A 57,500-nucleotide genomic window follows, 5' to 3' on the forward strand; every position below is an offset into this window, starting at 1 on the left:
TGGCCATATTTGTTTTTCTCTATCGTAAGATTTAATTGTTGCGCGATCCGGACAACAGCCTTTGGGCTAACACCTAATTTCTTTGCGATAAATGGTGTTTTATATTCCAAAATAATCCCTCCTATATATATCCTGTTGAATGATTTCGAGCTATGAAGTAAGTTCCCTTCTAGTGCGACAAAAGAAGTGTGGAATCGGCAAAGAAAGTGTTTTTTCACGAAATTGAGTTGAGGAGAATAGTTCTTTTAAATAAAAATGTCTTATCGTAACATTTAGAATAATTTGACGAGTGTAAATGAATTAGATTATCATAATGATAAATATCTTTTTTATGTATGCATATAATATATAAAAAGGTGGTTGCTAATGTAGAATTTTGTTAGAGTATTAGAATGCTTACTTCACTTGAATAAAATTAAGTAGGAGGTGGCTTCCTTGCTTACAAAGTAAGTAAGGAAAAGTATTTGGACATATATAGTATAAGTATAGTGATTGTTTTAATTGCCTTAACGGCATTTTTCGTTGCAGCAGAATTTGCAATTGTTAAAGTGAGAAGTTCACGAATTGACTATTTAATTGCAGAAGGAAATAATCGTGCAACATCGGTCAAAACAGTCATTACAAACTTAGACGAATATTTATCTGCTTGTCAGCTAGGAATTACTGTTACAGCTTTAGGAATTGGGTGGTTTGGTAAACCTGCGTTAAAGCAAATGTTTGATACGCTTTTTGCAAATTGGAATATCTCTACTCAACTAGCAGACATTTTTGCTGTAATTTTAGTATTTTTGTTAATTACTTTTTTACATGTTGTAATAGGGGAATTGGCCCCAAAAACATTTGCAATTCAAAAGTCTGAACAAGTGAGTTTGCTTGTTTCTAAACCGTTAATTTTCTTTTATCGTATTGCATTCCCATTCATTTGGCTATTAAATGGTTCAGCTCGAATCATTACGAAGCTGCTAGGGCTGAAACCGCCGAAGGGGCATGATGAGGTTCATTCAGAAGAAGAATTACGGTTGTTAGTTTCAGAAAGTTATAGAAATGGTGAGATTAATCAATCTGAATATAAATATGTGAATAAAATTTTTGAATTTGATGATCGGATTGCAAAAGAAATAATGGTACCTCGAACTGAAATGAATATTATAAGTAAAGAGATGCCTGCTGAAGAAGCTTTGCAAAAAATGTCTCGTGAAAAATATACAAGGTATCCAGTTGTTGATGGCGACAAAGACCACGTAATAGGTTTTGTGAATTTTAAAGATATTTTTACTGAATTTGTACAACATAAAGCTGTTAATAAGAAGACAGTAGAGCAATATATGAGACCAATTATTTTAGTTATCGATTCTATTCCAATTCATGATTTGTTTTTGAAAATGCAAAAAGAAAGAACACATATTGCTATATTGATAGATGAATATGGTGGAACATCTGGACTTGTTACTGTTGAAGATATTCTGGAAGAAATTGTTGGAGATATTCAGGATGAGTTTGATACGGATGAGCAGCCAGAAATTCAACAAGTTAGTGAAACGAAGACGATACTAGAGGGAAAAGTACTTGTTAGTGAAGTGAATACGTTATTTGGTTTAGGGATTGATGATGATGGTGTTGATACAATCGGTGGTTGGATTTTAACGAAGAATATAGAGATTGCTGAAGAGGATTCCATTGAAATTGAAAATTATAAGTTTTGTGTGAAAGAATTAGATGGACATTATATAAAAAGATTAGAAGTTACAAAGATAGTAGAATCGATTGTTATTTTAGAAGATGAAAAACAAATTTCGTTACAAGAGCAAATTAGCTCGTAAACTCTGCTATATAGCAGAGTTTTTTTGAGCATAATGTTTTTTGAGGGATAAGGGCTATGATACAATGACATAAGTCAAACCTTTCACTAGGTGAAGTATTGTTGTATACATATATTTGGAAGGAGCAGAAGTATGAAAAAGCATTTATATATAAATGGAGATTGGAAATCTGTAAACACGTATAAACCATTATACGCACCATATTCTGAAGAAACATTAGCGGAAATTGCACAAGGCACGGAAGAAGATGTAAAAGAGGCTGTTACCGCTGCAAAAAATGCAATGACAAAAATGAATACATTATCTGCATATGATCGTGCGACTATTTTAGAGAAAGTTGCACAAAAAATGGATGAAAGAAGAGAAGAATTTGCAGAGATTATTGCAAAAGAAGCTGCAAAACCAATACGTGCTGCAAGGGGAGAAGTAGATCGTACTGTTCAAACATACAAATTTGCAGCTGAAGAAGCGAAGCGTATATATGGTGAGACATTGCCATTAGACGCCGCACCTGGTGCAGATGGGCGTATTGCATATACAATCCGAAAGCCGATTGGGGTTATAGGGGCTATTACACCATTTAATTTCCCATTAAATTTAGTAGCGCATAAAGTTGGACCAGCAATCGCTGCCGGAAATACAGTTGTATTAAAGCCAGCTGATCAAACGCCATTATCATCTTATGCATTAGTTGAGTTATTTGAAGAGGCAGGATTGCCAAATGGAGCTTTAAATATCATTTCTGGCCCTGGCTCCACGGTTGGTGAGGCAATCGTCAAAAATGATTACGTTGCTTCTATTACTTTTACCGGAAGTCCAAAAGTTGGAATCGGAATAAAACAAAAGGCTGGGCTAAAACGAGTTACGTTAGAACTAGGCTCAAATGCTGCTGTTATCATTGATGAAGATGTAGAGTTAACAGATGAAATAATTGAGCGTGTAAAATGGGGAGCATTTGTTAATAATGGGCAAGTTTGTATTTCAGTACAACGTGTTTTTGTACATGAAACGAAAATGCATGAATTTCTTTCGAAGCTAAAGAAAGCGATGGAATCAGTTGTTGTTGGTGATCCACTGCTTGAGGAAACGGATGTATCAGCTTTAATTTCAAAAAGAGATGTAGAGCGAATTGATATGTGGGTTCAAGAAGCAATTAAGGAAGGAGCAACTGTTTTATGCGGTGGTAAGAAGCGGGATGCAAGAATTTTTGAACCGACTGTATTAACAAATGTTCCAGATCATGTATCTGTGCAGTGCCAAGAAGTATTCGGTCCACTCATGACAGTAAATACATTTAAAGAATTTGATGAAGCGATTGGGCAAGTAAATAATTCGCGTTACGGCTTACAGGCAGGAGTATTTACAAATAATTTATTTAAAGCAATGCGTGCAATTGATGAGCTAGAGGTTGGTGGTGTCATGATTAATGATATTCCAACGTTCAGAGTAGATCATATGCCTTATGGTGGTGTGAAAGAAAGTGGCACGGGACGCGAAGGAATTAAATATGCAATAGAAGAAATGACAGAAATGAAATTAGTATGTATTAAAAAATAAAGTGGAAAAACTTAAAACTTGCACTAAAAAACGAGTAGGAAATGTTTACGATTCCATACTCGTTTTTTACGCTTCTAGTAACTATTTAATTAAGTGTAACTTTTACTTCATTTCTTGTTTGAAAATAGTATCTTCTACATAAATTTGTTCTTTATCTATAGCAGTAGCATGAGTTAATACTAAACCGATTGGTGTTTTTGTATCTTTATTTTGAACAATTGTAAAAGGAACATTTTTTTCGTTTGCTAATTTAATGTATTTTGATAAATGTGGGTAAGCAATGCCACCATTTAGGAGGAGTTGTAATGATTGAGAAGAGCGCATGCTACCCGCTACTTCAGAGTATACATTACTTTGCATTACTTGACCGATTGTTAAAGCGATTTCCACACGCTCACGTAATGTAGTTAAATACATATTACGTTCTTCTGGTTTGTTTTGCTTTTGGCCGTAAATGCCTTCTTGGAGATAATCTTCCACATTTTTATTTACCATATTTTTCACACCTTTCATTTTCTATTGTACGCAAGAATTAAAAATGATGCAAAAAAAAGTCGTTTTGATTACGGAAATAATGAAAATATGTGAAGGAAAAAGGGGATTTGTATACAATTAGTTAAATAAGAAAGAAAAAATAATTTTATCAACAGAAATTAACAAAATGTGACAAAAATCTATTAACGAATCGTATTTTTTGTGTTAATATTCAAAATATAAAGGGTATTCGTCGTATGGAAATGGAGGGAATGGAGGTTTTTCCAATCGATAAGGATATTAAAGAAATATTTTGTTCACACTTGAAAAACAATAGGCACCAATTCGTAGAGAACTGGAAAAACAAAATGATAATTTCCGAAAAAGATCCATTTAAACTAGAAGTAGTTCAAAATGGAGAGGATTTACTAGAGTTAATTATCGAACTTACTATGGAAGATAAAGATATAAATTATCTTCAACCGTTATGTGAGAAAATTGCTATTGAACGTGCTGGAGCAGATGCGAATATTGGAGATTTTGTTTATAACGCAAACGTGGGAAGAAATGAACTTTTCGAAGCGATGTGTGAATTAGATGTTAGCGCTCGTGAATTGAAACCAATTATGGCAAAAATACATACTTGTTTTGACAAATTAATTTATTATACCGTTTTAAAATACTCGGAAATTATATCGAAGAATTTAGAGGAAAAACAGCAATATATTAACGAAACACATAAAGAAAGGCTGACGATTTTAGGGCAAATGTCAGCTAGTTTTGTACATGAATTTCGTAATCCGCTTACTTCCATTATGGGGTTTGTTAAATTATTAAAGGCGGATCATCCGAGTTTATCGTATTTAGATATTATTTCGCATGAATTAGATCAATTAAATTTTCGTATTTCGCAATTTTTACTCGTATCGAAAAAAGAAATGTGGAATGAATCGGAACGGTTTTGGCTTAATGACTTGTTTCAAGACATTATACAATTCTTATATCCGAGTTTGGTCAATGCGAATGTTTTGATTGAAAAGAATTTACCGTATCCAATTCCGCTTGTTGGTTATCGGAGTGAAGTGAGGCAAGTATTTTTAAACATATTAATGAATTCAATTGATGCTCTTGAATCAATGAAAGAAGAACGAAAAATTATCATTGATGTATTTGAAGAAGATCAAGCTATTCGAATTGTGATAAAAAATAATGGACCAATGATTCCAGCTGAAAATGTAGAAACGATTTTTGAACCATTTGTAACTACTAAAAAGTTAGGAACTGGTATTGGATTATTTGTATGTAAACAAATTGTGGAAAAACATAATGGATCCATTATGTGTCGATCAGATAACGATTGGACAGAATTTCAAATTGCATTTCAAAAATAAACAGTCTACACCAAATGAATGGTGTAGACTGTTTTAATTTGTGAGTATAAGGGCTTCTAATTTAGGATCTTTAGTTGAATAACCTACTATTGAAATTGTATAAATAACATTTGGTTCAACATTGAATTTCGGTATAGTCAATAAAACGTTTTTATTATCTGCGAGTGAAATTTCAATATCTGCTGTACCAGGGCTAACTTGCAAAAAATCTGTTATTTGTTTAAAGAGTACATTTTCAAATAAATGATCCCCATCTTTTAAATCTACGTTTACAACAGGGGTATCTGGAGAGAAATGTGCAAACCGTATTTTGGCTTGACCAGCTGGTAAATGTGTATTATCAAGTATAGGCTGTAATTGTAGGTGATTATCACTATTTATTGCAGCGAGAGTATAAGTATGATTTCCCATTATTGGTACCAACGCTGAAAAGATTGGAGTTTCATTTCCGACAGGAACAATATCTATACGGTATTTACCTTGCACTAATGATAAATAAGGGCTGAATTGCTTAAATGAAATATTTTTAATAACCGTTTGTCCGTTTACTAAAATGTCAACCGCTGGTATATTTGGATCGGCATGAAAAATTCTTATATGTGACGGTAAAGCAGCTTCTTGTGAGTCTCTTGTTTCATACGCCTGTACAAGTTTTGATAGTGCATCGTAATATTTCATATATAATTCTATATATTTTTTAGGATTACGAAACTGATAGTAACGTGCGAGTTGTTCGTATTGTGTAACTTCTTGTCCATATTTTTCGATTTCAGATTGAGACATGAACATTCCTCCTTTGTCATCATTAAAACTATATGCGAAGCAAGAAAGCGGTTATGCAAAAAAAATGATTTTATAAAGGGAAAATTAAAAATTGACAACAAATATGTTTTCATAAAGAGGTGCTGGCGCTTACGAGAATTTCGCAGAGTAAGGCAGTACATATGACTGTACGAAAGTAAAATAAATGCCAAATTGAAAGTGCATTTCAATTAACATATTGAATACATGTCCAAAAATCGCTAGAAAACTAGGGATTTTTTAAATTATAGGCAAATACACATACAAAGTGATAATTGTCCTACATAAATTATAAAGGAAAGATACTTTGAATCTGAGGAAAGGAGTGCCACTTCGGGATAGGGATATCCCGATAGTAATTGTGAATGAAGTTATGAAAAGGTTTTGTGTTATAGGCTGTAGGATGAATTTGTAAACTTCATTTTTCTATTTATTTTAGCAATTGACAGTATTAACCCATAAGAGAGCGTCATGACGAACTGATTAGTGTGGTTAATCGGTTCTTTTTTTATAGTTTAAAACTGAAAAGTTTACATAATGAATAGGAATCTGAATTGATTAGTAAGGTGGGTGTCGAAATTTGTTTTAAAATATGCAATTTAAAGTAGGATAATAGGAAGGAGTTTAACGGGAGTTCCGTCGAAGTGTACAGAATGTCGGCATTTAAGGACAGCTGGCATTATGCTATAAAAACATTTGGTGATGTAGTCATTTCATATAAAAGGGAGGGGTATTTGGGCGTATAGAAAAGGGTTGGTCTTCGTTTTTAGTTCTGAATTTTCTGTTTTATAAAGATTTTTAAGCACTCATTTGTATATTTTATAATAGTTTTTTGATAAATTCACTGCTTTTGCAGAGGATTCTTTTTTATGAAAGAAACGTCAATTTTCTTCATATATATATACAAATTGGAGAAATGGGGGAGCGCTATGCGCGATTACTTAATTAAGCCACTTGTTGGTCAGCCGTATCCAATGATTTCACATGGAAAAGGTGTTTATTTGTATGATCAAAATGGCAATAAATATTTTGATGGTTCGTCAGGAGCAATTACGGCAGGTATTGGGCATGGCGTAAAGGAGATTGCAGACGTTATTAAAAAGCAAGCTGAGGAGATTGCTTTCGTTTATAGATCACAGTTTACGAGTGAACCAGCTGAAAAATTAGCGAAGAAGTTAAGTGATTTAAGTGTAGGAGATTTGAACTGGAGTTTTTTTGTAAATAGTGGTACGGAAGCGAATGAAACAGCTATGAAAATTGCAATTCAGCATTTTCAAGAGCGAGGTATTCAAGGGAAACATAAAATTTTATCAAGATGGATGAGTTATCACGGTATTACGATGGGTGCTTTATCGATGTCTGGGCATCCACTACGTAGACAACGTTTCGTATCTATTTTGGAAGATTATCCGACTATACCAGCTCCATATTGTTTCAGATGTCCTGTTCAAAAGGTATATCCAACTTGTCAGCTGGCATGTGCGACTGAACTAGAAAGATCAATTGAAAGAATTGGTGCAGAGCATATCGCTGCTTTTATTGCTGAGCCGATTATCGGAGCAGCTGGAGGCGCGGTTGTTCCGCCGAAAGACTATTATAAAGTCATTAAAGAGATTTGCGACCATTACGATATTTTATTTATTGCGGATGAAGTAATGACTGGGCTTGGTCGTACTGGAGCATGGTTTGCGATGGAGCATTGGGGCGTAGAGCCGGATATTATGACACTTGGTAAAGGGTTAGGAGCGGGATATACACCGATGGCAGCGACAGTTGTAAGTGATCGTGTTATGGAACCAATATTACGTGGATCACGTTCAGTAATGAGCGGTCATACGTTAAGTGCAAATCCATTGTCTGCAGCAACGGCTTTAGCTGTTATTGAATATATGGAGAAATATAATCTTCCTGAAAAAACAGCAGAAAAGGGAGAGTATTTAATAAAAGGCTTACAGAAAGTTCAGCAACAATCGACAATCATTGCTGATGTGCGCGGAAAAGGGTTGCTAATCGGAGTAGAATTGCAACCGTTTACAAAAGCGTCAGAGCTTATTTCAGTTGCAGCTAAAAATGGTCTGCTTTTATACCAAGCAGTTTCAGGGCAAGCAGGAAAAGAAGATAGTGCACTGCTTGTAGCACCGCCAATGACAACTACATATTCCGAGTTAGATGAATTACTTTCAATTTTCTCTAAAAGTGTGGAAGAGATGATGCAAAAAGGAGGGCATAGTATCGCATGACAACTATTACAAATACATTCGGTAAATTAAAAGAAATTGAGGAAGTAATTTCTTTGTTCCATGATGATATGACATTGATGTTTGGGGGATTTGGAGGGATTGGATCCCCTCCATCTTTAATACAGGCAATTTTAGAAAAAGGCGTTACAAATTTAAATTTAATTGGAAATGACACTGGATTTCCTGATGTAGGTATCGGTCGTCTTGTTACAAATGAAAGAGTTAAATCAATAATTACTTCTCACATTGGCTCCAATCCAAATGCAGGAAGGCAACTAAACGAGGGAAGATTACAAATTGAGTTTTCTCCGCAGGGAACATTAGCAGAGCGTATTCGCGCTGGTGGCGTTGGTCTTGGTGGTGTTTTAGTTGATGTTGGTGTTGATACGATTGTGGAAGAGGGAAAACGAACAGTTGAAATGAATGGTAAGACCTACTTAGTTGAAACAGCATTAACTGCTGAAGTTTCAATTGTATATGCGAAAAAGGCAGATCCGTTTGGTAATCTTGTATTTGACAAAAGTGCACGAAATATGAATCCCCATGTAGCTATGGCTGGGGATATAACAATTGTAGAAGCAGAAGAAATAGTCCCGCTTGGAAGTTTAGATCCAGAGGAAATTGTCGTTCCAGGTGTTTTCGTAAATTATATTGTACCGTCGGAAGGAGTGAACTGGAAATGGGTATGGGCGTAGAAGTGAGGGATAAGATTGCTAGGCGTGCGGCGAAAGAAATACAAAATGGTATGATTGTAAATTTAGGTATTGGCATACCATCGCTTGTACCAAATCATTTGCCTGACGACATAAATGTTATGTTTCATGCGGAAAATGGAATCGTCGGCATGGGACCAACGCCAAGTAAAGGGAATGAAGATGAAAATTTGTGTAATGCAGCAGGTTTACCAACTTCTCTTATAACAGGAGCGAGTTATTTCGATAGCTGCACAGCGTTTGGGATGATTCGAAAAGGTTTGCTAGACATAACGATTCTTGGTTCATTACAAGTAAGTGAAAATGGTGATTTAGCAAACTGGATTGTACCTGGAAAACGTGTTCCAGGTATTGGTGGAGCAATGGATTTAGCACAAAAAGCGAAGCGGGTCGTTGTTGTAATGAATCATGTTGATAAGTACGGAAATGCAAAAATTGTTTCAGAGTGTACATTGCCATTAACTTCAAAGAAATGTGTAGATTTAATTATTACTGATATGGCAGTCATGGAGGTAACTCCGAGTGGACTTATATTACAAGAATTAATGAGCCCATACACAGTAGAAGATATAAAACGACATACAGAAGCTGATTTTCAAATTAGTTCTAACTTACTAGTAATTGAATGAAGGGAGATGTAATATATGGAGCAATTAAAAAAGCAAGTTTGTGATTATATTGAGAGCCATGAAGAGGAAAGTGTGAAATTTTTAAAACGATTAATTCAAGAAAAGAGCGTATCTGGTGATGAAAGCGGTGCGCAGGCAATTGTGATTGAAAAATTACGTGAATTAGGTTTAGAGCTCGATATATGGGAGCCTTCTTTTTCTAAAATGAAAGATCATCCTTATTTTGTATCACCCCGTACAAGTTTTTCAGATAGCCCAAATATTGTAGCAACTTTAAAAGGAAGTGGCGACGGGAAATCTATGATATTGAATGGGCATATTGATGTAGTTCCAGAAGGGGATGTGAATCAGTGGGAACATCATCCTTATAGCGGTGAGAAAATCGGAAATCGTATATATGGCCGTGGAACGACGGATATGAAGGGCGGAAATGTCGCACTTATGCTTGCGATGGAAGCGATTATTGAATCTAACATTGAATTAAAAGGAGACATCTATTTTCAAAGTGTAATAGAAGAGGAAAGTGGCGGAGCAGGGACATTGGCAACTATATTACGAGGATATAAGGCAGATGGTGTCATTATTCCGGAGCCTACTAATATGAAGTTTTTCCCGAAACAACAAGGTTCCATGTGGTTTCGTCTACGTGTAAAAGGGAAAGCTGCACACGGTGGAACGCGCTATGAAGGGGTTAGTGCAATTGAAAAAAGTATGTTTGTTATAGAACATGTAAGAAAGCTAGAGGAGAAAAGAAATAGTCGAATTACAGATCCGTTATTTAAAGAAATTCCGATTCCAATTCCAATTAACATTGGGAAAATTGAAGGAGGGAGTTGGCCAAGTTCTGTTCCCGATGAATTAATTTTAGAAGGAAGATGCGGTGTTGCGCCGAATGAGACTATAGAGGCGGCAAAAGAAGAGTTTGAGAATTGGATTGCTGAATTAAATGATGTGGACAATTGGTTTGTTGAAAATCCAGTAGAAGTAGAATGGTTTGGAGCGAGATGGGTTCCTGGTGAACTAGAAGAGAATCATGAACTCATTACGACACTTCATCACAACTTTGTTGAAATCGAAGGGAACGAACCAATTATTGAAGCATCTCCGTGGGGGACTGATGGAGGTTTATTTACACAAATTGCAAACGTACCAACAATAGTATTTGGTCCAGGAGAGACGAAAGTAGCACACTATCCAAACGAATATATAGAAGTTGATAAAATGATAGCTGCCGCAAAAATTATTGCATGTACATTACTAGATTGGTGTGAGGTGAAAAAATGAAATACTATGAATCTTTTAGAGAACAGACGAATTGTTATACAGTAGAAGGTGTTTTAGATTATTTTAATAAGCGTATTCGGGTAGATCACTATACAGGAAATGTTGAAAGTATTATACAGACAATTGACGAACTAGCAGAGAAACATTCTTTCACTAAATGTATTATTAAAGGAAAGGGAGAGCATGTTTCAACATGGCTCTCTTTCGGTTTTTTGTTGGAAGCAACGATACCTCATTATTTTCAAGGAAACGATGCATACTTTTTTGTGAAATATAATAATGATGAAAGACGAAATAGTATGCATTGGATTGAGGAAGATACTATATTAAGCGGTGTAAAAGGAAAAGAAATAAAAGAAAAAGTAGTTCCAGAGAAATTTTTGCTGAGAAAAGCGACTGAAGAAGATGCAGAAGAATTAGCAACTGTATTCGGAAAAGTATTTGAAGTGTATCCGACACCTTTAAATGAAGCGAGTTATGTATTACAGACGATGAAAGAAGACGATACAATTTACTACGTGTATGAATTTGAGGGGAAAATTATTAGTACAGCATCTGCAGAAATGAACATAAAGGAAGGGAATGCAGAATTAACGAATTGTGCTACTTTACCTGAATACCGTAAACATGGATTTATGAAAAGTTTACTAATTAAATTAGAGGAAGAACTTCAAGAAAGATCTATTTTCTGCTCCTATACAATTGCTCGATCGCTTTCTTTCGGAATGAATGCTGCCTTTCATCAATTAGGCTATACGTATACAGGAAGACTGGCGAATAATTGCTACATTTTCGATAAGTTGGAAGATATGAATATATGGGTGAAAGATCTATCTAGCTATTCGAAAGCAGTAAAACTTCCGCCTCAAAATTTGGCTGTAAAGCAAAACAGTTAGGTGGAGCTGGGTGTTTGAAAAAGCCGTACTAATTAGAGTTTCGAGTTATCTAATGAAAATATAAAATTGATTAAAATTATAGAACGGAATCGTCATGCTTACAATCGCACATAGGTGTGCCGAAAATTCGGCATGTAATTGCTGGATTTTCGGCAAGAGGGGGGATGACATTGCTAGCAGTTTCGACACAAGAAGTCATTGAAGCGATTTTGGGCAGTATTGATGAGGCTATACACGCTGTAGATGAAAATGGAATTACAATATTTTATAATTCTGTAGCTGCAAAACACGATGGATCGAAGATTGAAAAAGTGTTAGGGAAACATCTGTTAGAAGCGTTCCCGTCTTTATCAAGGGAAACGAGTACATTGATGAAAGTACTAGATACAAAAAAACCTATCGTACATCAGGTACAACATTATCAAAATTTAAATGGTGAAGATGTTTGTACAGTAAATACGACGTTACCTATTTTTATAGATGGGAATATTGCTGGGGCTGTTGAAATTGCAAAGGATTACTCTACAATTCAAAAGCTTACTGACACAATTGTTGACTTACAGTCGAAAATAAAGCGATCATCTAGAAAAAAAGTGATTAAAAAGCACGCTGCATTTGAGACGATAGTGACAAATGATACGCGGTTTAAACAGACGAAAGAGTTAGCACAAAAAGTAGCACCAACAGACGCGAATGTTTTAATATATGGTGAAACAGGAACGGGAAAAGAACTGTTCGTACAAGCAATTCATGAAGCTTCTAAAAGAAAAAACAAGCCATTTATTGCACAAAACTGTGCAGCTTTACCAGAGTCGCTATTAGAAAGTTTATTGTTTGGAACGACAAAAGGAAGCTATACGGGAGCGATTGAAAGAGCTGGGCTATTTGAACTTGTTGATGGTGGTACATTATTTTTAGATGAACTGAATTCAATGCCTCTTGATTTGCAGGCAAAAATGTTACGAGTGTTAGAAGATGGAGTCATTAGAAGAATTGGTGATAATAAGACGAGAAAAGTAGATGTTCGTGTTATTACCGCGATGAACCAGCCTCCAGAAATATGTTTACGAGAGAATAAAATTCGCACTGATTTATATTATCGCTTAAACGTATTTTCATTATATATCCCACCGCTTCGTGAAAGAACTGAGGATGTACTATTATTAGCATCTTATTTTTTGAAAGAATATAATAAAAGTTATAAAAAAGGTGTACTTCAAATTGATGAGGAAGCGAAAGATAGACTGCAAGCTTATCAGTGGCCTGGAAATGTACGGGAGTTAAAACATACGATTGAACATGCTGTTATTATTGCAGAAGGGAATACATTAACAGCCAATTGTTTACCACGTACATTTCGGAAAGAGAAGTTTTCGAAGAAGAAGGGTATAATGCCACTTAGAGAAGCACTTCATCAAACAGAAAAAGAATTAATAGATCAAGCGTTGATTGAAACGGAAGGGAATATATTACAAGCCGCAAAAATGTTGGGTATCCCTCGTCAAACGCTTCAATATAAACTGAGCAAGTACGACAAAACCGCCGAATAATCGGCGGTTTTTGTGTGTTTGCACCAATAAAAGAGCGTTTACATATATAAAAAGTAATGAATATGATGTTAAGTATTGATTTCATACAACGCTTAAAAATATTTTTTCGCTTATGTAATAGGGTTCTCCGCACATTTACTTATCAACAATGTAAAGTTGGCATAACTATTGCTTATATAAAGAATGAGCGTATAAAAAGGGGGAATAGCAATGTTACATGATGTATACAAACCAAATCGTCACTGGAAGGATATCGAATTATGGAAAGATGTTACTGAAGAGCAATGGAATGATTGGGTTTGGCAATTAACGAATACGATCAAAACGTTAGATGACTTAAGAAAAGTGATTAACTTAACACCTGAAGAAGAAGAGGGCGTTAAAATTTCAACGAAAACGATCCCGTTAAACATTACACCGTACTATGCTTGGCTAATGAATCCTGATGATCCACGCTGTCCGATTCGGATGCAATCAGTACCGATTTCGGAAGAGTTATATAAAACAAAATATGATTTAGAAGACCCACTTCACGAAGACGAAGATTCACCAGTTCCAGGGCTAACACATCGTTATCCGGACCGTGTACTATTCTTAGTAACAAATCAATGTTCTATGTATTGTCGTTACTGTACACGTCGTCGTTTTAGTGGACAAATTGGAATGGGTGTACCGAAGAAACAATTAGATGATGCAATTGCTTATATTCGTGAAACGCCACAAGTACGAGATGTATTAATCTCCGGTGGTGACGGACTTCTAATTAACGATAAAATTTTAGAATATGTATTAAAAAATTTACGAGAGATTCCGCATGTTGAGATTATTCGTATCGGAACGAGAGCACCAGTAGTATTCCCACAACGTATTACAGAAAACTTATGTAACATTATTAAAAAATACCATCCAGTATGGTTAAATACACATTTCAATACATCTATTGAAATTACTGAAGAATCGAAAAAGGCATGTGAAATGTTAGCGAATGCTGGTGTTCCAGTCGGAAACCAAGCAGTAATTTTAGCTGGTATTAACGACAGCGTTCCAATTATGAAAAAACTTATGCATGACTTAGTAAAAATCCGTGTACGTCCATACTACATTTATCAATGTGACTTATCTGAAGGTATCGGTCACTTCCGTGCACCAGTATCTAAAGGTCTTGAAATTATTGAAGGTTTACGTGGACACACATCTGGTTATGCTGTTCCGACATTCGTTGTTGATGCGCCAGGTGGAGGCGGTAAAATTGCACTTCAGCCAAACTATTTAATCTCACAAAGTGCAGATAAAGTTGTACTTCGTAACTTTGAAGGTGTTATTACGACGTATCCAGAGCCAGAGAGCTATATTCCAGGAAGAGCGGAAGGATACTTTAAAGAGATTTATCCGAACTACGAAGAAAAACGTTCAGATGTTGGTATCGCAGGTCTTATGAGCGATAAGAAATTTAACCTCGTTCCAGACGACTTACAGCGTATGAACCGTCGTAAAGACTACGAAGATAATGATACTCATGCATCTTTAAAAGATAAACGTGATAAGCGCGATCAATTAAAAGATAAAAAATATCAAGCACAAATGGCTAAGTTAGAAGAAAACGACAAAAAAACTGAGGGTGATGCAGTATGAATTGTATGTGGTGTGACAGTACAGAAGCGAAAGAAAGCTTGAATACTGTATATTGGGAATTACCAGATGGTACGAAAGCCATTGAAATCCAAGAGACACCATGTATTTCTTGTTCCTCGTGCGGGATGGACTATCAATCAGACCATACAGTAAAAGAAATTGAAGATCAATTATTCTTAATTTACACGAAAGATTTACCAAAACAACTAACATATGAAGAATTAATGGGAAGACCGCGTCTATTAAAAAGAAATTATTTCGACTTTTAACCAGCTTTTATGCTGGTTTTTTTCTTTTTTGCCTTGTATAATGTACCCAAGTTAGAAAGGTAGGGAATATTTTTGAAAAAGACATTTTACCATTATATGATGAAGCATCGTGCAGCTTTATTTAGAAATGAAATTTCAGATTTAGCAGAGGCGATGTATGATGATTTAAGTTTTCCGAAGCAATCTGAAGACTATGATGAAATTAGTTCATACTTAGAGTTGAGCGGAATGCTAGAAAGTATGTCTATATTTGATGAAGCCTGGGATTTATACATACAAGATAGATAAAAACTATTTGAAAACATACAGAATACATTACTTTATTTAAAGTGAAGTATTCTGTATGTTTTTTATTATGAAATTTGTTGATTTGAAGCTAGTCTAGTTACTAGCTTTTTTTGAGTGCAATGTAAATTTTATAAGATTATATTTTTTATTGAAAAAATTTATGAATATAAGCTTCTGTGATAAGCGTTTTTATGTAGGTTGCATATACTGATATCAAAATCACGACGTCAAAAAAAGGAGAGATAGAGATGGCAAGAAAAAAACAACCTAAATACAACGTAGGGGACATAGTCGTGATTACGCTATATGGAACCGTTGGGAAAATTACAAATATGAAGGTTTTAGATGGAGTTTATGTATACGAAGTCAATAATCACGATGGGTTTTACGTAGAGCAAACATTGCAGCACGTTACAGAGCAAGATATGAAAAAGGGCGATACGGAGTGGATTGAATTAAATTATAATTTCACGTTTGGTGATCTTGTGCAAGTAACTGGATATGATAAAGATGTTTTCCGTATTGTTGGTTTTCGTACAGAAGTATGGAGATATAAGAATGACGCATGGGAAGATACAATTTATGAATTGTCACGGATTACGGATGGTGAATGGTTAGAAGCGGATGAATCAGATTTAACGTTACTCGCCAATGCTCAAACGGCAAATGCAATTTTGAAGAAAATGAAACAAGATAAAGCAGGTATGAATAAATTAGATTTAGGAAAGTTAAAGTCAATTAACAACTCGAAAAAAGTGAGTGTTAAGACGAATCGTCAAGAAATCATTGATGGATTACTTGATATTTATAACGATTATCAATTATTGTTCGATACATTTAAAGATGAAGAATATAAAATTGTAATGGATGTTGTTCATAATTATTTAGTTAAATTGACAGAGAAAAAATAGTTAACTAGAAAGAGAGAATAAATTGAACAACAACATATGCAGTATAAGGTATGCCTACAACTATTAAAAAAATAAAAAGCCACTTTATAAGAGAGTCTGCCCATTGATCTTCATGCATGAACTCTTCTTTTGTTTGTCCTACTTCATATTGATTTTCCATTATTATTTCCCCCTTTGAATAGCTTGTACTACAATCGTATGCATCTCGTCCAAAGCTTATGACCTATAAAAAAATAAAATCTATTTTTCTAATCTCATATACATAATTTTGAGATTTTTTCATAAAACAGAAATAAAGGAGTGATGCTCATGAAGGAAATTGAAGTCGTGATTGATACGGAAGAGATTGCGGAGTTTTTTTATGAGCAACTAATTGAAAGAGGGTACGTCCCAAAACGAGAAGAAATTGAAGATCTCGCAGATATTACATTTGAGTATTTATTAGAGAAATGTATGATTGATGAAGTTTTTGATGAAGAGGATGAATGAAAGTAACGACGGGCATAACTCGTCGTTTTTTACTCTTTACAAACCTGTCACAAATATAGTCAATAATTATTGGTATAATGAAAAGGAAATTTTACTCAAGAGGTGAAGGAATGTTCAAAAAAATTATTGATTCTTTATTAGGAAAGAAAAAATATCGTTCGTATTCAAGTAGTGATTATCGTCGTAGAGGGCGCTCGTATTCAAGTAGCGACTATAAACGACGTTCATCTGGTTATGGACATCAACATTATAAAAGAAAACATAAAAGCCGTAGCTTCTTTTCAAGTAGCTGATGAAATGGTGTCGTGTACTAGCATTATTTGATAGACCACTGCGAAAAAATACAATTGTTGCAGAACGTTATAAAATTGAATCAGTAATTGGAATGGGCAGTTATGGGGTTACATACGTCGTTAATGATTTACAAACAAATAGATATAAAGTCTTAAAACAATTAAGACAAAGTAAACAAAGATATGAGTCTGGTAGAAAATCATTTGAACAAGAGAAAATGATTTTACAAACATTAAATCATTATGCAATTCCTAGTCTATATGATCATTTCATATGGGAGAAAAAGAGCTTCTTTGTGATGGAGTACATGCCTGGTGAAAATTTTGAAGATTATATTTTCATAGATGGGTATGTATATACAGAACGTGAAGTTTTTAAGATTTTATATGAAATATTAGAAATTGTATCGGTGTTTCATAGTGAAGGCATTATTCATCGAGATTTACGCATTCCAAACATACTAATGAAAGAAAATCAAATTAGTATTATTGATTTTGGATTGGCTAAATGGAAAGGTGAGGATGATGAGCGAGCTACAACTTACGAAGGTGAACAAGCTTTGATGCGAGAAGTTCACTTTCGTAGCGACTTTTATGCGCTCGGTCATTTCTCATTATTTTTATTATATGCAGGATATGAATCTAATGAAAAACAGGAAAAACCATGGTACGAAGAATTAACTTTGGAACATTATAATCGCGAAATTCTTATGCGAATGTTACAAATAAAAACGCCGTACTATGAGAATGTACAAGATTTAAAACAAGATGTAGCTTCTGCTTTAGAAAGGATGGAGACTCCATGTTTCAAAAGTTTTTAGCAAGCGTTGGTATTGGAAGTGCAAAGGTAGATACTGTTCTTGAAAAAGATGAGTATATTGTTGGGGAAGAAATAGTTGGAAAGGTTCATATAACTGGAGGTTCAGTTAGCCAACAAATTGAAAGCATTTACTTAACATTATCGACGTCGTATGTACGAGAAGTGGATGATAAAAAAGTAACAGCAACATATGATTTAGAGCGAGTACGCTTAACAGAACCTTTTTCTGTAGAACCGAATGAAAAAGTTGAAATTCCATTTTCTTTTCCAATGCCAATTGAAGCACCACTTACACTTGGTATGAAAACGGTTTGGATTCATACAGGTCTTGATATTAAACGTAGTATAGACCCAAGTGACCGCGACTACGTTCAAGTGTTACCCAATGCATTATTAAGTAGTGTTTTAGATAGTGTAAATGAATTAGGGTTTAAAGCACGTCATATAGAATGTGAAGAATTACCGCACCGATTACGTAAGCAAGTTCCATTCGCACAAGAATTTGAGTTTATTCCGGTTTCTGGAGAGCACTATGGGAAATTAGATGAATTAGAATTATTAATCTTGCCACGTGCATACGACCGACTAGAAATTATTATGGAAGTAGATAGAAAATCCCGTGGTTTAGCTGGATTATTCGCTGAGGCGCTTGATCTTGATGAGAAGGTGATTCGTTTTACCGTAACAAGAGAAGATATCCCTGAGATGAAGCGGAAAATTAATAATTATATTTTTTAATAAACTATGCATAAAAAAGAAATGGAGAGGAAAACTAAAACAACCGCTCCATTTTTTTGCATAGTGAGGTTATGTATGTGAAACGATATCGACATTTATACTTGCTAAGTTTTACGTTACTCATTTGTTTTGTCGTATTATCACTTTCGTATCATACCGCTTGTATTGAGAACTTTGACAATATAGTCGCACATTTTATTCAAAGCTTTCGAAACGATTATTTGACGACCTATTTTACTTGGGTGTCTTTTATCGGTTCCAAAAGAATATATTTTCCATTACTCATTATTCTTGTAATGTATTTTCTCGTTAGAAAAAAGTTGCTTAGTGCGTTACTTCTAACAATTAATTACTACGGATCTCGTTATTTAAACAGTATGCTTAAACTATGGTACGAACGAGCAAGACCTGATGTCACGCAGCTTGTTACTGCAACTGGATATAGTTTTCCGAGCGGTCATACGATGAATGCTACTGCTTTTTTAGGATTTATTGCATACGTCACAATTACTGAAGAACGTATTTCGTTGCATAAAAAATTGTTAATTATTCTTATAGCAAGCTTTGTTGTATTATCTATTTCAGTTAGCCGAATATATCTTGGCGTGCACTATCCATCTGACATATTAGCAGGATGGGCAGCTGGCGGTAGCTGGCTCGTTTTATGTGTTATATTCCATAAAACGTTCATAAAAAAAGAACCTATGTCATAATAGGTTCTTTTTTCATTGGCTCAACATGAATGTGTGCATGGTAAATTCCAAATTTTTTGCGCAGCATAGCTTCGATGTTGTCGGTAATACAGTGACTTTCTCCAACATCCATGCGAGCATCTACTTCAATTGTAATATCAACGTACGTTTGATTCCCATACATACGTGCTCGAATATCTACAATGTTTTCCACACCGCCAATATGCTCAATAGCATCAGCGTATTCTTCCATTTTATCAGGATCAATTCCATCTGTTAGCATATGAGAAGATTCTACGAAAATCTCCCATGCAGTTTTACAAATAATAAGACCGACAATTAAAGCGGCAATAGGGTCTAAAATAGGCATTTGGAACTGAGAACCGACAATACCTACTACGGTACCAATACTTACGAGTGCATCTGATAAATTATCCTTTGCAGCGGCTTCTAATGATTTACTTTTTGTTCGTGCTGCAATTTTTTTCGTATACAAATACACGCAGTACATAACGACAGCAGAAAATAAAGCAACCCATGCAGCGAGTACATTAGGCGCTGCTTGTTTCGGATTTAAGAAAGATTGAATGGCACTAATAACAACTTCTAATCCGACTGTTGCCATAATGAAGGACGCAACAAGTGATGCGATTTGTTCGGCACGCGAATGCCCATACGGATGATCTGGGTCACGAGGTTTACGAGATATTTTTAGACCAATTAATATCGCTAAAGAAGCACCGATATCCGTTAAGTTATTTAAACCGTCAGCGCGTAATGCGCTAGAGAGGGTAATATAACTGATGATGATTTTCATAGAGGATAAAAATATGTAGGCCATAATGCTGACAATAGCACCTTTATCAGCTTCTTTATGAGAAAGAGTATCCATTTTAATCACTCACCTTTCTTTAAAGGAATTTCTTTCTATAAATAGAGTATCAAACGAAAGTCGTGTGGGTCTATACAAACATTGTTGACGTTTTATAGCTTTTTAAGAAGGGGATAACAAAGTTTCGTAAAGGAAAAATATGTTGAAAAGTACAAAGTCAAGGTGTGAACCTAATTGGAGTTTATTTACTAAAGAGATAGGAGGGTAGATGGATGAGGAAACGAATACTTTTCTTACTACGTATTATTCTTATCATGACAAGGTGTAATTCATTAAACGATGAAAAACTTCAAAAGATAATTGTGAAAATAGATGAAAACCCTCTGAAAAATATTTTCCAGAGGGTTTTCATTTTAGTATGCTTCTAAAAACTCAGTAACTTGCTCTTCTGTTTTTGCATTAGCACTATGTAAGTGGCCTAGCTTCTCACCGTTTTGGTATACAAGTAAACTTGGAATACCCATTACTTGATACTCTTCAGCGATACTTGGAAACTCATCTTTATTGATAGAGTACCATTCAAATTTATTGAACTCTTCCATTACATCTCCGATAAAGTTGTCCATACGTACGCAATCTGGGCACCATGTAGTAAAGAACTTAACAACTACAGGCTCCTCGCTTGCGATGATGTCTTTGAATTCTTGTTCTGTTTTAATTTCTTTCATAAGTAAAACTCCTTTCAATATCACACGAATTTATATGCAAAATTCGTATTTGCAAACATGTTGCAAACTTATTATTTGTTTTTTAGTTTTGTAGTTCGTTCACACTTATAAAATTATATGTAACATGACTGCGCTACTAAGTGTGAAAATAATGGAACCTCACTTTTCTTTATAAGCTTTTTCCAGGATTGTGTCAAACTTTTGAATTTTATACAGAAATTAAAGAAGCCCACACTTTGATTGAGTATGGGCAGAGTGACTAAAATTAATCGCTTATTAATTTCGAATAGATATTTAAATCGATAAGCTTTCCAGCTGATTTTTCGCTCTTTCTCAGAATCCCTTCTAGATTAATTAACTTTTATTATACAAGAAAATTACTACATTGAACAAAGGCGTTAATTGGAACAAACTCATCAATTGAATATTGCGTTCAGTGTGATTAAGAAAGTGGTGTATAAAGATGGGAAGAGATGAGAGTTACTTCCAAACTAAAAAAAGAGTAGATAATTTAAAAACATTTTACATTCATTTAACCATCTACATACTAGTCAATCTGATGCTTTTTTACTTTTTAAGTAGTGAATTAGCTATTTTTTATTTTAATTACAAAAATTGAATAAGGTTAGAAATTATATGGTTGTAATGGGAATTGAGGGATATGAATAAAAAAATTTTATCCCGCTATTTGTCGGGCAGTAATACCCCCACCTCAAAATTCAGCGGAAGCAAAGAAGTTAGGTGGGGTCGGGCTGCCAGTAAAAGCCCGATTGGTGAGAGCTGATTAAAGTTTCACTTTATTAGGGATTTGCCTTAAACATTTATTACAGTCAAGAATATTTATAATAATATGAACTAAAAAAGGTCCAATTTTTGTAATGTTGGAGGGGATTATTGTGGACATAACTCAAAGTGTATCAAGAATAGTGGTTAATGGGAAAGACCTTTCTTTCACTTCAGTTCAAACCTCTGCATGGAATCATGGACCTGTAAATGATTTAATCGTTACGACGAATCAGAGAGTGAATGAGCTTTATCAATTCATGTGGTCGCAAGTACCGGTTACGATTTCGGTATATTTCCTTCAAGGAGCGGATTTACTGAGGTTCGTTAGGGTTGCGGGAATTAATGAGCGTGTAACAGGAGAATATGTATATCATTTCATTTGGTGATAAGAAGGAGTCAAAGTAGTCTAGCAGCTACTTTTTTATTTTGTCATTTGAATATAAGCGAGCGGACTAGCTTTATAGTACCCACTGAAATAAAGAATCATAATATAATTTGTAATAAATTATACGGGAAGGGAGCTGAGAATCATGTTTTATTCATATTTTAATTCTGAAACTGGTATGCGACCAGCATATGGTACATCTATAACGTATAGTGGAGCACAAAGTACAGTCCAAGCTATTCAACAAGCATTGCAAATGCAACAACAAATGCAAATGCAGCAGCAAGGAGTACAACCATATTACTCATCCGTAGAGTATTTTTACCCAGTACATCATGTTACACCGTACGGAAGTTCTTTTCTTACTATTCCATATGGAACTATATACAACTTATAACTAGTAAGGAATGAAGTGGTGTATATAAATAAGGGTGCAGATTAATAGCGCCCTTATGAATAATAAAAATAGCTAGTCCAAACCTTATAAATCAATCTTACATAATATATAGTAATAAGTTTGAAAGGGGAATCAGTATGTCTTGTTATTACTACTGTAAGTATTGTAAGGAGTATAAAAATAAGCATCATGATTGTTGTAAGAACACTAGTAAGTGTCATGATAACAAGGACAATCTTGTTAGAGCATCGGCATTTAGAGCTAGAAATACTGTGAATCAAAATGTTCCTGCTAATACTTTTGTGAAAGTGTTATTTCAAAATGAACAATTTGATTTAGCGAATGAGTATAATCCAGCAACATCTATTTTTATGCCGAAGACTAAAGGTGTATATTCTATTATTGGAACGATTGGTTTCTTTCCAAACGATCCAACTTTAAATTATAGAGCGCGTGTAGAAATTCGTGTGAATGGAAACGCAGCGATAGCTATAGATAATGACTTTTTTGGTCCAATAAGTTTTGGAAATGTCGTAAGTGTTTCGACGATTGTTCAATTGAATGCAGGGGATGAAGTTGAGATTTATGCACAAAGTAGTATAGATGGAGTTTTAAGTCCTTTAGAAGATGGTGCACATTTTGAAGCAGCAAGATTTCCTTCTCCAAATAAATAAAACTGATCATTAAATGTTTTTTAGTAGGTTTAGTTAATCCCCTTACCAAATGGTAGGGGATTATTATTGTTTTTCTAAAATATATAAGTAAATAGGTAAAGCGTAGTTTAATTTGTAGGGGCTTCAACCTTCTTCAGATAATAAACAGAATAATAAGTAACATGCTTGTAAAAACGCATTGTTAGTAAGTTTACTAGTTTTCTTATAGAACAAGAAAGACGGAATACATAAAAGATCGTATCATTATGTTTTTTCTTTACTATATAGAAATTATATATTGAACATAGATTTGTGTAGGGAATGCTAATACACTGAAAAGAATAGCATAAAGGCGATTACACTATATAAAAACAAAATCAATCCTAAGATGAGTAGTATTGGATGCAACTTGAACATATTTGACCTCCTTGAGTATATAAAGAATTTTAATATATTGTTGGTCAATTTAGAAGGGGGACGGTTACATAAAAAAAGAGCATACATAAAAAGTACGCTCCAAAGAAAGATAGGTTTTATGAGTGGATAATCTCCATACGATAATATATGTTCTTTTCATAAAAACGTGTAAAAAATCAATGAATTATCAATGGAATATCATAACATGAGTAATTTTAGTCTAGGAATGCAGTTATTTTCTTTCTCGGTTATTTTAGGTAATAAAGTTGTGAAAATCGTGCATTATGCGGACTAACAACGGGATAGCGATCGTACTTCCGTTACATATTTCTTAAAGTCTGGGTATTGCGTGATAGTTTGACATTTAGGGGTGCATAGTTGATTAATTATAGACACATTTGTAATTACTTCGTTACAAGGACCGAAAAATGTAATTTTTAGCTTTGAATTTGGTGGGATTTTGAACACGATAGGTTTTTTTTCCATGAAATCAGCTCCTAATATTGAGTATTATAATTTAATGGATATAGAGTCGTATTAGTATAATATGAAATTTCAGTGGATTTGCTTATAATAAAGAATTTTATAGTAGTAAAAGTGCTTAAAGATGTAAAGGGGAAATTGAGAATGGGAAATAAAATGTTTAATTAATATAATCAATAAATACGCAAATGGTTAATATAACTAATGCATTTTTTTGTTTGTTACATATTATGTTAGTAAGAATGGTATAAGGAGGTAGTATAAAATAGGGGAAGAAAATGTACAAGCTCAGCTTTCGCCACCGTGGATCACATATTTTAATGAATTAAAAAATTCAATAGGTGCTGATCCAACTGTTACAGTTGGGCCGCTTATTCCTGTTGGTGGTAATTATATTATTTTAGTGCATGCGTTAAGCAACGAAAAAGCGAGAGCATTAGCAACGCTTTTAAAATCTTTTGTACAATTTGGGAATGTAAGTGTGACAGTTATTGTAACGAATAATGAGAATGAAATTGTAAATCCATTTCCTTGTCCACTAGATGCATTTGAAATAGCTCATTTATTTCAAGTAGCACTAGAAAATAATCCTTATTTTGAACAAGTTGTGGTACAGCCTCAGTTCCCTGGCGGACCGAATGTTGTTTTTCCGGTTTTCGCTGCGGAAGTCATTCAGTTTTTCAATGACGATATTTCTAACTTATGTCAAACGTTTACAGGTGTTGCTGCCAATGTGTTTCGTGATGTAATGAATGATGAGGTTTGTGGTATCCCAATTCTATTTTCCACAAGTTGTGTTATGAGCAGTGAAAACTCACAATTACAAAATACAGATTTAGCACCAAAGTTGTTTTATTAAACTGTAAAAAGACATTTTCAGTAATAGAAAATGTCTTTTTTATGCACCAATAGTGTTCAGGTTGGAAAATAGCAATTTAATAGGAGTAAACTTCAATTAATTAAAATTTTTCTAAATCTCAAATTTCATGTAGAGGTAGTAATTTTGACTTAAGAGTATATAGAAAATGAGGGATGAAATTTTTAGTTGAAAGGAAATCGATACTGAAAGTTATAATTTAATAATACAGGGAATTTTTTTTTAATATCTGTAAAAATGATTGATAGGACGAGATTACATAATAAATGAATAGTAGGGTATATTTCGAATGTTTTATGTGGCATACATGTTAAAGTTGATAGAAATATTTCTGAAAGAGAATATATTTTGAAAAACAGTAAAGATTCTTTTTATTTATATTATAGATAGCTAGTTTTAGAGAGAGGAGGCTTACAATAAAACAAGCTATGAATAAGACATTCAAAAGGAGCTGGAATGTATGGGGTATATTGTAGATATTTCAAAATGGAATGGAACTATTAATTGGGATATTGCAGCATCTCAGCTAGATTTAGTGATTGCTAGAGTTCAAGATGGCTCTAATACGGTGGATTTTATGTATCAAGATTATGTTAGTGAAATGAAAAAGCATAGTATCCCATTCGGTAATTATGCTTTTTGCCGTTTTATATCTATTGCTGATGCAAAGAAAGAGGCACAAGATTTTTGGAATCGTGGTGATCAATCTGCTAAGTTTTGGGTAGCGGACATAGAAGTTCAAACGATGGTAGATATGCAAGGCGGGACACAGGCATTTATTGATGAATTACGCCGTTTAGGTGCGGAAAAAGTAGGATTATACGTAGGGCATCACACGTATTTATCATTTGGAGCATGTAATATTGAAGCTGATTTCATATGGATCCCTCGTTATGGAGGGAATAAGCCAGCATATCCATGCGATATGTGGCAATATACGGATTCAGGGAATGTTCCTGGTATTGGGAAATGTGATCTGAATCGATTAGTAGGAAATAAGTCACTTTCTTGGTTTATAGATTCCAACAAAGCAAATCAATCTAACATAGTGTATACACAGCAACCGAATGGCATTGGTATTGCAGTTTCGAAATATCCTGATGGATACGGAATAAATTTATATGAAACTCCCATGAACCCTCAATTTACAGGTGCACTCACTCAGAAAATTCCATATTTAATCTTAACAAGTTATTGGGGAGGCGGTGAGCAAGATATGATTTGTTTAGGGAACGATAAGCAGTGGGCATATTTAAAACATTTTAATGTGAAATGGTTTTATGCAACTTCGAAATATCCTGTTGGTTACGGAGTAAATTATTATGAAGAGCCTGAATGTATGAATTATAAAGGGAATATAGATGGATCGACATCTTTTCGAGTGTGGGGTAGAGTGGGAAATGCGATAGATATCGGGCAGAATAGTTGGATACCTGAAAAACATGTAATTATTAAGTAACTATAGCGGCAGTATTGTTTTTAAGGAGTATGTAAAGAGTCTTCTTACTATACATAATAGTAAGAAGACTCTTTACGTTTAAAAATGAAAATACATGATACATAGTCTACTCATATGAAATGAATTACATGTAGAAAACACACTGTTTTCACAATGACTGTGTATAGTTAATTTGCATAATGATAAAAGTGAGGTATTTGAATTGAAAAAGAAAAAAATATTTATTGGAACAATTATTTCATGCGTGATGCTAGCATTATCTGCATGTGGTTCCTCAGACAACGTAGTAACATCAAAAGTAGGGAATGTTACAGAGAAAGAATTAAGTAAAGAATTACGACAACAATATGGAGAAAGTACTTTATATCAAATGATGTTAAGTAAGGCATTGTTAGATAAATATAAAGTTTCAGATGAGGAAGCAAAAAAGAAAGTAGAAGAAGCAAAAGATAAAATGGGTGAGAACTTTAAATCGACTTTAGAACAACTTGGGTTGAAAAACGAAGATGAATTAAAAGAAAAAATGAAGCCAGAAATTGCATTTGAGAAAGCGATTAAAGCAACAGTTACAGATAAAGATGTGAAAAATAACTATAAACCAGAAATGAAAGTAAGTCACATTTTAGTGAAAGATGAAAAAACGGCTAAAGAAATAAAGGAGAAAGTAAATAATGGTGAAGATTTTGCTGCCTTAGCAAAACAGTATTCAGAGGATACTGGTTCAAAGGAACAGGGCGGGGAAATATCTGGTTTTGCTCCTGGGCAAACAGTGAAAGAATTTGAGGAAGCTGCGTATAAATTAGATGCAGGCCAAGTAAGTGATCCGGTTAAAACAACTTACGGTTACCATATTATTAAAGTGACGGATAAAAAAGAATTGAAGCCATTTGATGAAGTAAAGGATAAAATTCGTAAAGATATAGAACAACAAAGACTACAAGATACGACAGGTAAATGGAAACAACAAGTAGTCAATGATTTATTGAAAGATGCTGATATTAAAGTGAATAATAAAGAATTTAAAGATACATTTAAATTTCTAGAAAAGAAATAATGACTGTAATCATAATTAGAAAAGGGAACTCATATAGAGTTCCCTTTTCTAATTAGTGTGTGAGTTATAAATAGATAGTAAGACAATACAATATTACATTTAAATATTAAGAATTACAATGGAAAATTATGGTTTATAATTATTTCAACGAAAGTGGATATTCTACGGTTTTCATTATGCAAGTTTATTACATATATTTACTCTTTAATAATGAATATCGAACATAATTTAAAAAATAATACATATAATGTTTTTGAATAAATATTTAACATGGATAATTAGTAAAAAGCTGAGCATTCGATTGGAAAGGATGCTCTTTTTGTTGTGAAAATTTTAGGATAAAGAATGAATCGTTTTAAACGCATCATTTACCACATCAATAAATTAAGGTGGGGAGAATATATGAAAGTAATCTTTCAAGGAGAGGGCGGAGCGAAAATTTTTGAGTCATATGATGAAAATATAAGTGATTTATTAGCTATATTAAAAGAAACGAAAGGGATTAAAATCGGAATTGTTGAGTATAAAGTGTTAAAGTACGAACTTAATTATTTTCGTCATCCGAAAAAAGCGGATACAGAGAGAGAGTTACATATAATAGTACAACCTAAGTATATGTAATGAAATATAATAATAAAAATCACTGATTCAGTTTTGTAAAGTTCCATAGAGTATGTAAGAAAAGAGAGTGTTGTAAATGCTCTCTTTTCTTATGCTTTGTGAGTTCGTTCATCATAGTATATGTGTTCAGTTATAGATGGTTAATAAACGAAAAAATTTAAAACTTTTTTGTTTAGGCAGGGATTTTATATTTGAGTAAATAAATATACTATGAAGTATTTTTTATACGAATATTGGAGGAGTATAAAATGAGTTTAGCAAGTTACATAGGCTGTAATGTAGAAATTCCGTTAACGGAGCCCGATTCTAATGATGTAATTGTTTTTGGACCATGTTTTGCAGATGAAAGTATGCTTGAAATTGTACAAGAGTATCAATTCCAAAAAAATTACATATATGAGGTTTCAACTAGTTGGGGAATTGAACTTGTCGAGTGGCAAAACGTAAAGGAAAAAAAAGAAGCGAAAGAAAAACTTTTAACTTTATGCAAGATTATGGAAGGTTATTTGGAAGATGGAGACTATTTTGAATTATTCAGTTGTTGGGTTGGTGATGAAGATAAGGAACGAGTAGGGGAATTGAAATTAAAAATAAATCATTTTAATATAGATGAATTATGTATTCCAGAAAGAACATTAGTTAGGATAGAAAAATAAGCTTTGAATATTTTTTAGAAAAAGGCGATTTCACTTTGTGTGAAGTCGCCTTTTAGTTTTTATATGCATTTTATATAAGAAATGAAAAGTTTATTTGATAAAGGAAAAAATATGGAGATAAATAAAATTATGTTTTTTGTTAAGAAATAATAAGTATAGCTCTTCTCAAAGGAACGTAAGTTCGTGTATAATAAGAACGAATGTTCTTTTAAGAGGTAACCTAATTATAGTTTAGAAGTAAATTCGAGTTTAGTAAGTATTAAAAATAACTAAGGGATAGCATGAATAAATAAATGTATAAATGATCAAGGAGATAAAAAATGAACGATGTAAAGATACAAAAAGAAGAAAGAGAGTGGGTTCCGTTTACAGTAATGTCCGAACAACTTTTAAATATGAGAAAGATTATTGGAGAGAAATTAAAAGTACAAAAACCGCTTTTAACAAATGAAGCAAAAGAGAGGATTTCTGATAAATTATTAACGTCATTACTGTCTGAGAAAGAAATATTGGTAACATATTTTGAAGATGGTTACATATTAACAAGCTACATGACTGTTGTACATATCAATCCGGTAAAACAAATTGTAATTTGTACAGTCGCCTTTTATAAAACTTACGTATTTAACGCTATGGATATTATTGAAATAATGTAAAAAAAGCTGAATATTAAATGGCAGCTTTTTTTATTTCTGATTTATGAGACAAATAATATAAGAAAAAGCAGCTAGCTTTGTGCTAGCTGCTGAGCCCCAGGGAAAGGGAGAAAAAGATAGGGTACTCCAAAATCGATAAGAGCTGTCAAACAGCCTGATTATAGTATAGACAAATTAAAATTTTCTATACAAAAAGTTGAACATAAGATTAGGCTGTACCCACTTGGTTTTGATCTGCAAGGTCAGAATCAAATGTATTGGTCGCGCTAACACCGCTAAAAGTATTAACAACAAAACCAACGTTTGATGCGCCGGAACCATTATAAGCTTTCGTATTTTCTTTCGGAGAAACGTTGTAGAAATCACCTAAGTTAAATGATCCATTACTATTTTGTACAACTAAATTTCCTACAACTGATGGCATAATTTTCACCTGCTTTATAATAAGTTGTTAACATTACTATATGGAGTTATAGTCCAGATGGTTCATATAATAAAAATTGTGGAATAGTAAAACGTTTGGAGCATGGATTTCAATAAAAGTGTGTTAAAATTAATATAATAAAGTTGAGTAATTTTTTTAAAAAATTTGTATAATTGATATATATGAAAATAAAGGAGGCAAAATGTAATGAAAGATATTATGAAAAAAGTTGATTTAACAGATGCCAAATCAAGTAATCTTGTTGCACTAATTTATAGTAATGAAGTTATATTAGTTGAAGACGCATTTTGTCCAAATGAAATAAAATTAAAGTTTAATGAAATTGCAATTTTATCTGCAATTAAAACAGCTCATATTGCGAAAGTGTCTATTAGGAAAGAACTTGAAGCGCTTTTTCATGATACGGGTGTTATATTAGTGAAACAAAATGTTGATTATGGTAGTAGTCAATCTATTACCATGCATTTTGAGCAATTTAAAAAGTTGCAAGATGAGATTGAACATTTAAATAAAAGTATGTAATAAAGCAGCTAAATAAAGGTTCTATCATAAAGGTGGAATGTGTTGTGTTGAAAAAGTGGTTTAAAAATTATTTGGGTGAATCGCATTGTAAACATAAATATATTTTTATTAAGATGCAGGATAATGAGAATTTTAAAAAAGGGACATTAGGTGTAGTTTATATTTACCAGTGTGAGAAATGTGGAAAAGAGAAGTTGAAATGTAAAAACAATAATGAAATAAACAATGAATTTTTAGATATATAGCAAAAAGTAACCATGATGGTTACTTTTTTGGTTTATGTATACAATATCAAAACCATTACTAAAGTATGAGTTGAGTTGATACTATAGTAAATCGCTGAATAAAAATGAAGAGAGTAAGATATAGGGAAGGAGGATGAGAGAAATGAAGCGAAAAGAAATTAGTAAATCTGTAATTATTACAGGCGTGACACAAGGGTTAGGGCGTGCGATGGTTGATCGATTTCATGAATTAGGGTGGAACATATATGGTTGTGGACGTTCAAAAGATAAAATTGAAGAACTAAAAAAGCAGTACAGTAAAATACATGATTTCCAAGTAATTGATGTTTCAGATTCTCAGCAAGTTAACAATTGGGCAAATTATATACTTAATACACATACAGCTCCCGATATGATAATAAATAATGCATCGATTGTAAATCAAAATGCACAACTTTGGAAAATTACGGCTCAAGAATTCGAAAATGTAATGAATGTAAACGTGAATGGTGTAGTAAATGTAATAAGAGCATTTGTTCCAGCGATGGTAGCTAGGAAAGAAGGAATTATCATTAATATGAGTTCTAGTTGGGGGAGAGAAGGTGAGGCTGAGCTTGCGCCATATTGTGCCTCGAAATTTGCTATTGAAGGTATCACTAAATCTATGGCCCTGGAATTACCCCATGGCATGGCTGTAGTTGCTTTAGATCCTGGAGGGAGTATTAGTACTCCAATGCTGAAGTCATGTGCGCCACAATATATAAATGAATCGCCTACACCTGAAACTTGGTCACATAAAGCAATTGAATATATATTGAATATAACAATAGATAAAAATGGAGATTCATTGACATGCCCAGCATGCATATAAAAAGCACCTTTAAGGTGCTTTTATATTAGTAGCACATTATATCATTCACAAAATTACATCTAAAAAATAAAATAAAAGATTAAGGGTGAGATTTGTTTGTTTTGAAAGCTTTAGAAAATATTTAAATAGGTGATAAAAATGAATCCAAGCAGTTTAAAAGTGACAGGGGCATGGTTTCAAGTGGGAGGGAATCTTACAGCTGCTATTGGAACGACAAGAGGATTTATTGGAGAAGAGAAAGTTGAATCGGATCTTGTTATTGTAGGAAGCTCATTACAAGCCCTCGGATATATATTACAAATCATTGCGAGCAATTATGATGATGGGGAAGAAAAAAGAGAAAATCAAAATATAGGCTTAGAGAATCAAAGTAAATTACTTGATCAAATAGGAATTGAGTTATTAGCATTAGGCAATATATCAAATGTAATAGGAACATATTTTAATATAAATGAACAATTGAAAGAAAATGATTATCTTATCATTACAGGGAACAGTTTACAATCGATCGGTGCTTTTTTAGGAGTAGAAGCAGCTTTGTTGGATATAAATGTATTACAGAAAATTATTATACTGGGTAACTCCATGCAAAGTTTAGGGGCTGGATTACAAGCGTATCAAGGTGTTTCAAATGTATTGAAAGATGAGAGAGAAAATGAAGATAGTATTTTTGATAAGAAGGATGAGAGAATCATTGCACTCATTGGTATTTGGATACAAGCGATAGGAACGTTAATTTCTGCAATTGGAGTAACTGCAATAGAGGAAGAAAATAGGCTAGAAAACAATAAAAAGTCTGAAATACTTATTTAAATAGAAGGAGATACATTGATTTTAGAGGTAGGTTAAGATTAAAATGGTAGTAGGTTTTTTTGCGTATATTTTGAAAAGTGATATATAAAATACAAAATAAGGAGTTTTCAAGGGATGATGTATTTATTAGCAATTCTTCTTCCACCTGTTGCTGTATTATTTTGTGGAAAACCAATTCAGGCAATCATAAATTTCATATTAACATTAATATTTTGGGTTCCAGGAGTTATACATGCAATTCTTGTAGTGCATGATAAAAAAGCTGATCGGCGTTTGAAAAAACAAATTCAAGCATATGATGAAATTAATAAGAGGAATCAAAGATAATTCATCTGCAAAATGTTTTTAAAAGAAAGGAGGATTAACCTCCTTTCTTTTTTAGTGGGTGTTAAGTTTAGATTTTTGTGTGGCGGAAAGAATTTTTAATGTAAGTATTATGATAATAACTTTTAGATTGTGCATGTAATAGGCCAGTATAAATACTTTCTGGTACATTAAAGAAATCGTACATACCATTCTTTAATTGGATTCGCAAAATCATAGAAAAAGGATTGTAGCCAACAGCAACTATATTTTTTGAAATTACGGGAGATAGCTTCATCATTACACAACTCCTCACTTTTCATTTTTAATAATTTCTTGTAGATGTTGAGGTTGTGATGTTGAAATCCTTATAATTTAAGAGGTATTATACTTATATGCAATATATTAAATGTTTGTTATACGTAATTATAAGGAAGTTCACACGAAGTACATATCGTTGTGCTATTTTTATTTCACCTTTGATTTATAAATAAGAAAATATTGACCATTTGAAAAAAAGGTATATTATTTATACGAGGTATTAAAAATTCACTTTCTACATTCTATGCTTAAAGGGGCAGCGTTATTAGGAAAAATAGAAGTGAAAATAGTTTGTATAAGAAGTATTCTAAAATTTATAATCTGTGAATTAGGAAAATATTGAATGCTCCAGGTCAATATACTTTCTTAATCAAATTCATTTTAGAAAGTGACCTCAATATTTTTAAGTAAATCAACGGGAGAATTGAAAGGCAGGAGAAAGTAACATGTCAGAAAATTATCGTTCTCGAGAGGAACGACGACAAGTTAAAAAGAAAAAACAGCCAGCTTCTAAAACACAAAAACCAAAAGGTAAAACATCATTCTTTCGCAAGTTTTTAATTACTTGTTTATTACTTGGTATTGTTGGTTTAGTGGCGGGGGTTGCTACCTTTTTCGTAATGATTAAGGATGCACCAAAACTTGAGAAAGCAAAACTTGTTAATCCGTTATCCTCAAAAATTTATGATAAAAACGGGGATTTGGTATATGAATATGGAAAAGAAAAAAGGACGAATGTTACGTATGAGCAAATACCTAAATTAGTAGAAAATGCATTTTTAGCGACAGAAGATTCACGTTTTTATGAGCATAGCGGAGTAGATTTTAAAGGTACTGCCCGTGCTGTTCTAGTAAGTCTTAAAGGAGATTATGGTTCTCAAGGTGGAAGTACGATAACACAACAAGTTATTAAAAACTACTTCTTATCAATGGACAAAACACCAAAGCGTAAAGCGCAAGAAATATATTTAGCTTATAAGCTAGAACAACAGTATTCAAAACATGAAATATTAGAGATGTACTTAAATAAAATTAACTTAGGAAACCGTTCATACGGAATCGCAACAGCAGCACAAAACTACTATGGTAAAGAATTGAAGGACTTAACATTACCAGAAGTTGCGATGCTTGCTGGTTTACCGAAAGCACCGAATAACTATGATCCAACGAAAAAAGAAAATGTTCAAAAGGCAACAGAAAGAAGAAATGTTGTTCTAAACTTAATGAATCGACATGGATATATAACAAAACAGGAAATGGAAGAAGCATCAAAAGTTGACGTAGAAAAGGGGCTTAAGCCTGCAGCTCAACTACAAACAATGCCATACCCTGCATTTATGGATGCAGTTGTGAAAGAAGTAGAAAAAGAATTACCGGATGCTAATATCGGTTCTGACGGTTTAGAAATTTATACAACGTTAGATCCGAAAGCACAGAAACTTGCTGATAATATTTTAAATAATAATATCATTGATTATCCGAACGATAAATTCCAAGGTGCATTTACATTTATGGATACGAAAACAGGAGAAGTTCGTGCTATAGGTAGTGGCCGTGGAGAAAATAAAGCTGTATTTAAAGGGCATAATATGGCAATTGAATTAGATCGTGCAGCTGGTTCAACGATGAAGCCGATTTTCGACTACGCTCCTGCAATTGAATATTTAAAATGGGCTACGTACCATCAAATTGATGACTCTCCATTTAAGTATTCAACGGGACAAGAAGTACGAAATGCAGATAGAAGTCATATGGGTCCAATTACAATGCGTGAAGCATTAAAAATGTCGCGTAATATTCCTGCAATTAAAACTGCAAAAGAAGTAGGGATTAGTAAATCGAAAGAATTCTCTGAGAAACTAGGTATTACATTTAATACAGCACCGACAGAATCGACAGCGATTGGTACAAATGAAGTATCGCCAACTGAAATAGCGGGTGCTTATGCGGCATTTGGTAATGAAGGTAAATATACGAAACCGCATTTTGTTAAGAAAGTCGTTTATCCAGACGGTAAGTCACAAAGTTTTGGACAAAAACCAAAACAAGTTATGACAGATTCTACCGCATACATGATTACTGATATGCTTCGTTCTGTAGTTACATCAGGTACTGGTACATCGGCAAATGTAGGCTCTTTAGATGTAGCTGGTAAAACGGGTACGACAAACTATTCATCAAAGCAATTAGCTCAATATAAAATTCCAGAAAGTGCAACTCGTGATAGTTGGTTCGCTGGATATACACCGCAATATACGATGGCAGTATGGACTGGGTATATGAAAGATGGTAAAGACGAGTATATTAGTAGTAAAAATACGAAAATTGCACAGTTGATCTTTAAAGAAATGATGAGCGAAATGGCTACAGATAAATCACGCTTTAAAATGCCAAGTAGCGTTATTCAAGAAGGTAGTGAGCTACGTATAAAAGGTGAAAAACGTGATTCATCGCCAAATACTAGCGTGCCGGATACAACGGAGCAACCAAAACAAGATCAACAGCAAAAAACTGAAGAAGAGAAAAAGCAAGAAGAATTAAAGAAACAAGAAGAACTGAAAAAGCAAGAAGAACAAAAGAAACAAGAGGAACTTAAGAAGCAAGAAGAACAAAAGAAACTAGAAGAGCAAAAGAAACAAGAAGAACAAAATAATGGAAATGGCCAAGGAACGACACCTCCAGCAAATAATGGAGGAGGTCAAGGAAATACGACACCTCCAGCAAATAATGGAGGAGGTCAAGGAAATACGACACCTCCAGCAAATAATGGAGGAGGTCAAGGAAATACGACACCTCCAGCAAATAACGGAGGAGGTCAAGGAAATACGACACCTCCGGCAAATAATGGAGGAGGTCAAGGAAATACAACTCCACCAGCGACCACACAACCAGAGACTGGCGGTAATGCAGGAGAGACCCCTGCTAATAATGGGCAATAAGAAAAATTTATAAAAAATATTAAAAAGCACTTAAGATTTGTGAAAATTACAATCTTAAGTGCTTTTTTCGTTTAAATGTAGTAGCTATGAAATGATGTGTTTTAAATGTTAAACGTACCATAAAAATTTTGAAAATAAATTGATGGGAAATGATAAAAGACTTGAGCCTGAGGTAGTGGAGCGTGGCTAGGATGATAAAAGGTAGTGCTACTTGGATGGGCACCATGATGCCAAAATGAAGGGGTAGCTTGACCTGGTGATTGGTATTGTTGCCAAATTGCTGGAAGTTCAATGCCGACATCGGAACTTGCTGTATGAACGGTGGGGGCATGTATTTCGGGTATCGAAGGAACCGCGACAGTTACTCTTGATGATAATACCCACATAAAATAATCACTCCTAAGTTGTGATAATAAATTAGTATATTCTTTTCACACGTATAAAGGTACATATATAGGACTTTCGTTTAAAATATGCGTACAAAGTCTTAAGACTAATGTAAGCTGATGGTGGACTATTTAATATGAAAAGATACGTCTATTTGCGGAGGGAAAAGAGATAAAAAAAATATACAATGAGGGTGTTAATCGTAATATTTTACGAGTGTATGGAGGTATTTGTATGGAACGATTATGGACGAAATCATTTATTCAAATGACTTTCGCAATGTTATTTTTATTTACAGGATTTTATTTACTTGTTCCAACGCTCCCGCTCTTTATTAAAGAGATAGGTGGCAATGAATCGCAAGTTGGACTTATGATGGGGATGTTTACAATAGCTGCTGTTGTAATACGACCGATTATTGGAGGAATGTTAGATCAATATGGTAGAAGATCCTTTATTATTTTCGGACTCATCTTTTTTGGCTTAACGATGTACTCCTATAATATAGCATCGACTATTGTCCTTTTAGCTGTTTTACGTGTTATTCACGGAGTAACATGGGCTGTTTCTACAACAGCTGTTGGAACAGCAATAACGGATATTATTCCAGATTCACGCCGCGGTGAAGGTATGGGTTGGTATGGGATGGCGATGACAATTGCAATGGCGATTGGACCTATGATTGGATTATGGGTTGTGCAAAATTATTCATTTCATGGTCTATTTTTATTAGCGACGTTGTTATCTTTTATGGCAGTTGTATTATCATTAATAACGAAGATCCCATTTACGCCACAAAAAGAAAAAGGGAAAATTCAGCTATTTGAGAAATCCGTATTAACAATCACGATTGTAGTATTCTTTTTATCGTTTGCATATGGAGGAATAACAACCTTTTTACCGTTATTTGCATCATCAATTCATGTAAACCCGGGAACTTTCTTTCTTGTATATGCAATTGCATTAACAATTGTAAGACCAATTTCAGGGAAACTATTAGATAAGTATGGAGAAGTATTCATCATACTTCCAGCATTATGTATTACTATTTTAGCTATAGTTGTTTTAACTATCTCAAATGGTTTGATAGGTGTAATTATCGCAGCAACATTATACGGTATTGGATTTGGTTCAGCGCAGCCAGCTTTGCAAGCGGCAATGCTTACAATTGTCGATCCGAGTAAAAGAGGAGTTGCAAATGCTTCATTTTTTACAGCGTTTGATTTAGGAATCGGGTTAGGTGCTATTTTACTTGGAGTTGTTTCACAAATGTTTGGTTATCGTATTTTATTTTCAGGGAGTGCAATTTCAGCATTGATAGCCTTAATTATTTTCGTCTTCTTTGTAAAACAACGATTAGGAAAAAAAGAGTTTGCGTAAACTGGAGGAATAAATATGAGAATTTCAATTGATCGTAAAGCTCTGCAATGGTTCCAGGAAGAATTACGTATAAAGCACGGTGAATCTGTACGTTTTACTGTAAGGTACGGAGGGGATAGTTCAATTCAGCCCGGATATTCTTTAGGGGTTGTTGCTGAGAAACCCGATGGCGAAATAGTGTCAGTTGAGAAGGAAGGTATTATATTTTTTGTAGATTCTGATGATCTTTGGTATTTTCAAAACTATGATTTATTTGTAAGTTATCATGAGGAAATGGAAGAAATTCAATTTAATTATGTAAAATAATAACTTTATTAAAAATGAATAAGTTTTATATAAAAATTATATTTAAGAGATAGTGAAATAAATATCATATAGTAACGAGCTGTATTTATGTACAGCTCGTTTTTTCTATTTCTCAAATAAAATTAGAATAATTGTATATTTGGCGGTGTTATATGAAAAATCTTTATATCTTGTTTTTGAAAATACGCAAAGAAGTCTATCCTTTCTTTATAAAATATAAGAATTATTTTCAAAAAATTGTATTGTTACAGTAAGAAAAGTGTAGGAAACTTATCATTATAAAATAAATTGAAATCTTCTAAAAACTCTGATACATTGAAATAGAAATGTAGTTTCACAATATTGTAAAGGCTTACAGTTATGTGCACGAAGATCTATTAGGATTGGAGGAAATAATGATGAAAGCTGAAGAGAAATTTTCCCCGGGATTAGATGGTATAGTGGCAGCGGAGACGAAAATCTCGTTTCTTGACACAGTAAAAGGTGAAATTGTAATTCAAGGGTATGACTTAATCGAACTCTCAAAAACAAAAGAGTATTTAGACATTGTGCACCTTTTATTGGAGGAACACCTACCGAATGAAGATGAAAAAGTAACACTTGAAAAGAAATTAAAAGAAGAATATGCAGTACCAGAAGGTGTATTCAACGTACTAAAGGCATTGCCTAAAGAGACGCATCCCATGGATGGATTACGTACAGGTGTGTCAGCGTTAGCTGGTTACGATAATGATATCGAAAACCGCTCGTTAGAAGTGAATAAAAGCCGAGGGTACAAGCTGTTAAGTAAAGTGCCAAACATTGTAGCGAATAGCTATCATATTTTAAATAATGAGGAGCCAATTGAACCTCTTAAAGAATTATCTTATAGTGCGAATTTCTTCTATATGTTAACTGGTAAAAAACCAACTGAACTTGAGGAAAAGATCTTTGATCGTTCCCTTGTTTTATATAGTGAGCATGAAATGCCAAACTCTACATTTACAGCTCGCGTTATTGCATCAACACAATCAGATTTATACGGTGCTTTAACAGGTGCAGTTGCATCTTTAAAAGGAAGTTTACATGGCGGTGCAAATGAAGCGGTTATGTACATGCTTTTAGAAGCTGGTAATGTTGAGAAATTTGAAGAGTTATTACAGAAGAAACTATATAACAAAGAAAAAATTATGGGCTTTGGACACCGTGTTTATATGAAGAAGATGGATCCAAGAGCACTTATGATGAAGGAAGCTTTAAAACAGTTATGTGATGTAAAAGGTGATTATACACTATATGAAATGTGTGAAGCTGGAGAAAAGATTATGGAAAAAGAAAAAGGAATTTATCCAAATCTTGATTATTATGCAGCTCCAGTATATTGGATGCTAGGTATTCCAATTCAACTTTACACACCAATCTTCTTTAGCTCTAGAACAGTGGGATTATGTGCGCACGTTATTGAGCAACATGCAAATAATCGTTTGTTCCGTCCTCGTGTAAATTATATTGGCGAGCGACATGTACTTAGTAAATAAGAACAACTGGGGAGTTGTTAGCGCCGCCCGCCAGATGGGTGTTTGACCGACACCCATCATTAATAATAACGAATTTTCGACAGAAAGGGAAGAATAGCATGATTAAAACAAATGAAATTAAGCAAAAAGATGCATTATTAGAAGAGATTACCGATTATGTATTAAATAAAGAGGTTACTAGTGCAGAAGCATTCAGTACAGCTCGTTACGTATTACTTGATACACTTGGATGTGGAATTTTAGCACTGCAATATCCAGAATGTACGAAATTACTAGGACCAGTTGTGCCAGGAACAATCGTGCCAAATGGTACACGTGTACCAGGTACGTCTTATGTACTAGATCCAGTAAAAGGTGCATTTAATATCGGATGTATGATCCGTTGGTTAGACTATAACGATACTTGGCTTGCAGCAGAGTGGGGACATCCATCTGATAACCTAGGCGGAATTTTAGCAGTTGCAGATTATATTAGCCGTGTTCGTATTTCAGAAGGAAAAGAAGCTTTAAAAGTACGTGAAGTATTAGAAATGATGATTAAAGCACATGAAATTCAAGGCGTGCTTGCTTTAGAAAACAGCTTAAACAGAGTTGGTCTTGACCATGTATTATATGTAAAAGTAGCAACAACTGCAGTAGTTGCGAAAATGCTTGGCGGAACACGTGAAGAAATCTTTAATGCATTATCACATGCGTGGATTGATAATTCTAGTCTTCGTACATATCGTCATGCTCCAAATACGGGCTCACGTAAATCATGGGCTGCAGGTGACGCAACGAGCCGCGGTGTTCATCTTGCAATGACTGCTCTAAAAGGTGAAATGGGTTATCCAACAGCATTATCTGCGCCAGGATGGGGATTCCAAGATGTATTATTCAATAAACAAGAATTAAAATTAGCAAGATCACTAGAGTCATATGTAATGGAAAATGTATTATTTAAAGTGTCATATCCAGCAGAATTCCATGCACAAACGGCTGCAGAATGTGCAGTGAAGTTGCATCCGGAAATTAAAGAGAGATTAGATGAAATTGACCGTATTACAATTACAACTCATGAATCAGCAATTCGTATTATTGATAAAGAAGGTCCATTAAATAACCCAGCTGATCGTGATCATTGCTTACAATACATTACGGCAATTGGTTTATTAAAAGGAGATATCGTTGCAGACGATTATGAAGATGCAGTAGCAAACGATCCACGTGTAGATGAATTACGTAATAAGATGGTTGTTGTTGAAAACAAACAGTACAGTTTAGATTACCTTGACCCGAACAAGCGCTCAATCGCCAACGCTGTTCAAGTTCACTTTAAAGATGGCACAGTAACAGAAAATGTGGAATGTGAATATCCGCTTGGTCACCGCTTCCGTAGAGACGAAGCAATTCCAAAAGTTGTTCAAAAATTCACTGCAAATATGGCAGGTCATTATTCTAGTAAGCAACAAGAACAAATTCATGAAGTTTGTTTAAATGAAGAAAAACTAGAAAATATGAATGTAAACGAATTTGTAGATCTATTCTTAATTTAATAATAGGGGGGAATTTAGAATGGCTTGGGTTGTGAAAAAGCAGTCAACACAAGAGGAGCTTGCGAATCGATTCCGAGCTTTAGTAGAAGCAAATGAAATTTTGCAAATTCCAGGTGCTCATGATGCAATGGCAGCTCTTGTTGCGAAAAATACAGGTTTTTCAGCTCTTTATTTATCAGGAGCTGCTTATACTGCAAGTAAAGGTTTACCAGATTTAGGTATCGTGACGTCTACTGAAGTGGCTGAGAGAGCAAGAGATTTAGTAAGAGCTACAGACTTACCTGTTCTTGTTGACATTGATACAGGATTTGGTGGTGTACTAAATGTGGCGAGAACAGCTGTAGAAATGGTGGAAGCGAAAGTAGCAGCTGTCCAAATTGAAGATCAGCAATTACCAAAAAAATGTGGACATTTAAATGGTAAGAAACTTGTTACTACAGAAGAATTGGTTCAAAAAATTAAAGCGATTAAAGAAGTTGCACCGAGCTTATACATTGTAGCACGTACTGATGCTCGTGGCGTTGAAGGATTAGATGAAGCAATTGAAAGAGCAAATGCATATGTAAAAGCAGGTGCAGACGCAATTTTCCCTGAAGCGCTTCAATCAGAGGAAGAATTCCGTCTATTTAATAGTAAGGTAAATGCACCTTTGCTTGCGAATATGACTGAATTCGGAAAAACTCCATATTATAGTGCAGAGGAATTTGCGAATATGGGTTTCCAAATGGTTATTTATCCTGTAACTTCACTTCGCGTTGCAGCGAAAGCGTATGAAAATGTGTTTGCTTTAATTAAAGAAACAGGTTCTCAAAAAGATGCACTTTCTAATATGCAAACGAGAAGTGAATTATACGAAACAATTTCATATCATGACTTTGAAGAGTTAGATACTGGTATTGCAAAAACAGTATTATCAGAAGATCAATAGATAAAGCAGCGAAGGCGATGAAAATACATCTTTGGCAAAATAAAATGCTTGATGTGAAAAATCATCGCCTTCTATTTTCAAAAAAGATATTCCACTCATCGTAGACGAGCATAAGCAAAAAGCTATGAAAGCCGAATGATAGGGGGATACATATGGAGAAAACGAAGTTACCATGGGATGAATTTTTTTCACTTAATAAAGATATAAATCATACTTACTTTACACCAGAAGATTTTTCAGGTGATGAAGATTTAATCGCAAAAACGACAGAACAATTCGTTAAACAAGAAATTGTTCCACAAATGGAGAATATTGAACAACATAATTATAAAGTTTCTCGTCAATTATTTGAGAAAGCTGGGGAACTTGGATTATTAGGCATTGAGGTACCAGAAGATTATGGTGGGTTCGAGTTAGGAAAGGCTGTCTCAGGTCTTGTAGCAGAGAAAATGGGTTACGCTGGTGCGTTTAGCGTTTCTTTTAATATACACGCTGGTGTCGGTACATTGCCTTACATATATTATGGAACGAAAGAGCAAAAAGAAAAATATTTACCGAAAATCGCATCGGGAGAATGGATTGGGGCTTATGCTTTAACAGAGCCAAATGCTGGTTCGGATGCATTAAGTGCAAAAACAAGCGCCGTATTGAATGAAGAGGGAACAGCTTGGAAGTTAAATGGTGAGAAGCAATGGATTACAAATGCTCATATGGCAGATGTATACGTTGTTTTTGCGAAGACAAATAAAGGAATGACAGCGTTTATTGTCGAAAGAACATGTGAAGGTGTATCTATTGGATTAGAAGAAAAGAAAATGGGGATTAAAGGTTCTTCAACAGCGACTCTTATTTTAGAAGATGTTGTCATCCCTGCTGAAAATGTTTTAGGGGAAGTTGGGAAAGGGCATCACGTAGCCCTTAATATTCTTAACTTTGCTAGACTTAAACTTGCTTTTGGAAATATTGGAACAGCAAAACAAGCAATTGGTTTGTCGGTTCAATATGGAAAAGAGCGAAAACAGTTCCAAACGGAATTAGTAGACTTTACGATGATTCAAGAGAAAATTGCAAATATGATCATTGCTACATATGGAGCCGAAAGTGCAGCTTATCGTACGGCAGGTGTAATCGATGAAGCAATTCATGAGAGCGATGAAGATCTAATGAAGAAAATGTCCCAATTTGCAATTGAATGTGCACTGAATAAAGTAAATGCTTCTGAAACACTTGCTTATATCGTAGATGAAGCTGTACAAATTCATGGTGGTTACGGTTATATGCAAGAGTATGAGGTAGAACGATTATATCGTGATGCTAGAATTAGTCGTATTTTTGAAGGAACGAACGAAATTAATAGATTAACAGTTGCTAAAATGCTAATGAAGCAAATCGAACAATTAGAAGATACTGAAGTAGAAAGTGATGTAGCAAATGTAGAAAGAAACCATCGTTACATTTTATTAGCGAAAAAATTGTTGAAACAATCTTTGAAAACGCTCTCTAAAACTCCAGGCCTAAAAATTGACCAAGAACAAGAATATTCACGTGTAATTTCAAATATGTTGACGGACGTGTACGTCATGGAATCAGCGTTTTTACGTACGAGAAAAGCGGTACGTAAAAATGGTGAGGAAAAAGAACGTACGAAGCAATTAATAACGGATGTTATTTGTGAAGAAGGATACCGTAAAGTAGAAGAAGCGACGATTTCTGTACTTTCAGCAGCTGTCACAGAAGAACAAGATAGACATGTGATTTTAGCTGAAATCCGTCAATTATTAGTGCCTTTATACACGAACGTATTTACGAAGAAGAGAGAAATTGCGAAAGCTATTATAAATCGTGGGAAATATATTGTGTAAATAGGAGGAAAGCGATATGAAAAAGATTGGTTTTATCGGTTTAGGTAACATGGGCCTTCCAATGTCAAAAAATCTAGTTAAATCAGGTTACACAGTATATGGCGTGGACTTAAATAAAGAGGCGGAAGCGTCCTTTGAAAAAGAAGGCGGAATTATCGGTCTATCAATCTCAAAACTAGCAGAAACATGTGATGTAGTTTTTACAAGTTTACCTTCACCTCGCGCTGTTGAAGCGGTATATTTTGGAGCAGAAGGATTATTTGAAAATGGTCACTCGAATGTAGTTTTCATTGATACAAGTACGGTATCGCCGCAGTTAAATAAACAGTTAGAGGAAGCTGCAAAGGAAAAGAAAGTAGACTTTTTAGCAGCACCTGTGAGCGGTGGTGTAATCGGAGCCGAAAACCGTACATTAACGTTTATGGTTGGTGGATCAAAAGACGTATATGAGAAAACGGAATCTATCATGGGCGTACTAGGCGCCAACATTTTCCACGTTAGTGAGCAGATTGATAGTGGTACAACTGTTAAGTTAATTAATAACTTATTAATTGGTTTTTATACAGCTGGTGTGAGTGAAGCTTTAACATTAGCGAAAAAGAACAATATGGATTTAGATAAAATGTTTGATATTTTAAATGTAAGTTACGGTCAAAGTAGAATTTATGAACGTAATTATAAAAGTTTTATAGCACCTGAAAACTACGAGCCAGGATTTACTGTGAACTTATTGAAGAAAGATTTAGGATTTGCAGTTGACTTAGCTAAGGAAAGCGAACTCCATTTACCGGTAAGCGAAATGTTATTAAACGTATATGACGAAGCGAGTCAAGCTGGATATGGTGAAAATGATATGGCTGCTTTATATAAGAAAGTTAGCGAGCAATTAATTTCTAATCAAAAATAAATTATACAAAGGAGAGAATACAATGATTACAACTGAAATTAAACGAGTAAAAAATCACATTAACGGTGAGTGGGTTGAATCGACAGGTACGGAAGTAGAAGCAGTTCCAAATCCAGCGACTGGAAAAATTATCGCTTACGTTCCACTATCTCCAAAAGAAGATGTTGAAAAAGCTGTTGAAGCGGCAAAAGCAGCATTCGAAACATGGTCTAAAGTACCAGTTCCAAATCGTTCAAGAAATTTATATAAATATTTACAGCTATTACAAGAAAACAAAGATGAGCTTGCAAAAATCATTACGCTAGAAAATGGTAAGACGCTAACGGATGCAACAGGTGAAGTACAGCGTGGTATTGAAGCGGTAGAACTTGCAACATCTACGCCAAATTTAATGATGGGTCAAGCACTTCCGAATATCGCTAGCGGAATTGATGGATCGATTTGGCGATACCCAATCGGAGTTGTTGCTGGTATTACACCGTTTAACTTCCCGATGATGATTCCGTTATGGATGTTCCCACTTGCAATTGCTTGCGGTAATACATTCGTATTAAAAACATCTGAAAGAACGCCACTTTTAGCGGAGCGACTTGTAGAATTATTCTATGAAGCAGGTTTCCCAAAAGGCGTATTAAATTTAGTGCAAGGCGGAAAAGATGTTGTAAATAGCATTTTAGAAAATAAAGATATTCAGGCTGTTTCGTTCGTTGGCTCTGAGCCGGTAGCTCGTTACGTATATGAAACAGGTACGAAACACGGAAAACGTGTACAAGCGTTAGCAGGTGCGAAAAACCATGCGATTGTAATGCCAGATTGCAATCTTGAGAAAACAGTACAAGGTGTAATTGGATCTGCATTTGCAAGTAGTGGAGAGCGCTGCATGGCATGCTCAGTAGTAGCAGTAGTGGATGAAATTGCTGATGAATTTATTGATGTATTAGTAGCAGAAACGAAAAAATTAAAAGTAGGCGATGGCTTTAACGAAGATAACTATGTTGGACCATTAATCCGTGAATCTCATAAAGAGCGCGTTTTAGGCTATATTAATAGCGGTGTAGCAGATGGGGCAACTTTATTAGTAGATGGCCGTAAAATTAATGAAGAAGTTGGAGAAGGTTACTTTGTAGGTGCGACAATCTTTGATGGCGTGAATCAAGAAATGAAAATTTGGCAAGATGAAATTTTTGCTCCAGTATTAAGTATTGTACGTGTTAAAGATTTAGAAGAAGGTATTAAACTAACAAATCAATCTAAATTTGCAAATGGTGCGGTTATTTATACGTCAAATGGTAAACATGCACAAACATTCCGTGATAACATCGATGCTGGTATGATTGGTGTAAACGTAAACGTTCCAGCACCAATGGCATTCTTCGCATTTGCAGGAAATAAAGCTTCATTCTTTGGTGATTTAGGTACAAATGGTACAGATGGCGTTCAATTCTATACACGTAAAAAAGTTGTAACTGAGCGCTGGTTTTAATATAGAGTAAACAACCAAATCAGTTATTAGATGAAAACCACCACTATTAATAGTGGTGGTTTTCGTCTTGTTAATTATTTTTTTCAAAAGCTAGTTTAATACCAAATCCAATTAGGACGACTCCTGTTAGCCCTTGAATATAACGTTGCGTCTTCGGTTTTTTCATAAAAGCACTAATTTTATCAATTAAAAATATATAAAATGCAAACCAAATGACTGTTAAAACGAGGTAAGTAAGGCCCATTACAAGAAGTTGGATAAATGTATTATGATTTGGATTTAAAAATTGTGGTAAAAAAGTTAAAAAGAAGACTGCTACTTTAGGATTTAATAAATTTGTAAGAAATCCTTGGCGAAAGCAAGAAGTATGTTCGTTTTCATTATTCAAAGATAGATCATTTGTATCTAAGTTTTCTTTGTTTCTTACTGCTAAAAGGGCTTTAATACCGATATATATTAAATAGAGAGCCCCAACGTACTTGAAAATAGAAAATAAAAGAGCTGACTTTACAATAAGTGCAGAAAGACCAATTACAGCAGCTAAAGTATGAATTAATAGTGCAATACATGTACCAAACACTGTTTTCACTCCACCGACTTTACCAGCAACCAATGTATTTTTCGTAGCCATTGCTGTATCTGGACCAGGTAAAATGATGAGGCAAATAGACATAATGATGAAAAGAAGATAATTTTCTATCATAGCCGTCCCTCCTTTTTATTTTTAGAATATTTGATTAAAATCAGTGTAGCACAAAAATGGATTTAATAAAATTAAATTTTATTAAAAATAATTAAATAGAAAAGACTATATAGTAGCTGTAATTACACTACTATATAGCCTCGATTTTATACCGCTATTTGCGGGTAGTAAGATTTTCACCGCACAAGATTTAGCTGAAGAAAAGAAGTTAGGTGGGGGATGAACAAAACCTCCCCTCATGACAATTTCATTTTATGCATTAAGTAAGTTAAAGAAACGATTCACATCTTCTTCTGAAACGTCACTTAACTGTTTATATTTATAATTCGGATTTTGATCTTTATCAACGACAACGGAGCGTACTCCCTCGAAGAAATCTTCATGTCTCATGAAATTTTTAGCAAGTATAAGGTCCGTAGCGAAACATTCTTCAACGGATTTATCTTTTCCATCAATAAACTGTTTTAATGTTACTTTTAGTGAAATAGGGGATTTTGATAACAGTGTTTCTTTCGTTTTTAGAGCAAAGGAACTTTCATCTTTCTCCAATGAATGGATGATTTCTTCAATTGTATCGAAAGCAAAATGTGAATTGATTACTTCTAATGAAGGAGCAAGCTCGCTTTCTAAGTTTGGAGCAGTTGCAAATGTACGAATAACTTCTTTTAAATTAGTATGTACATCATCTTCTTTATGCCAATTTACACTTTCAAGTTCAGTAAGAAACTCTGGTAATGAATCAGATGTCATAAAGTAATCAGCAGCATTAATAAATAATACGTCAGAAGCTTTTAAAATAGATGCTGTTAAAGCAACGAATCGTCCTGTATATCCAGGCGCTTTATTTAAGAAATATGCAGCTCCGACGTCTGGGAAGAAGCCGATATTCATCTCTGGCATTGCCCATTTCGTACGCTCAGTTACAATGCGATACTTCGCACCATTTGTAAGACCGACACCACCGCCCATTACAATTCCATCTAAACAAGCAATAATCGGTTTTGTATATTGATAAATATATGTATCAATTTCATACTCTTCTTCAAAAAAACGTTCTGCATGTTGCAATGCCACTTCATTGGAACGCGCTTCATAAAGAGTTTTAATGTCGCCGCCTGCACAAAAACCTTTTGTGCCAGCTCCTTTTAACACGATAAGTGCAATACGCTCATCGTGTTCCCACTCTTTAAGTTTTTGTCCGATAGGTTGTAACATGTCATAAGATAAAGAATTAAGTGCTTTTGGACGGTTTAAAGTAATTGTCGCAACGCCGTTTTCACTAACAGAAAATAAAACTTGTTCAGTCATAATGCATCCTCCCTTACATATCTTCTTATTCTTAATTCTTGATATGTACTGAAATGTCCTTTATAAATTTTGTCAAAAGTTGACGGTAAATATTAATTTGGTCACTGCATATTTTGACGAGTTATCTTTGCAGGATTTCAGAGACTGAGGGGGAATATTACAACATTACTGTAAGTGTAATTATTTGAAGTTATAATGATAAAAGCGCTATTATATAGGTGTGAAATGTTCATTATCAATTCTAAAAGTGTGTTTGAAGAAAAAATAAATCGTACAATTGTAATAAAAAATTTTACACTGAATTAGAAATAGAGAAAGGAGAAATCGGAATGCCAGGACCTTTACTATTGTCGGTTATTATTTTGTCTTTTTTAATGATAGGAATAACGCAGTATTTTCATCATACAGATACGACAGAAGAAGTGAAGGATAAAGTACGTCTCGTATTTCCGATTTTTATAATATCTATTTCATTCTGTATTTTATTAAATAAAGATGGCTACATTGTCGCAGTGTTCTCATTTTTCGTCGCAATCGTCTTAATTACCGTTTTATATTATGTAATGAAAGACTTTATACAAAAATAAAGATGTCACAATAGGCATTTTTATTTTGGGGAAAATATAAAATTTCACATACCGTATTTTATATAAAATACATAAAGCATATAACAATAGAAAAGTGTGTACTTTGCTGTGTATGTACTTGTCAATCTTGCATAGCCACTATACTATTAAAATGTAGAGATTATAAAAAGGGGTTGTATCTATCATGAAATTTGAGATGCACACAAAAATTATTTCAAATGAAAAAGAAGTAAGATTACATATTGAAGAAAATATATTTCAATTAATATTGGATGGTTATCACTTATTTACAGTTCAAGAAATATTGCCTTTATATAAATCAAATGAAGAAAGAATTGGAAGTGCAACGATATTGAAGCTAGAGTGGGAGAACGGAAAAACTACAATAAACTATCAACTCGTTTCACTAAAATCAGTAAATTAAAAGGAGTAGAAAAATATGAAGTTATTTCATACAGCGGATTGGCATTTAGGAAAGCTTGTTCATGGCGTGTATATGACTGAAGACCAAAAGATTGTATTAGATCAGTTTGTACAGGCTGTTGAAGAAGAAAAACCAGATGCTGTAATTATTGCAGGGGATTTATATGACCGAGCAATTCCACCTACAGAAGCAGTAGACTTATTAAATGATGTGCTGCAAAAAATAGTTATTGATTTACAAACACCAGTTATTGCAGTAGCTGGTAATCATGATAGTCCGGATCGTATCCATTTTGGAAGTAGTTTAATGAAAAAACAAGGATTACATATTGCAGGTCAATTTCAATTCCCGTACGAACCTGTTGTACTAAATGATGAATATGGAGAGGTTCACTTCCATCTAATACCGTATGCAGACCCAAGCATAGTTAGACACGTGTTGAAAAATGAAGACGTACGTTCTCATGATGATGCGATGCGCATTTTTATGAATGAGCTCTCTGAAACGATGGATAAAGAAGCTAGACATGTATTTGTTGGACATGCATTTGTAACTTCTTCAGGAGAAGCGGAGGAGAATACAAGTGATGCAGAACGACCACTTTCAATTGGTGGTGCTGAATATGTAAATAGTCATTATTTTGATAAGTTTCATTACACAGCGCTTGGACATTTACATCAAGCGCATTTCGTACGTAATGAGACCATTAGATATTCAGGTTCACCACTTGCCTATTCAATTTCTGAAGAGAAACATAAAAAAGGTTATTACATTGTAGAACTGAATGAAACTGGTGAAGTAGCAATTGAAAAAAGGTTACTTTCACCACGTCGTAAAATGCGAACAGTAGAAGCGAAAATAGATGAATTATTACAGCACCCAGTAAGTGAAGATTACGTATTTGTAAAATTATTAGACGAAAACCCTGTCTTACAGCCAATGGAGAAAATACGATCTGTATATCCAAATGCAATGCACGTTGAAAGAGCGATGCAAAGGCGAGAACTCACAGATACAAATGAAGTAACGGTTTCAAGACATAAAACGGATGATTTATCTCTTTTAAAGGCTTTCTATAAAGAAATGAAAGGGTTAGATTTATCAGAAGAGAAAGAACGCCTATTTATAGATGTATTACAAACAGTGCAAGAACGGGAAGGTGAACGAGGATGAGACCGATTCAGCTTATTATGACAGCATTCGGGCCATATAAACAGAAAGAAGTAATCGATTTTGAAGATCTTGGAGAACATCGTATTTTCGCTATTTCTGGGAATACGGGAGCTGGAAAAACAACGATTTTTGATGCGATTTGTTATGTGTTATATGGTGAGGCTAGTGGAGAAGAACGTAGTGATACGAGCATGCTTCGAAGTCAATTTGCTGATGATAATGTTTATACAAGTGTTGAATTAACCTTTCAGTTAAAAGGGAAACGCTATGAAATAAAACGACAACTTGGACATAAAAAACAAGGGAATAAGACCATTACAGGACATGCAGTAGAATTATATGAAGTTATTGATGGAGAAAACGTTCCAGCCGTCGATCGTTTTCATGTAACAGACGTAAACAAAAAAGTGGAAGATTTAATTGGGTTAAGTAAACATCAATTTAGCCAAATTGTTATGTTACCCCAAGGGGAATTCCGAAAACTATTAACATCTGAGACGGAAAACAAAGAAGAGATTTTACGTCGTATTTTTAAAACGGATCGTTATAAATTAATGCGTGAGTTACTTGATCAAAAGAGAAAACAATGGAAAGATGTCTTGCAAGAAAAACAAAAAGAGAGAGAGCTCTATTTCCGTAATGTTTTTAAATTACCAATCCGTGATGGAGCATTATTAGAGACATTAGTGGCACAAGAACATGTAAATACGCATCAAGTAGTAGAAGCGTTAGAACAAGAAACAACCGTGTATAAAGCAGAGGTTGAGCAATTACAAGTAGAACAAGATGTTCAAACGAAGCAATTAAAGGATGCAGAAACACGTTTTCATGCAGCAAAATCTATAAATGAGAAATTTATAGATTTACAACAAAAGAATGAGAAATATAACACTTTACAAGAGAACCGTGCAGCAATTGAAAGGAAAGAAAAATCCTTTAAACGTGCGGAACAAGCAAAGCGCTTATTACCATTTGAACAATGGTATGAAGAAGCGATGGAAAATGAGCAGAAAGTTGAAAGTTTGTTAAAACAGATAATTGTCAAACAAGAACAGATAATGAACAGCTTTGAACTTGCTAAGGAGAAGTATGAAGTAGTAAAGAATAAAGAAGCTGAACGAGAAGAGGCTAAAAAACTTGTTCAAAGATTAGAAGAGTTACAAGCAATCATTGAATCATTAGCTGAGAGAAAGCTGAATTTACAAAATGCCGAAATTCAAATAGGGAAATTAAAAGAAAGTATGCAAAAGTTAGATCAACAACTAGAAGAGCATACAAACCAAAAACAGAGAATGTCTGATGAATTGCAGCAATTAGAACAAGCACTTGAGCAATATGTAGCTAAAGTAGAAGAACTAACGAATATGCGAGAAGATGCAAAAGTTTTAAAGCAAGCATATGATGTTTGGCAAGAAAAACAAAAATTCGAGCAAGAAAAAGAAGCGGCAACTAATAAAGTGCAAGTGGCAGTTCGTGCATATGAAAACATGGAGCGCCGCTGGTTAAGTGAACAAGCTGGTATATTAGCTCTTCATTTACATGACGGTGAATCTTGTCCGGTATGTGGTAGTACGAATCATCCGCAAAAAGCTACAGAGCAAAGTAATGCGATCGATGAAAAAGAGTTAAACAATTTAAGAGATAAGAAGAACATTGCTGAAAAATTACATGTGCAAGTAGAGGAGAAATGGAATTTCTATCGACTACAATATGAACAAGTGATAGAAGAAGTTGTGAAGCGCGGCTACAATTCGGAAAAATTAGCTGAAACATATAGTGCACTTGTTCAAAAAGGAAAACAATTAGCTGCAGACGTGAATACGTTAAAAGCAAGTGAAGAAACACGTAAGCAGATTGCTGCGAACATGAAAAGCGTAGAAGAAAAAATAGAAGAACTTCAGAAACAAAAACGAGAAGTGGAAACAATGCAGCACCGTACAGAAATGGAGTGTATGCAACTTCGTACGTCATATGAACATGATAAACGAAATATTCCAGAAAACTTACAAACAGTACAAGCTTGGAAAGCACAGTTTGACCAAGCTATGCAGGAACTTAGGTTAATGGAGGACGAATGGAAGAAAGTCCAGGAAGCGTATCAGCATTGGCAAAATGAAAATATACGTATTCAAGCAGAACAAAAAGGTGCTTCTAATCAATTTGAAAGTGCAAAATTAAAGAAAGAAGAGACTTTCGCACGCTTTATGAAAGAGCTAGAACAAAGTGGGTTTACAGATGAATTCACGTATAAAGAAGCCAAATTAAGCGATGCCGAGATGGAGATGTTACAAAAAGAAATTCAAGGTTATTATTCATCGCTTGAAGTGCTTGCAAAACAAATCGAAGAGTTAAACTCAGAATTAAAAGATAAAGAGTATATGGATATTACATCTTTAGGTGAACACATAAAAGAACTAGAAATTAATCTCGATATCATTAAAGAAAAACGTCAACGTGCGCAAAATGCGGTAACATATATTTCGGATTTACATGAAAACATTAGACGTATTGACGAACAAATTCACGAGGAAGAAAAAGCCTTCCAAGAACTTGTTGATTTATATGAAGTAATGAAAGGTGATAACGAAAGTCGTATATCATTTGAACGTTACATTTTAATTGAGTATTTAGAACAAATCGTTCAAATCGCAAACGAACGACTACGTAAATTATCAAATGGACAATTTTATTTAAAACGAAGTGAGCGAGTTGAAAAAAGAAACCGTCAAAGTGGATTAGGTTTAGATGTGTACGATGCATACACTGGCCAAACGCGCGATGTAAAAACATTATCCGGCGGAGAGAAATTTAACGCATCACTTTGCTTAGCTCTAGGAATGGCAGATGTCATTCAAGCATATGAAGGTGGTATTTCCATCGAAACGATGTTCATCGATGAAGGGTTCGGTTCATTAGATGAAGAATCATTAACGAAAGCGGTAGACGCCTTAATTGACTTACAAAAATCAGGACGATTTATCGGTGTCATTTCACACGTTCAAGAGCTGAAAAACGCAATGCCAGCTGTATTAGAAGTAACGAAGCAGAAGGATGGGTGTAGTCAGACGCGGTTTGTGGTGAAGTAAGCTTAAAAAATGGAGTAGGGAATCTACCGATACTTTTAGTGTCATATGTATGAATAATAAAACGTCGTCTCTTCATATTGGAGGCGACGTTTTATTTTATAAAATATCTATGAATTATCTGTAGAAGGCGGCGTATTCTCCAAACGATTATAAGCTTTAAAAGCTGAAATTGCTGAGATAACCCCGCCTACTAAAAATAAAGTCGATCCTCCAACTAAGATGATACGACTGACATATGTTTCCCGTGCTTCTTCGACTTCTTCTTGTAACGCTGTAGGCATATGAATCCTCCCTTTATAAAAGTTGTTTTATAAATAGTATATACAAACGCCTAAAATGTGTTAAAATAACTGATGATTTTATGCAGTGGGTAATTAGATGAGTAGGATGCGAGTGGCTAAGTAAATCTTCATCACAAATTTATGTGAACTTCACATAGAGCACATATTAACATTGTATTATGTATATGTACCAAATAAATAAATAAAGTAAATGTAAGTTCTGTTTTCAAAAATTTAAAATCCTTTTATTTCTATATGAAAGTTTTAATCAAGGGTTTTAAAAAATTTGGAAATAGATCTTATGAATATGGAATTCATATAAAAGGGGAATGTCTTATGACAACATATACGAGTGAAATGAGAAAAACTTTAGTTTCAGAAGAAGATGTAGATATTTTAAAAATTATGGCGCATCCAATCCGACTGCAAATTGTAAATGAATTAAGTACGAGAAAAACTTGTAATGTAACACAATTAACAGAGTTACTGAATATTCCGCAATCTACTGTTTCACAACATCTATCAAAAATGAAGGGTAAAGTGTTACGAGCAGAGAGAAGAGGTTTAGAAATTTATTATCATATTAACAATTTAAAAGCGAGTAAGATTGTTAATGTTTTAGGGTATATAAACTAGTGAAATATTTTTATATAAAATAGCCCCTGCTGTTGAGCAGGGGCTATTTTGTGTTGTTTTATGTATTTGTATTTAAAACTTTATAGTTTTTATGATTTACAATTGTTCGATCAAATTCAAAAGTACCACCGCTTACATTTGTAATTTCAACTAAGACCGATTCAGTATAAAGTTTTAATACAGATCCTGTAATCTTTAAATTATTTCGTTGAAAAAGTATAGTATCCCCTACGTTTGCTTTCATAGTACCTCCTCATTAAAGACAGAAATATTTTTTTATTATATATATTAAACCACGGATAGATATATTAGTGAATATTTAGTTTTATTTATTGGAAAAAAATTTGTTCTCTAATTGAAGAGTATAAAGTACTCCTGTGTTAAAAGTTATATTTTATTTAAGTTTATCCCGCTATTTGCTGGGCAGTAAGACCCCCGCCTCAAAATTCAGTGGAAGCAAAGAAGTTAGGCGAGGGCTGATTAAAGTTTCACTGTATTATAAGCAAAGTAAATTGTTTTCAGCATTAGCGAAACTAAATACTGCAGAGAAACAAATTATTCAAAAGACAGACACTATGTAGCACAAAACGTAAAGTAGATAAGTAAAGTTTTTTTCAGGAGTATAAGAAAAATATACGTTTATTAATAAGATCTCTAATTGGTAAAATTCCAATTAAAAACATAGAAAAACTTTAATATAAAAAGGTAATCAATTACAAATGTAGAAGTAATATATACGAAAGGAAAGATTTATATGTCTAAAGGGAAAAAACAAGTTAGTCAACTTAGTTTTCTGGTGAATTTTATGAACGACAAGGGGAGTCTTGTGAAAATTTAATAGTATTATAGTATCCCCTTGTGAAAAAATGGTTGGGGGAATATATAAATGATAACAGAAATGAATATTAAAGTAGTTTGTGAAGAATCGTTTTCAAAAAGAGAAATAAAAATTTTAGAGACGTTTCTTTCAACTTTATCGGGACATTCTAATGCTCTCGTTACAAAAGAGGGGATGTTTTTAAACCCATTAAGTAAAGAGAAGAGTGTGATTTATTATCACAACTTTGTATTTGTAAAATCACTTACAGAACAAATGTGTGCAGAATTAAAAGAAGTTTTAACAAGACGTATTAAAAATGCTTTCATTATGATGGAATTTGTAGAGCCAATTGTTACATTTGAAGAAACAATTATAAACGTATAAAGAAAGTCAGGCTTATGAATTGACCCAATAAAACCGTCTCTTTAATAAATAGTAAAGAGACGGTTTTATTGTTTCACTTTTTAAAAAAGAGTTCAAAAATAAATGTAAATCGAGCTTATACAAAAACTACTTATTAAATAACTGTTACGTATTTAATAAGTAGTTTTTGTATTTCATCCTTCGTTTTTTGTAACTGATTCTACGTTTTTGACGCTCTGTCTTGTAAGTGCTTACATAAACGAAAACATCTTATACAATGAAGGTGTCAAATCAAAAGAGGTGACCAAAATGAACATAAAAAAAGTAAATTTAGCGAATAGCATTGAAATAGAAAGAGGAGGCGGAAAGGTATGAAAAAATCAACTGTTAATCCATGGTTTGTTGTCCTTGGCACAGTTATAGTACAAATGGGGCTTGGGACGATATATACATGGAGTTTATTCAATCAGCCTTTAGTTAGTAAATACGGTTGGAGTCTTAACGCTGTTGCGATAACTTTCTCAATTACTAGTCTTTCTTTAGCATTTTCAACTTTATTTGCGAGTAAATTGCAAGAAAAATGGGGACTTCGTAAACTTATTATGATAGCTGGATTAGCATTAGGACTAGGATTAATACTTAGCTCACAAGCATCCTCATTAATATTACTTTATGTACTAGCGGGAGTTGTTGTAGGTTATGCAGATGGTACAGCATATATCACTTCACTATCAAATTTAATAAAGTGGTTTCCAGAGCGTAAAGGTTTAATTGCTGGTATTTCTGTCTCTGCATATGGTTCAGGTAGCTTAATCTTTAAATACGTTAACGCACAGTTGATTGAATCAGTTGGTGTATCGCAAGCATTTATATACTGGGGTTTAATTGTTACAGCTATGATTGTAATTGGTGCTTGTTTAATCCATCAAGCTGCAGATCAAGGAGCAGTTCATGAAACAAAAACTAAGGAATACACAACGAAAGAAATGTTAGGCACAAAACAAGTATACTTATTATTTATCATGTTATTTACATCATGTATGAGTGGCTTATACTTAATTGGTATGGTAAAAGACATTGGTGTTCAACTTGTAGGACTTAGCGCAGCAACAGCAGCTAATGCGGTGGCTATGGTTGCAATCTTCAATACATTAGGTCGTATCATTTTAGGACCATTATCGGATAAAATTGGGCGTTTAAAAATCGTTACTGGTACTTTTGTTGTTATGGCGAGTTCAGTCTTAGTTCTAAGTTTTGTAGATTTAAATTATGGTATTTACTTCGTATGTGTAGCAAGTGTAGCGTTTTGCTTTGGTGGAAATATCACTATTTTCCCAGCTATTGTTGGTGATTTCTTCGGTATGAAAAACCATAGTAAGAACTACGGAATTGTGTATCAAGGATTTGGATTTGGGGCGCTTGCAGGTTCCTTTATCGGTGCACTTCTAGGTGGATTCAAACCAACGTTCATGGTGATCGGTGTATTATGTGTCGTGTCATTCATTATCGCAATTTTAATTCAAGCACCTAAACAGAAAAAAGAAAAAGAAGAAGAGTATCGCAGCGTAGCATAAGTATATAAATCTTCTATAACAATATGATTACGAAAAAGCATCCTATTCTATTAATTAGGATGCTTTTTTATGAGTTATTTTAACAAGGTTAAATTACTTTTGTGATTTTCATAGATGTAAAAGTGAGTGAAATGCCGATTTGGATTATATTGAAATATAATAAATCGATACATCGTATTCGAAATATATATTAAATCTTAAATGACAAAAAAGACATTCATTAGTATTTGTAAGATATATTTTCAGAAAAATATTGAGAAAATATATACTTGAGTTTTTCATAAAGCATTGTAAATGAACGTATCTCTAGT

Annotated in this window: 62 protein-coding genes and 1 pseudogene (1 of these 63 cut by a window edge); 49 read left to right on the plus strand and 14 right to left on the minus strand. The window is 33.9% G+C overall.

Features of this window, described 5'->3' with window-relative positions; genetic code table 11:
• Positions 1 to 110, minus strand: the start of a protein-coding gene (gene racA, locus ACTFP3_RS07655; protein ID WP_000456023.1) for a chromosome-anchoring protein RacA. Its footprint begins 433 nt before the window's first position; only the first 110 of its 543 coding nucleotides appear in the window; the start codon lies at positions 108 to 110; its stop codon lies beyond the left edge, outside the window.
• Positions 111 to 464: 354 nt separating this feature from the next.
• On the opposite strand from racA, the gene ACTFP3_RS07660 reads away from it, so the two are divergent.
• Both ACTFP3_RS07660 and ACTFP3_RS07665 read left to right on the plus strand, forming a co-directional pair.
• Positions 465 to 1,820, plus strand: a complete 1,356-nt coding sequence (locus ACTFP3_RS07660; protein WP_000356250.1) for a hemolysin family protein — start codon at positions 465 to 467, stop codon at positions 1,818 to 1,820.
• Positions 1,821 to 1,952: 132 nt separating this feature from the next.
• Positions 1,953 to 3,377: an aldehyde dehydrogenase family protein gene (locus ACTFP3_RS07665; protein WP_000716460.1), complete on the plus strand. Its 1,425-nt coding sequence runs from the start codon at positions 1,953 to 1,955 to the stop codon at positions 3,375 to 3,377.
• 102 nt (positions 3,378 to 3,479) lie between these two features.
• Here ACTFP3_RS07665 and ACTFP3_RS07670 read toward each other — a convergent pair whose 3' ends face one another.
• Positions 3,480 to 3,872, minus strand: a complete 393-nt coding sequence (locus ACTFP3_RS07670) for a YueI family protein (RefSeq protein WP_000247558.1) — start codon at positions 3,870 to 3,872, stop codon at positions 3,480 to 3,482.
• Between the two features lie 236 nt (positions 3,873 to 4,108).
• Between ACTFP3_RS07670 and ACTFP3_RS07675 the strand changes: the two genes are divergently transcribed.
• Positions 4,109 to 5,242 (plus strand): BA2291 family sporulation histidine kinase, encoded by a 1,134-nt coding sequence (locus tag ACTFP3_RS07675; RefSeq protein WP_000425086.1) that lies wholly within the window; start codon positions 4,109 to 4,111, stop codon positions 5,240 to 5,242.
• Positions 5,243 to 5,275: 33 nt separating this feature from the next.
• Here the strand turns inward: ACTFP3_RS07675 and ACTFP3_RS07680 are convergent, their stop codons facing one another.
• Positions 5,276 to 6,025, minus strand: a complete 750-nt coding sequence (locus ACTFP3_RS07680) for a DUF4397 domain-containing protein (protein WP_000083285.1) — start codon at positions 6,023 to 6,025, stop codon at positions 5,276 to 5,278.
• Positions 6,026 to 6,972: 947 nt separating this feature from the next.
• On the opposite strand from ACTFP3_RS07680, the gene ACTFP3_RS07685 reads away from it, so the two are divergent.
• From ACTFP3_RS07685 to ACTFP3_RS07730, 10 genes are all read left to right on the plus strand, one after another.
• Complete coding sequence (locus tag ACTFP3_RS07685) at positions 6,973 to 8,283, plus strand: aspartate aminotransferase family protein (RefSeq protein WP_042866874.1); 1,311 nt, start codon at positions 6,973 to 6,975, stop codon at positions 8,281 to 8,283.
• Positions 8,280 to 8,978 (plus strand): acetate CoA-transferase subunit alpha, encoded by a 699-nt coding sequence (gene atoD / locus ACTFP3_RS07690; RefSeq protein ID WP_000208102.1) that lies wholly within the window; start codon positions 8,280 to 8,282, stop codon positions 8,976 to 8,978. The genes ACTFP3_RS07685 and atoD overlap by 4 nt, the downstream gene beginning before the upstream one ends.
• Positions 8,963 to 9,625 (plus strand): CoA transferase subunit B, encoded by a 663-nt coding sequence (locus ACTFP3_RS07695; RefSeq protein ID WP_000525277.1) that lies wholly within the window; start codon positions 8,963 to 8,965, stop codon positions 9,623 to 9,625. The genes atoD and ACTFP3_RS07695 overlap by 16 nt, the downstream gene beginning before the upstream one ends.
• 15 nt (positions 9,626 to 9,640) lie before the next feature.
• Positions 9,641 to 10,909 (plus strand): peptidase, encoded by a 1,269-nt coding sequence (locus ACTFP3_RS07700; protein WP_000436698.1) that lies wholly within the window; start codon positions 9,641 to 9,643, stop codon positions 10,907 to 10,909.
• A complete protein-coding gene (ablB, locus tag ACTFP3_RS07705; protein ID WP_061113374.1) occupies positions 10,906 to 11,805 on the plus strand; it encodes a putative beta-lysine N-acetyltransferase in 900 nt (299 codons plus the stop codon). The genes ACTFP3_RS07700 and ablB overlap by 4 nt, the downstream gene beginning before the upstream one ends.
• A gap of 164 nt (positions 11,806 to 11,969) precedes the next feature.
• Positions 11,970 to 13,355 carry an arginine utilization transcriptional regulator RocR gene (gene rocR, locus ACTFP3_RS07710; RefSeq protein WP_011110073.1) on the plus strand — a complete coding sequence of 462 codons (1,386 nt, stop codon included), beginning with the start codon at positions 11,970 to 11,972 and terminating at the stop codon, positions 13,353 to 13,355.
• A gap of 210 nt (positions 13,356 to 13,565) precedes the next feature.
• The gene (gene ablA, locus ACTFP3_RS07715; protein ID WP_000902142.1) at positions 13,566 to 14,987 is read left to right on the plus strand and encodes a lysine 2,3-aminomutase; all 1,422 of its coding nucleotides are present in this window, start codon (positions 13,566 to 13,568) and stop codon (positions 14,985 to 14,987) included.
• Positions 14,984 to 15,256 (plus strand): YokU family protein, encoded by a 273-nt coding sequence (locus ACTFP3_RS07720; RefSeq protein WP_000995763.1) that lies wholly within the window; start codon positions 14,984 to 14,986, stop codon positions 15,254 to 15,256. The genes ablA and ACTFP3_RS07720 overlap by 4 nt, the downstream gene beginning before the upstream one ends.
• Positions 15,257 to 15,328: 72 nt before the next feature.
• Positions 15,329 to 15,544 carry a YozE family protein gene (locus ACTFP3_RS07725; protein WP_000750717.1) on the plus strand — a complete coding sequence of 72 codons (216 nt, stop codon included), beginning with the start codon at positions 15,329 to 15,331 and terminating at the stop codon, positions 15,542 to 15,544.
• Between the two features lie 248 nt (positions 15,545 to 15,792).
• Complete coding sequence (locus ACTFP3_RS07730) at positions 15,793 to 16,455, plus strand: hypothetical protein (RefSeq protein ID WP_000101499.1); 663 nt, start codon at positions 15,793 to 15,795, stop codon at positions 16,453 to 16,455.
• A gap of 4 nt (positions 16,456 to 16,459) precedes the next feature.
• On the opposite strand, the gene ACTFP3_RS07735 is transcribed toward ACTFP3_RS07730, so the two are convergent.
• Complete coding sequence (locus ACTFP3_RS07735) at positions 16,460 to 16,615, minus strand: DUF3930 family protein (protein WP_000431486.1); 156 nt, start codon at positions 16,613 to 16,615, stop codon at positions 16,460 to 16,462.
• 149 nt (positions 16,616 to 16,764) lie between these two features.
• Here ACTFP3_RS07735 and ACTFP3_RS07740 point away from each other — a divergent pair, with 149 nt between their 5' ends.
• The 5 genes from ACTFP3_RS07740 (at position 16,765) to ACTFP3_RS07760 (ending at position 19,508) form a co-directional block, all read left to right on the plus strand.
• Positions 16,765 to 16,944 (plus strand): YozD family protein, encoded by a 180-nt coding sequence (locus ACTFP3_RS07740; protein WP_000658451.1) that lies wholly within the window; start codon positions 16,765 to 16,767, stop codon positions 16,942 to 16,944.
• A 110-nt stretch (positions 16,945 to 17,054) separates the two neighbouring features.
• Complete coding sequence (locus ACTFP3_RS07745; protein ID WP_016122446.1) at positions 17,055 to 17,237, plus strand: hypothetical protein; 183 nt, start codon at positions 17,055 to 17,057, stop codon at positions 17,235 to 17,237.
• Positions 17,237 to 18,058 carry a serine/threonine protein kinase gene (locus ACTFP3_RS07750; protein ID WP_006927693.1) on the plus strand — a complete coding sequence of 274 codons (822 nt, stop codon included), beginning with the start codon at positions 17,237 to 17,239 and terminating at the stop codon, positions 18,056 to 18,058. Before ACTFP3_RS07745 ends, ACTFP3_RS07750 begins: the two co-directional genes overlap by 1 nt.
• Entirely contained in the window at positions 18,040 to 18,795 is a 756-nt protein-coding gene (locus ACTFP3_RS07755) for a sporulation protein (protein WP_000486626.1), read from the plus strand. Before ACTFP3_RS07750 ends, ACTFP3_RS07755 begins: the two co-directional genes overlap by 19 nt.
• Before the next feature lie 77 nt (positions 18,796 to 18,872).
• Positions 18,873 to 19,508 carry a phosphatase PAP2 family protein gene (locus ACTFP3_RS07760; protein WP_000833370.1) on the plus strand — a complete coding sequence of 212 codons (636 nt, stop codon included), beginning with the start codon at positions 18,873 to 18,875 and terminating at the stop codon, positions 19,506 to 19,508.
• Here the strand turns inward: ACTFP3_RS07760 and ACTFP3_RS07765 are convergent.
• Together ACTFP3_RS07765 and ACTFP3_RS07770 are read right to left on the minus strand one after the other, a co-directional pair.
• Entirely contained in the window at positions 19,498 to 20,379 is an 882-nt protein-coding gene (locus tag ACTFP3_RS07765) for a cation diffusion facilitator family transporter (RefSeq protein WP_000380385.1), read from the minus strand. The two genes, ACTFP3_RS07760 and ACTFP3_RS07765, sit on opposite strands and share 11 nt — an antisense overlap.
• A gap of 353 nt (positions 20,380 to 20,732) precedes the next feature.
• Complete coding sequence (locus ACTFP3_RS07770) at positions 20,733 to 21,047, minus strand: thioredoxin family protein (protein WP_000658787.1); 315 nt, start codon at positions 21,045 to 21,047, stop codon at positions 20,733 to 20,735.
• Positions 21,048 to 21,510: 463 nt separating this feature from the next.
• On the opposite strand from ACTFP3_RS07770, the pseudogene ACTFP3_RS07775 reads away from it, so the two are divergent.
• The 4 genes and pseudogenes from ACTFP3_RS07775 to ACTFP3_RS07790 form a co-directional block, all read left to right on the plus strand.
• A pseudogene (locus ACTFP3_RS07775) lies at positions 21,511 to 21,657 on the plus strand (2TM domain-containing protein); the annotation flags it as partial.
• Positions 21,658 to 21,943: 286 nt separating this feature from the next.
• Positions 21,944 to 22,219 (plus strand): hypothetical protein, encoded by a 276-nt coding sequence (locus ACTFP3_RS07780; protein WP_000355695.1) that lies wholly within the window; start codon positions 21,944 to 21,946, stop codon positions 22,217 to 22,219.
• 144 nt (positions 22,220 to 22,363) lie between these two features.
• Positions 22,364 to 22,615, plus strand: a complete 252-nt coding sequence (locus ACTFP3_RS07785) for a DUF3947 family protein (protein ID WP_000500100.1) — start codon at positions 22,364 to 22,366, stop codon at positions 22,613 to 22,615.
• Positions 22,616 to 22,752: 137 nt separating this feature from the next.
• A complete protein-coding gene (locus ACTFP3_RS07790; RefSeq protein WP_440009897.1) occupies positions 22,753 to 23,289 on the plus strand; it encodes a C1q-like domain-containing protein in 537 nt (178 codons plus the stop codon).
• A gap of 687 nt (positions 23,290 to 23,976) precedes the next feature.
• On the opposite strand, the gene ACTFP3_RS07795 is transcribed toward ACTFP3_RS07790, so the two are convergent.
• Entirely contained in the window at positions 23,977 to 24,171 is a 195-nt protein-coding gene (locus tag ACTFP3_RS07795) for a hypothetical protein (protein ID WP_000412555.1), read from the minus strand.
• Between the two features lie 262 nt (positions 24,172 to 24,433).
• Here ACTFP3_RS07795 and ACTFP3_RS07800 point away from each other — a divergent pair, with 262 nt between their 5' ends.
• The 6 genes from ACTFP3_RS07800 (at position 24,434) to ACTFP3_RS07825 (ending at position 29,491) form a co-directional block, all read left to right on the plus strand.
• Positions 24,434 to 25,027, plus strand: coding sequence for a hypothetical protein (locus ACTFP3_RS07800; protein WP_440010008.1), 594 nt, complete (start codon positions 24,434 to 24,436; stop codon positions 25,025 to 25,027).
• Positions 25,028 to 25,505: 478 nt separating this feature from the next.
• The gene (locus ACTFP3_RS07805) at positions 25,506 to 26,504 is read left to right on the plus strand and encodes a glycoside hydrolase family 25 protein (RefSeq protein ID WP_440009900.1); all 999 of its coding nucleotides are present in this window, start codon (positions 25,506 to 25,508) and stop codon (positions 26,502 to 26,504) included.
• Positions 26,505 to 26,706: 202 nt separating this feature from the next.
• Entirely contained in the window at positions 26,707 to 27,558 is an 852-nt protein-coding gene (locus ACTFP3_RS07810; protein WP_000727348.1) for a peptidylprolyl isomerase PrsA, read from the plus strand.
• A 402-nt stretch (positions 27,559 to 27,960) separates the two neighbouring features.
• Positions 27,961 to 28,179: a hypothetical protein gene (locus ACTFP3_RS07815; protein ID WP_000864271.1), complete on the plus strand. Its 219-nt coding sequence runs from the start codon at positions 27,961 to 27,963 to the stop codon at positions 28,177 to 28,179.
• Positions 28,180 to 28,427: 248 nt separating this feature from the next.
• The gene (locus tag ACTFP3_RS07820; protein WP_006925988.1) at positions 28,428 to 28,835 is read left to right on the plus strand and encodes a hypothetical protein; all 408 of its coding nucleotides are present in this window, start codon (positions 28,428 to 28,430) and stop codon (positions 28,833 to 28,835) included.
• A 320-nt stretch (positions 28,836 to 29,155) separates the two neighbouring features.
• Complete coding sequence (locus ACTFP3_RS07825; RefSeq protein WP_440009904.1) at positions 29,156 to 29,491, plus strand: YolD-like family protein; 336 nt, start codon at positions 29,156 to 29,158, stop codon at positions 29,489 to 29,491.
• 208 nt (positions 29,492 to 29,699) lie between these two features.
• Here ACTFP3_RS07825 and gerPF read toward each other — a convergent pair whose 3' ends face one another.
• Positions 29,700 to 29,915 carry a spore germination protein GerPF gene (gene gerPF / locus ACTFP3_RS07830; protein WP_001141569.1) on the minus strand — a complete coding sequence of 72 codons (216 nt, stop codon included), beginning with the start codon at positions 29,913 to 29,915 and terminating at the stop codon, positions 29,700 to 29,702.
• A gap of 207 nt (positions 29,916 to 30,122) precedes the next feature.
• On the opposite strand from gerPF, the gene ACTFP3_RS07835 reads away from it, so the two are divergent.
• The 5 genes from ACTFP3_RS07835 (at position 30,123) to ACTFP3_RS07855 (ending at position 32,693) form a co-directional block, all read left to right on the plus strand.
• Positions 30,123 to 30,458, plus strand: a complete 336-nt coding sequence (locus ACTFP3_RS07835) for a hypothetical protein (RefSeq protein ID WP_000651907.1) — start codon at positions 30,123 to 30,125, stop codon at positions 30,456 to 30,458.
• A gap of 44 nt (positions 30,459 to 30,502) precedes the next feature.
• Positions 30,503 to 30,703, plus strand: coding sequence for a hypothetical protein (locus tag ACTFP3_RS07840; RefSeq protein ID WP_000915146.1), 201 nt, complete (start codon positions 30,503 to 30,505; stop codon positions 30,701 to 30,703).
• A 142-nt stretch (positions 30,704 to 30,845) separates the two neighbouring features.
• Complete coding sequence (locus ACTFP3_RS07845) at positions 30,846 to 31,553, plus strand: SDR family oxidoreductase (protein WP_000823062.1); 708 nt, start codon at positions 30,846 to 30,848, stop codon at positions 31,551 to 31,553.
• 138 nt (positions 31,554 to 31,691) lie between these two features.
• Complete coding sequence (locus ACTFP3_RS07850) at positions 31,692 to 32,366, plus strand: DUF6944 family repetitive protein (RefSeq protein ID WP_001070038.1); 675 nt, start codon at positions 31,692 to 31,694, stop codon at positions 32,364 to 32,366.
• Positions 32,367 to 32,480: 114 nt separating this feature from the next.
• A complete protein-coding gene (locus tag ACTFP3_RS07855) occupies positions 32,481 to 32,693 on the plus strand; it encodes a YqaE/Pmp3 family membrane protein (RefSeq protein WP_440009907.1) in 213 nt (70 codons plus the stop codon).
• Positions 32,694 to 32,760: 67 nt separating this feature from the next.
• Here ACTFP3_RS07855 and ACTFP3_RS07860 read toward each other — a convergent pair whose 3' ends face one another.
• Positions 32,761 to 32,970, minus strand: a complete 210-nt coding sequence (locus ACTFP3_RS07860) for a KTSC domain-containing protein (protein WP_000977081.1) — start codon at positions 32,968 to 32,970, stop codon at positions 32,761 to 32,763.
• 466 nt (positions 32,971 to 33,436) lie between these two features.
• Between ACTFP3_RS07860 and ACTFP3_RS07865 the strand changes: the two genes are divergently transcribed.
• Entirely contained in the window at positions 33,437 to 35,929 is a 2,493-nt protein-coding gene (locus tag ACTFP3_RS07865; RefSeq protein ID WP_440009909.1) for a PBP1A family penicillin-binding protein, read from the plus strand.
• A gap of 101 nt (positions 35,930 to 36,030) precedes the next feature.
• Here the strand turns inward: ACTFP3_RS07865 and ACTFP3_RS07870 are convergent, their stop codons facing one another.
• A complete protein-coding gene (locus tag ACTFP3_RS07870; protein WP_088362672.1) occupies positions 36,031 to 36,315 on the minus strand; it encodes a hypothetical protein in 285 nt (94 codons plus the stop codon).
• A 235-nt stretch (positions 36,316 to 36,550) separates the two neighbouring features.
• On the opposite strand from ACTFP3_RS07870, the gene ACTFP3_RS07875 reads away from it, so the two are divergent.
• From ACTFP3_RS07875 to ACTFP3_RS07910, 8 genes are all read left to right on the plus strand, one after another.
• Positions 36,551 to 37,696 (plus strand): MFS transporter, encoded by a 1,146-nt coding sequence (locus tag ACTFP3_RS07875; protein WP_152122056.1) that lies wholly within the window; start codon positions 36,551 to 36,553, stop codon positions 37,694 to 37,696.
• A gap of 15 nt (positions 37,697 to 37,711) precedes the next feature.
• A complete protein-coding gene (locus ACTFP3_RS07880; protein WP_001222842.1) occupies positions 37,712 to 38,002 on the plus strand; it encodes a HesB/YadR/YfhF family protein in 291 nt (96 codons plus the stop codon).
• A 395-nt stretch (positions 38,003 to 38,397) separates the two neighbouring features.
• Entirely contained in the window at positions 38,398 to 39,519 is a 1,122-nt protein-coding gene (mmgD, locus tag ACTFP3_RS07885) for a citrate synthase (protein ID WP_002041090.1), read from the plus strand.
• A 98-nt stretch (positions 39,520 to 39,617) separates the two neighbouring features.
• Positions 39,618 to 41,054 carry a 2-methylcitrate dehydratase gene (gene prpD / locus ACTFP3_RS07890; protein WP_152122058.1) on the plus strand — a complete coding sequence of 479 codons (1,437 nt, stop codon included), beginning with the start codon at positions 39,618 to 39,620 and terminating at the stop codon, positions 41,052 to 41,054.
• Between the two features lie 19 nt (positions 41,055 to 41,073).
• Positions 41,074 to 41,982, plus strand: a complete 909-nt coding sequence (prpB, locus tag ACTFP3_RS07895; protein ID WP_000312639.1) for a methylisocitrate lyase — start codon at positions 41,074 to 41,076, stop codon at positions 41,980 to 41,982.
• 152 nt (positions 41,983 to 42,134) lie between these two features.
• Positions 42,135 to 43,844: an acyl-CoA dehydrogenase family protein gene (locus ACTFP3_RS07900; RefSeq protein ID WP_000415992.1), complete on the plus strand. Its 1,710-nt coding sequence runs from the start codon at positions 42,135 to 42,137 to the stop codon at positions 43,842 to 43,844.
• A gap of 16 nt (positions 43,845 to 43,860) precedes the next feature.
• A complete protein-coding gene (locus ACTFP3_RS07905; protein WP_000719409.1) occupies positions 43,861 to 44,751 on the plus strand; it encodes an NAD(P)-dependent oxidoreductase in 891 nt (296 codons plus the stop codon).
• Positions 44,752 to 44,773: 22 nt separating this feature from the next.
• On the plus strand, positions 44,774 to 46,234 hold the full coding sequence (locus ACTFP3_RS07910; protein ID WP_000633344.1) for a CoA-acylating methylmalonate-semialdehyde dehydrogenase: 1,461 nt from the start codon (positions 44,774 to 44,776) through the stop codon (positions 46,232 to 46,234).
• 70 nt (positions 46,235 to 46,304) lie between these two features.
• On the opposite strand, the gene ACTFP3_RS07915 is transcribed toward ACTFP3_RS07910, so the two are convergent.
• Together ACTFP3_RS07915 and ACTFP3_RS07920 are read right to left on the minus strand one after the other, a co-directional pair.
• Positions 46,305 to 46,937: a LysE family translocator gene (locus ACTFP3_RS07915; protein ID WP_000572360.1), complete on the minus strand. Its 633-nt coding sequence runs from the start codon at positions 46,935 to 46,937 to the stop codon at positions 46,305 to 46,307.
• Between the two features lie 252 nt (positions 46,938 to 47,189).
• Entirely contained in the window at positions 47,190 to 48,245 is a 1,056-nt protein-coding gene (locus tag ACTFP3_RS07920; protein WP_000139776.1) for an enoyl-CoA hydratase/isomerase family protein, read from the minus strand.
• A gap of 329 nt (positions 48,246 to 48,574) precedes the next feature.
• Between ACTFP3_RS07920 and ACTFP3_RS07925 the strand changes: the two genes are divergently transcribed.
• From ACTFP3_RS07925 to ACTFP3_RS07940, 4 genes are all read left to right on the plus strand, one after another.
• The gene (locus tag ACTFP3_RS07925; RefSeq protein ID WP_001119404.1) at positions 48,575 to 48,832 is read left to right on the plus strand and encodes a hypothetical protein; all 258 of its coding nucleotides are present in this window, start codon (positions 48,575 to 48,577) and stop codon (positions 48,830 to 48,832) included.
• 184 nt (positions 48,833 to 49,016) lie between these two features.
• The gene (locus tag ACTFP3_RS07930; protein WP_000667346.1) at positions 49,017 to 49,256 is read left to right on the plus strand and encodes a DUF2584 family protein; all 240 of its coding nucleotides are present in this window, start codon (positions 49,017 to 49,019) and stop codon (positions 49,254 to 49,256) included.
• Positions 49,257 to 49,271: 15 nt separating this feature from the next.
• Positions 49,272 to 50,429 (plus strand): exonuclease SbcCD subunit D, encoded by a 1,158-nt coding sequence (locus ACTFP3_RS07935; protein WP_000765150.1) that lies wholly within the window; start codon positions 49,272 to 49,274, stop codon positions 50,427 to 50,429.
• Positions 50,426 to 53,515: an AAA family ATPase gene (locus ACTFP3_RS07940; RefSeq protein WP_088362676.1), complete on the plus strand. Its 3,090-nt coding sequence runs from the start codon at positions 50,426 to 50,428 to the stop codon at positions 53,513 to 53,515. The genes ACTFP3_RS07935 and ACTFP3_RS07940 overlap by 4 nt, the downstream gene beginning before the upstream one ends.
• Positions 53,516 to 53,622: 107 nt before the next feature.
• Here ACTFP3_RS07940 and ACTFP3_RS07945 read toward each other — a convergent pair whose 3' ends face one another.
• On the minus strand, positions 53,623 to 53,796 hold the full coding sequence (locus ACTFP3_RS07945; RefSeq protein WP_001141668.1) for a hypothetical protein: 174 nt from the start codon (positions 53,794 to 53,796) through the stop codon (positions 53,623 to 53,625).
• Between the two features lie 336 nt (positions 53,797 to 54,132).
• Here ACTFP3_RS07945 and ACTFP3_RS07950 point away from each other — a divergent pair, with 336 nt between their 5' ends.
• Positions 54,133 to 54,432: an ArsR/SmtB family transcription factor gene (locus ACTFP3_RS07950; protein ID WP_000214801.1), complete on the plus strand. Its 300-nt coding sequence runs from the start codon at positions 54,133 to 54,135 to the stop codon at positions 54,430 to 54,432.
• Positions 54,433 to 54,490: 58 nt separating this feature from the next.
• Here ACTFP3_RS07950 and ACTFP3_RS07955 read toward each other — a convergent pair whose 3' ends face one another.
• Positions 54,491 to 54,676 carry a YkvS family protein gene (locus tag ACTFP3_RS07955; protein ID WP_000646793.1) on the minus strand — a complete coding sequence of 62 codons (186 nt, stop codon included), beginning with the start codon at positions 54,674 to 54,676 and terminating at the stop codon, positions 54,491 to 54,493.
• 642 nt (positions 54,677 to 55,318) lie between these two features.
• Here ACTFP3_RS07955 and ACTFP3_RS07960 point away from each other — a divergent pair.
• Together ACTFP3_RS07960 and ACTFP3_RS07965 are read left to right on the plus strand one after the other, a co-directional pair.
• A complete protein-coding gene (locus ACTFP3_RS07960) occupies positions 55,319 to 55,636 on the plus strand; it encodes a hypothetical protein (protein WP_000627304.1) in 318 nt (105 codons plus the stop codon).
• A 350-nt stretch (positions 55,637 to 55,986) separates the two neighbouring features.
• Positions 55,987 to 57,189: an L-lactate MFS transporter gene (locus ACTFP3_RS07965; RefSeq protein ID WP_000750110.1), complete on the plus strand. Its 1,203-nt coding sequence runs from the start codon at positions 55,987 to 55,989 to the stop codon at positions 57,187 to 57,189.
• Positions 57,190 to 57,500 lie beyond the last annotated feature (311 nt).

Origin of the sequence: Bacillus cereus group sp. MYBK5-2 (genome assembly GCF_051915685.1) — a bacterium.
Classification (GTDB): domain Bacteria; phylum Bacillota; class Bacilli; order Bacillales; family Bacillaceae_G; genus Bacillus_A; species Bacillus_A cereus.

Bases quoted from the DNA above. Each gene is read 5' to 3' on its own strand.
- ACTFP3_RS07665 (WP_000716460.1), top strand. From the start codon at position 1,953: ATGAAAAAGCATTTATATATAAATGGAGATTGGAAATCTGTAAACACG.
- ACTFP3_RS07670 (WP_000247558.1), bottom strand. From the start codon at position 3,872: ATGGTAAATAAAAATGTGGAAGATTATCTCCAAGAAGGCATTTACGGC.
- ACTFP3_RS07675 (WP_000425086.1), top strand. From the start codon at position 4,109: ATGGAAATGGAGGGAATGGAGGTTTTTCCAATCGATAAGGATATTAAA.
- ACTFP3_RS07680 (WP_000083285.1), bottom strand. From the start codon at position 6,025: ATGTCTCAATCTGAAATCGAAAAATATGGACAAGAAGTTACACAATAC.
- ACTFP3_RS07685 (WP_042866874.1), top strand. From the start codon at position 6,973: ATGCGCGATTACTTAATTAAGCCACTTGTTGGTCAGCCGTATCCAATG.
- atoD (WP_000208102.1), top strand. From the start codon at position 8,280: ATGACAACTATTACAAATACATTCGGTAAATTAAAAGAAATTGAGGAA.
- ACTFP3_RS07695 (WP_000525277.1), top strand. From the start codon at position 8,963: ATGGGTATGGGCGTAGAAGTGAGGGATAAGATTGCTAGGCGTGCGGCG.
- ACTFP3_RS07700 (WP_000436698.1), top strand. From the start codon at position 9,641: ATGGAGCAATTAAAAAAGCAAGTTTGTGATTATATTGAGAGCCATGAA.
- ablB (WP_061113374.1), top strand. From the start codon at position 10,906: ATGAAATACTATGAATCTTTTAGAGAACAGACGAATTGTTATACAGTA.
- rocR (WP_011110073.1), top strand. From the start codon at position 11,970: ATGACATTGCTAGCAGTTTCGACACAAGAAGTCATTGAAGCGATTTTG.
- ablA (WP_000902142.1), top strand. From the start codon at position 13,566: ATGTTACATGATGTATACAAACCAAATCGTCACTGGAAGGATATCGAA.
- ACTFP3_RS07720 (WP_000995763.1), top strand. From the start codon at position 14,984: ATGAATTGTATGTGGTGTGACAGTACAGAAGCGAAAGAAAGCTTGAAT.
- ACTFP3_RS07730 (WP_000101499.1), top strand. From the start codon at position 15,793: ATGGCAAGAAAAAAACAACCTAAATACAACGTAGGGGACATAGTCGTG.
- ACTFP3_RS07735 (WP_000431486.1), bottom strand. From the start codon at position 16,615: ATGGAAAATCAATATGAAGTAGGACAAACAAAAGAAGAGTTCATGCAT.
- ACTFP3_RS07740 (WP_000658451.1), top strand. From the start codon at position 16,765: ATGAAGGAAATTGAAGTCGTGATTGATACGGAAGAGATTGCGGAGTTT.
- ACTFP3_RS07745 (WP_016122446.1), top strand. From the start codon at position 17,055: ATGTTCAAAAAAATTATTGATTCTTTATTAGGAAAGAAAAAATATCGT.
- ACTFP3_RS07750 (WP_006927693.1), top strand. From the start codon at position 17,237: ATGAAATGGTGTCGTGTACTAGCATTATTTGATAGACCACTGCGAAAA.
- ACTFP3_RS07755 (WP_000486626.1), top strand. From the start codon at position 18,040: ATGTTTCAAAAGTTTTTAGCAAGCGTTGGTATTGGAAGTGCAAAGGTA.
- ACTFP3_RS07765 (WP_000380385.1), bottom strand. From the start codon at position 20,379: ATGGATACTCTTTCTCATAAAGAAGCTGATAAAGGTGCTATTGTCAGC.
- ACTFP3_RS07770 (WP_000658787.1), bottom strand. From the start codon at position 21,047: ATGAAAGAAATTAAAACAGAACAAGAATTCAAAGACATCATCGCAAGC.
- ACTFP3_RS07785 (WP_000500100.1), top strand. From the start codon at position 22,364: ATGTTTTATTCATATTTTAATTCTGAAACTGGTATGCGACCAGCATAT.
- ACTFP3_RS07790 (WP_440009897.1), top strand. From the start codon at position 22,753: ATGTCTTGTTATTACTACTGTAAGTATTGTAAGGAGTATAAAAATAAG.
- ACTFP3_RS07795 (WP_000412555.1), bottom strand. From the start codon at position 24,171: ATGGAAAAAAAACCTATCGTGTTCAAAATCCCACCAAATTCAAAGCTA.
- ACTFP3_RS07805 (WP_440009900.1), top strand. From the start codon at position 25,506: ATGGGGTATATTGTAGATATTTCAAAATGGAATGGAACTATTAATTGG.
- ACTFP3_RS07815 (WP_000864271.1), top strand. From the start codon at position 27,961: ATGAAAGTAATCTTTCAAGGAGAGGGCGGAGCGAAAATTTTTGAGTCA.
- ACTFP3_RS07820 (WP_006925988.1), top strand. From the start codon at position 28,428: ATGAGTTTAGCAAGTTACATAGGCTGTAATGTAGAAATTCCGTTAACG.
- ACTFP3_RS07825 (WP_440009904.1), top strand. From the start codon at position 29,156: ATGAACGATGTAAAGATACAAAAAGAAGAAAGAGAGTGGGTTCCGTTT.
- gerPF (WP_001141569.1), bottom strand. From the start codon at position 29,915: ATGCCATCAGTTGTAGGAAATTTAGTTGTACAAAATAGTAATGGATCA.
- ACTFP3_RS07835 (WP_000651907.1), top strand. From the start codon at position 30,123: ATGAAAGATATTATGAAAAAAGTTGATTTAACAGATGCCAAATCAAGT.
- ACTFP3_RS07845 (WP_000823062.1), top strand. From the start codon at position 30,846: ATGAAGCGAAAAGAAATTAGTAAATCTGTAATTATTACAGGCGTGACA.
- ACTFP3_RS07850 (WP_001070038.1), top strand. From the start codon at position 31,692: ATGAATCCAAGCAGTTTAAAAGTGACAGGGGCATGGTTTCAAGTGGGA.
- ACTFP3_RS07855 (WP_440009907.1), top strand. From the start codon at position 32,481: ATGATGTATTTATTAGCAATTCTTCTTCCACCTGTTGCTGTATTATTT.
- ACTFP3_RS07860 (WP_000977081.1), bottom strand. From the start codon at position 32,970: ATGATGAAGCTATCTCCCGTAATTTCAAAAAATATAGTTGCTGTTGGC.
- ACTFP3_RS07865 (WP_440009909.1), top strand. From the start codon at position 33,437: ATGTCAGAAAATTATCGTTCTCGAGAGGAACGACGACAAGTTAAAAAG.
- ACTFP3_RS07870 (WP_088362672.1), bottom strand. From the start codon at position 36,315: ATGTGGGTATTATCATCAAGAGTAACTGTCGCGGTTCCTTCGATACCC.
- ACTFP3_RS07875 (WP_152122056.1), top strand. From the start codon at position 36,551: ATGGAACGATTATGGACGAAATCATTTATTCAAATGACTTTCGCAATG.
- ACTFP3_RS07880 (WP_001222842.1), top strand. From the start codon at position 37,712: ATGAGAATTTCAATTGATCGTAAAGCTCTGCAATGGTTCCAGGAAGAA.
- mmgD (WP_002041090.1), top strand. From the start codon at position 38,398: ATGATGAAAGCTGAAGAGAAATTTTCCCCGGGATTAGATGGTATAGTG.
- prpD (WP_152122058.1), top strand. From the start codon at position 39,618: ATGATTAAAACAAATGAAATTAAGCAAAAAGATGCATTATTAGAAGAG.
- prpB (WP_000312639.1), top strand. From the start codon at position 41,074: ATGGCTTGGGTTGTGAAAAAGCAGTCAACACAAGAGGAGCTTGCGAAT.
- ACTFP3_RS07900 (WP_000415992.1), top strand. From the start codon at position 42,135: ATGGAGAAAACGAAGTTACCATGGGATGAATTTTTTTCACTTAATAAA.
- ACTFP3_RS07905 (WP_000719409.1), top strand. From the start codon at position 43,861: ATGAAAAAGATTGGTTTTATCGGTTTAGGTAACATGGGCCTTCCAATG.
- ACTFP3_RS07910 (WP_000633344.1), top strand. From the start codon at position 44,774: ATGATTACAACTGAAATTAAACGAGTAAAAAATCACATTAACGGTGAG.
- ACTFP3_RS07915 (WP_000572360.1), bottom strand. From the start codon at position 46,937: ATGATAGAAAATTATCTTCTTTTCATCATTATGTCTATTTGCCTCATC.
- ACTFP3_RS07920 (WP_000139776.1), bottom strand. From the start codon at position 48,245: ATGACTGAACAAGTTTTATTTTCTGTTAGTGAAAACGGCGTTGCGACA.
- ACTFP3_RS07925 (WP_001119404.1), top strand. From the start codon at position 48,575: ATGCCAGGACCTTTACTATTGTCGGTTATTATTTTGTCTTTTTTAATG.
- ACTFP3_RS07930 (WP_000667346.1), top strand. From the start codon at position 49,017: ATGAAATTTGAGATGCACACAAAAATTATTTCAAATGAAAAAGAAGTA.
- ACTFP3_RS07935 (WP_000765150.1), top strand. From the start codon at position 49,272: ATGAAGTTATTTCATACAGCGGATTGGCATTTAGGAAAGCTTGTTCAT.
- ACTFP3_RS07940 (WP_088362676.1), top strand. From the start codon at position 50,426: ATGAGACCGATTCAGCTTATTATGACAGCATTCGGGCCATATAAACAG.
- ACTFP3_RS07945 (WP_001141668.1), bottom strand. From the start codon at position 53,796: ATGCCTACAGCGTTACAAGAAGAAGTCGAAGAAGCACGGGAAACATAT.
- ACTFP3_RS07950 (WP_000214801.1), top strand. From the start codon at position 54,133: ATGACAACATATACGAGTGAAATGAGAAAAACTTTAGTTTCAGAAGAA.
- ACTFP3_RS07955 (WP_000646793.1), bottom strand. From the start codon at position 54,676: ATGAAAGCAAACGTAGGGGATACTATACTTTTTCAACGAAATAATTTA.
- ACTFP3_RS07960 (WP_000627304.1), top strand. From the start codon at position 55,319: ATGATAACAGAAATGAATATTAAAGTAGTTTGTGAAGAATCGTTTTCA.
- ACTFP3_RS07965 (WP_000750110.1), top strand. From the start codon at position 55,987: ATGAAAAAATCAACTGTTAATCCATGGTTTGTTGTCCTTGGCACAGTT.